The organism is Nostoc mirabile CHAB5784 (genome assembly GCF_020829645.1).
GTDB lineage: Bacteria > Cyanobacteriota > Cyanobacteriia > Cyanobacteriales > Nostocaceae > Nostoc > Nostoc mirabile.
Genome location: NZ_JAIVFS010000005.1, coordinates 1 through 57,671, shown reverse-complemented (window position 1 = coordinate 57,671; position 57,671 = coordinate 1). Strand labels below are relative to the sequence as shown.

Sequence of the window (57,671 nt, the reverse complement as noted above, 5' to 3'; positions counted from 1 at the left end):
TTAAGGTTCTACTAACACTGGTGTACCAAGTTTGACCATTTCATACAGTTCAAGGACATTCTCGTTATACATCCGAACACAACCACCAGAAACTGCTTTTCCAATGGATGATCTATCAGGAGTGCCATGAAATCCGATGTACTCTCTACCAACATTCCAAAATGCAATCCAGCGTTCTCCCAATGGATTATTTGCACCCGGAGGAACTAATTTTCCAGTTTTAGGATTTGTCCAATCGGGGTTTTTCAACATCTCAATAACTTTAAACTTTCCTAATGGCGTTTCCAATCCTGATTTACCAACTGCCACTGGGTAGCTAGCTTGGAAATTATCTCCTTTATATACATACAACTGCCGTGTACTTCTTTTAAGCACTAGACGGATGTGTTGTTTAGAAGCTATTGGAGTAGTTAGTTTTACTTTAGGAGGTACTGGCTTCTCAATTGTCTTTCGGGAATCTGCACTTTGGACAACAGTTACTTTAGCTTTATGTTGTGATTGTATCCAGAAAAACAATCCGATTGCACCAAAAATAATACTTAAACCAGTAGGAAAATACAGGCTATTCTTTATTATCTTGATCTGCATAAACTATCTATCTTGATAATAGGCCTAGTAATTAGGGTTGCCTAAATAAATCACGGCTATCAGGTTCTAAGTAAACCTGATAGCCAATTTTTGATTTATTGTTGCACCTTCCCCTTTATTTTACCTTCCAGCTAAACCCCTATTGGATTAATAAAAAATACTTAGAATTCAAGAATCAACTACCTTCATTTCTGACTTTTGATTTTTGCCTTTTTAGTTTGGTCATTTTTATCAATTTTTCATAAATCTATTTTTACCCCCGCCTGATTGGGAAGTTTTGAGGTATTGAAGGTATTCTTGGAGATGATCTAACAGGTCTTCTTATCCTCCTTTGTTGAATACTTTCTCTCTTTGGTGTATATGTTACTGGCCGAACCCGTGGTTTATATTCTCGTCTTGTAATGACTCTCTCACGTCGTCTAGTCCGTGTTCTAGATTCTCCTCTACCAACTGATTTATCTTTAAAAGCGATTTGTCTAATTTTTGGTCGGCGTTTTGATTCCTGTATCGCACGTCCTGCAACAGGCAACTCACTTTCAGTAGATGTATTTTTATTTTGTTCTATTGCCCGACCTGCGACAGGAAGTGCCTCTTGCCCCAGTAACCTTTGTGCTGGAAGAAAACTCAAACTTACGAAAACAACTAGAGTAGTGGCAGACAGTATAAGTCTCTTATTCATTTAATAACCTTTGGTCTATTAGTTCATTTCAGTTTAACATTGTCAGAATGCCAAACTAAATCAATTAGATTTATGTCCGCACTATCGATAGTTGCTGTTGAACTCCTTACATGACAAATTCTCACTTCCTTCTAACTTATCTTCACGCCACGATCCGTCTTGCTCAGTCTTATCTTTAAACACATATACTCCTTTCCCTTGACATTTATTGTTAACAAAGTTTCCTCTATATTCATTTTGATTTTTCAATTTTAAACGTCCCAGCCCTTGGAATTTATCGTCTTTAAACTGACCTAAATAATAGTTAATATTACTTTCTACCGGATATGAGAATCTCCCACATCCATCACGCTTATTATTCTTCAAGTCTCCATAGTATTGAAAACCATTATTCTTAAAAACCATCAACCCTCTACCATTGGCTTCTTTTGTTTTTGGATTTATATCCCCATAGTATTTATAGGTGCTATTTTCCCACGTTGGCTTTCCTTTAGCTGTAGGGGGTGAGGATAGTTGTTCGTCGTTATCGCAAGGGAATTGAGAAAATTCTAAAGAAGTTGGTGTGGTTGTGGGTACTGGTGGGGTTGTTGGTGTTGTATCTGGTATGGTTGTGGGTACTGGTGGGGTTGTTGGTGTTGTATCTGGTATGGTTGTGGGTACTGGTACAGTATTTGATTCAGGAGTTGTTGGAGATGTTTGTTGCCCTAGTATTTTTTGTATTGGAAGAACAGTTAAACTCGTGGAAATCAATAAACAAGAAAAAGAAAGTATAGATTTTATTTTCATAAAGAACCTTTGTTTTTGTTATGTGTACACTACCTGAAATTTATTTACCATTATTAATTAGTGTAAACTTAGACTAAGTATAAGGTTACAAATCAGGACTTTAAGGAATTATATTACATAATAAGTGTCACTTGATTAAGATTTGGTATAATTATTTTTAATCTATCAAAGCAATTAGCTTTTAGTTTATAAAAAGTCCAATGTGTAGGGGTGATCATCACCTAAGTCAAGAAACTGAAATAGTTAAATAAATTTTTGGCTAAAAAAGCTGCTTTTGAAATAACAGGCGCTGAAGACGATTTACATGACATCTCACTTCCTTCTAACTTATCTTCACGCCACGATCCGTCTTGCTCAGTCTTATCTTTAAACACATATACTCCTTTCCCTTGACATTTATTGTTAACAAAGTTTCCTCTATATTCATTTTGATTTTTCAATTTTAAACGTCCCAGCCCTTGGAATTTATCGTCTTTAAACTGACCTAAATAATAGTTAATATTACTTTTTACCGGATATGAGAATCTCCCACATCCATCACGCTTATTATTCTTCAAGTCTCCATAGTATTGAAAACCATTATTCTTAAAAACCATCAACCCTCTACCATTGGCTTCTTTTGTTTTTGGGTTTATATCCCCATAGTATTTATAGATGCTAGTTTCCCATGTTGGCTTTTCTGTAGCTGTAGGGGGTGAGGATAGTTGTTCGTCGTTATCGCAAGGTAGTTGAGAAAATTTTTCGATTTTAGGAGGAGATGCTGTAATTACTGTAGGAGGAGATTCTGTAATTACTGGTTGTGGATTTAGAGTATCTCGCTTTTGGGTATAAACAGACACTATATATATAGACGAAACAAACATAATTAAAACTGCTCCACCTGTTAGTATCACTTTCCTATTAGAGAGGAATCGCCAGGTTGCTGGCTTGAGTTTTGGTAATGGTAGAGGGGGTGGTAATGAAGTAAGTGCTTGTAATGCTTCTGTTGCTGTTTGGTATCGCTGACTAAAGTTGTAACGTACCATTTTGGTTAAAACATCAGCTAGTTTCTTGCTGACATTTGCCTCATGTTGCCAAATTATTTCTCCATTGGTAGGGTCTTCTTGGAAGTTTTGAGGTAATTTGCCTGTCAAAGCTTGGATACCAATCACTCCCACTGCATAGATATCACTACATAGTTTTGGCTTAGAATTAGCTTGCTCATTTGGCATATAACCATTGGAGCCAATAGCAATAGTGGAAGTAACTTGACCTTGAGTATTCGCAGCCAAACCTTTAATTTCTTTAACTGCGCCAAAGTCAATCATTACAATCTTGCCATCATGACGACGTATCAAATTTTGGGGCTTGATATCACGGTGGATGATATTCTCCTGATGAACTACAGTCAAAATTTGTAGAATTTCTTGTAATAGTTTGACAACATCACCTTCACTCCATTGGCTACCAGGTATTATTTCTGCGGTCAATTCATACCCATCTATAAATTCTTGCACCAGGTAAAATTCGCCATTTTCCTCAAAATGAGCAAATAGTTTAGGTATTTGGTTGCTAAGGTTACCTAAATGGTATAAAAATTTTGCTTCGCTCTCGAATAGTCGTCTAGCAACCAGCAAAACTTCCTGCTTGGATGTTTTAGGCTTAAGCTGTTTCACGACACATTTGGGATTGCTAGGCAAATCTAAATCTTCAGCTATATAGGTGTCGCCAAACGAACCACTCCCTAAAAACTGTACGATTCTATAGCGGTTACGGAGAATTGTGTCTTTCACTATCTATTGTCTTTCGGAGAGTATTTCGGTTTTATGGTGTTTTTACCCAACTTTGATTTAAAATTAACTTACCTTCTTGACAACTAAACTTTCCCTTTGTATAGCCACTTCCGCTTGGTTCACCCTTGAATTGAAATGTGTAAAATTCGACTTTATCGATTATATCTTTTTCGTCTCTGTCAAAAAATAAAGGGTTTTCGATATAATCAAAGTCACGAGGGGAAATAATATTCCTTTTTACTAAACCATCCTTCCCTTGCCATTGTTTATTTCGATAATTCGTTCCCTTTTTATTTTTACCACTTAGATATTCGTTTACCTTCTCATTTTCCCAGGGTTTACTCAATTCTTTATCTTGACTCAATTCATTATATAGATTTTCATATCGATTATCTTCAATATAAGCATATATAAATATAAAAGGTTTTAACGTATAAAAAGAAGGAAATTTGGTAGCTTCTTTAGTAAGAGTAAACCAACCTCTGGTTTGTTCTATATCGTTTGGTGCGACATACGATACTGCAATGGTTATAGATTTATCACACTCACTTATTAACCCTAATCTACTGTATATTTGATTCTTATTTTCATCTTTCTTAAGCATTTCGAGAACTTGTGCTTTATGCGCTGTTAATCTTGTTATATAGGCAAGTTTTTCCGCAGAAGAATTTGTTAAATTCACCTTCTCTTTCTCTACCTTCAGAGTCTCCTTAGTTTTATTTTCCTCTGTTTTCCGAGTCTGGTCATTACTATACCAAGTAACTCCTGCGGTTAGAACTGCTACTAGTGCTGATATTATCGCTACCTGTATTGTAGGCTCTTGCCACCAATGTTTTGATTTATTTGAATCTGGATCGACATTTTTTAAATTTATGTTGAGATTGATTGGAATTGAATTTGGATTTGGATTGACTGGATTTGAATTTTGGCTGGAATTGACCACACCTGAATAATTCGTTGGTTGAAGCTCGTAAATTTGAATATTAGTAACTTCAATTTTTTGCAGTCCTAAAACAATAATACTGTTTTCTTTCAATGGCAGTTCTTTACCGTAAACAAGGTCTTGCCCGTCTACTTGGAGAGTATTTTTAGGTTGCAAACTCTTAATAAAAAACTTTTGTTGCTGTTCATTAAAATATATTTCAGCGTGCTGACCTGACACACTACTATCCTCTAGATATAGGTTGCATGACGGTTGATCACGACCGATTCTAATAATTGCACCATTTAGATTATCTCTGGCAGCTTCTAGTTTAGATATTTTCTTATCTCTGAAGTTGCCATTATGCTCCCATCTAAAAGCAATTGCCCACTGCTGTAAAGGAAGTGTGTTCATGGTTTTGCTCTTGTAAGTCTTTATAGGATATAGCTAACTACATCTCTTCATAGTGTTATTCCTGAAAACACTATACACAAGTGACCAAAGTTTTACAAGTTGTGATTAGTTCTGTAACTTCTTTACTTTAGACAAATAATATTGATATTAATGAGCTTTAAATAGGGATTTATTTTACTTTTAACAGAGGAAATTGCAACAAAAAAAGCTTAGTATCCTTACATGTTATAGAAATCTAAATTCACTAGCTCGAAAATAAAAAATAGTAGTTTAGAATACTTTTTTTTGGTACAAATTTTGGTATTGCTTATTCTCTTTATGTATTAGTTTTATTTATTAGAGGATGTTTGAAAAATCCTCTTGTCGGTATAAAAAGTTCTAAATCTACAACAAATAACCTCATCAATGGTTTCTGACTTTGTTAAAGCCAGTTATTCTGATGAAACGAGCAATTTTCTCAGGCTGCTACACACTACTTTCATCATTTCACTTTTTGAAGAAAAGAAGATCGGTATAAGAATTAATGATGAAATAAGTGGTCTCTAATACCTAAATCTAAGTAAATGTGATCAGCGTAGGCGTAGTCCGCCGCAGGCATCGCTCTTTGAGAAAAACTTTTTGGTTTACTGAAAATAGCTGATTCCTAGATATAAATTACGCCATGTGCGACTTTCTCTTAAACCTAACCTCCAACTCCTTCCCTCTCCCTAAGCCTCTCCTACGAGGCTACGGTGTACACACAAGTGCTTTCTGAAAAAATTATACGGTTCAGTCTCATAGCCCCTGAGATACCTCACCCTGGTTTTGCTATGCAAAACCTGTCCCTCTCCTTAGTAAGGAGAGGGATGTCCGATAGGACTCTTTGAGGTTTTGGAAGACTTTTGGGTAATCGGATAACTTGTGTGTACACCGTAGCCTTTTAAAAGAGTGGAATGGAAGTGAGGTAAGAATATTAAGTCGCACATCGCGTTAAATTCTTATTCAATCCATTTTGGCTATGTCAAGTTGCTTATCACCTTTCCAAGCTGTTTCCAGTTCGGCTTTGACAAGTTGAGCGGCCTGATCTTTACCCAGTGCCTGCAAACTTGCCTGTAAGCCAAATAGAGAACGCCCATTATGGGGATACTTTTCTAGATCAGCACGAAAGACTTTCTCGGCTTGTGCATAGTCGCCCTTAGCCAAAAGCACACCGCCCAAAGATTCCCGCGTCGGAAAGTACCAATCTGGTGGTTCCACGTAATCGAGAGTATCTTCTACTGCCACCGCTTTTTCTAATAATTTGATGGCAGATTCATAATCATGCTTTTGTCTGGCAATTTTGGCATCTAGAACTTTTGAGGCAATGTCTAAAATACGACTTGCAGGACTAAATCCAATGGTTGCTTCAGTGGAAATTACCTCTTTGGCGACTAATAATGCTCGACTTTCACTTACTGCATCTTCAAGTTTGCCTGTGGCTGCCTTCGCCATGCCGCGAGCAAAATGCCAAAGTGCTGTGGTAGTAGGCAATTTAGCATCGGGGGCAGGAGTTTTTAAGATGGCATCCCAATCACTAAAGCGTGTTTGAATCAGCATTTTGCTGCCCAAAAATCCCTCAAGCATTGGTGCATACGGGTCAATTGCAGTAGCATTTGCGACTAACGTCTCTGCGGCTTGGAGAGCATCTTTATATCTTCCTGCCATGCTACTGGCCACCATGAAGAAATGTATGTTGTGGTTATAATACATCATGGAGTAAGTACCCTGGACTTGATACTTCTTAATGTAGATATCATCTTGAGCGATCGCCTGCTCGTTTGCCTGCATTGCCCCTTCATAATCTCCTACACGAAAATAAATATGACTTGGCATGTGTACCAAGTGTCCGGCTGCTGGGGCTAGGGTTCCTAGTCTTTTGGCACTCACAAGGGCCCGTTCTGGGGAAAGTGAAGCTTCTACTGCATGAATATAGTAATGATTAGCTCCGGTATGATTCGGGTTACGTTTGAGAACTGATTCTAAAATAGCCACAATTTCTTCTGTATCTGGCTGTGGCTTGCCATCTTTAGTCCAGTGCTGCCAAGGATGCAGATCCATCAAGCTTTCAGCGTAAAGTGTCGCCGCATCCAAATCATCTGGATAGCGCTTAACTAGGGTTGCCATTGCTTTTGCGTAGTAAAGCGCTAGTTGATACAAGTCTGCATTGACATCTTGAGAGTAACGTTTTGCTAAGGCGTTAATGTAGTCTCGTTCTTGGGCAGATGCTTGCGTGGAAAGTGCTAAAGCTTGCTGTACCGCTTGGTAAGCAGCTAATTCTCGGTTGGGGTCGATTGCTAAGTTAATATTAGGGCCTAGAGCCAGAGCAATACCCCAATATGCGATCGCCAAATGTGGATCGAGTTTGGCAGCGTATTGAAAAGAACGCACCGCCTCATCATGATTGAAAGCGTAAATCAAATTTAATCCCTGATCGAAAAACTCTTGCGCTTGGGGATTAGAAGTGGAAACTGGATGGTGGATTGTTCCAACTCCAGATATTAAACTATAGGGCTGTTTTGCTTGAGCGTAGACGTAAAGCGCCTTGTCGTCAGCGATCGCTACACTAGGAGCGATTAAAGAGAGTATAAGCACCCAAATTAGAAATAAGTACTTCATTATTCTTTATATTCAAGCTCTTTTTTTATTAATATTTAAATACCACAGTTTCTCTAAGGAAGCAATTTGTTCTTCTCCAACTTCAGACTCTCTCTAATTAGGAGTTATATTTTCGATATATTTCTTTTTCAAGTTCCAGCTTTTCTTCATCTATTCGGATTATCATGTCATCTTCTTCTCCATCTTCATCTGGTATTAGTTGATATAAACCAAACTCACAACACTCTGCAATTACAGATATCATACTGATAAGATTTTTATATATTCTTACTGAATCCTCAAGGCAACCAACATCCCAAAGATAAACCGGAGATGGATCGATATCGCCAACTACATAAAGCATTCTTTTACTCTCGTAGGCAGCAATAGGAAACCATTTTTGGTTCCAATATGCATCATCATAGTTAGTAGCTTTTCCTATATTTTTGTAAATAGAAACTGAATCTTGCAAGGAACAAAAAGAACAAATGACATCGGCTCTTAATTGCTCAGGAAACAAAAAATAGAGTGGTAGATAGCCATTGTTATAACCAAGATCGGCGGTTCCATTGCGCCATTGATAAAGTTCGTATACTTCTTCGGATAATCTGAATGGTAAATCCTTAGTAATTTCGTCAATCTGCTGGCGAGTTAAACCTCGATTGTAACAATCAAAGAAATCATGATTGGTAGATTTTAACCAATTCAAAATATATTTAAGTTCATCCGTAAGTTCAGACATTTAACTAACCTTATTTAGTGATTAAAGACGAAAGTATTTTGAAGCATCTCGTCTCATTTACCCAGAATTGAGTACGCGGACTCGCTTTAAGCGAACGTGAGTGCGTCTCGTAGATAAGCTATGCCGTTGGCGTACTCCTAGGCCGAAGCAAGCTGACCATAGGAGAAGGAGAAGAGAAAACTTTACGTTGCGCTATCGACCACCAATGGTTGGAAGCGTCTACACCCTGCGGGTACTTCAAAGTCATCTTTTAGACTTCTCTATGCATTCTTGCACTAGCTAAACTACTTTTCAGTTAAAAATTGAAAAATTATGTCTCTTTCCACCCAAGATTTGTGACAAATTTTTGCTGACCACTACTTTCGCCAACCCGCTTGCTGTCTTGCCAAATGCTGCCACAAGTCGTAGAAAAAATTGAAGAAGAAAACATTCGTCAGAATCAAGACGCTCGATAGCAAAGCGTTAGCGACGTAGGAGCGTCTGACTCGCTAACGCAACGCTTACAGTCGGGGATTCAGACCGGCGCAGGAATTGTTGCACCACCAAATCTACGATTTGGTGGGGGTTTTAAACCCGGTTATTCAGACGCGACGCTCGAATACTCGCTAACGCTGCGCTATCGCGGACTCGCTAACGCTACGCTATCCGCTTTTTCGGTCAAAATACCTTTCCTGTATTCTGACGAGTGACGCATGTATTCTGTTCGATAAAGTATGTCAATCTTAAGACAATCTAAATATTAAAAATTTATCCCTATTAGGGGGATTGTTACGGAAAAAAAATGTGGTTTTCTAAAAACGTTAGTGATGAATTAAACCAAGTAATCAGGGGAATTAGAATGTTTGTGCAAAAAATTAAAACGCTGCTCATAGCAGCAGCTATTTTGCCATGCTTTATTCAACCAGCATCAGCGCATGTTGTCTGGTTTGATTACAACAATGGCGAATATAATATTTTGTTTGGACATCCAGAAGATGGGCCAGAACCTTATGAAACGTCTAGATTCCAACAAGCAATAGTTTATGATAATAACAAACAAATTCTTCCTTCTGATCTCAATCAAAAACAAGATGCTTTATCTCTAACTGCTGGTGAAAATGTAGCAGCTATCCAAGGTTTTTTTGATAATGGCTATTTTGCCAGATTATCGAATAATGAATATCTCCGCATCACAGAACAGGAAATTCCTAAGTATGATAATGTTGGTCATTACCTCAAATACACCAAGGCTTTTTATGATTGGTCTGATGATTTAGCCAAACCATTCAATCTGCCATTAGAAATTCTACCTCTACAAAACCCTTTAGCTGTTGCTCCAGGTGAAAGCTTATTAGTTCAGGTATTATCTGAAGGTAAACCAATTACCGATGCTGTTACAGTAGAATATCTAGGTCAAGTAGTAGCAAAAAACTTAGATGGCACTTTTTCCATACCCATTACTCAAAAAGGGCTAGAGCAACCTATTGAAGCTAGCTACTCACTTCCATCTAACGGGAATTTGACTGTTTCTTATGAAACCAGCTTGACAGCACAAAACATCTCTGTTCCAGAACCTTCAGCTTTGTTAGGATTAGGTTTTGTTGGATTACTAGCTTTATACAAGAAAAAGAAGTTACTGCTGAATAAATAGCACAGTAATTTTAATTAAGTAGGTAGGCGGGCAATACCGTTCGGTTAAAGAATCTCTTGGTTGAGACAGACTCTTGACAATACTGCTCGGTTAAGCGAAAAACTTACGTTAATGTAGTTGATGTAGGTTAGGTTGAGGAACGAAACCCAACATTTACCGAGATTTGTTGGGTAACGCTTATGCTCTACCCAACCTACAATTTCCCTTAACCGAGCAGTATTGAGGCGCTTATACCATTTCTTTATGAAGCTGCGCTGAATTTTTTAACCTTGCTTTTTCTCCTCTGTGTCGCGCCAGTTGCTTCAAGTCTCTTAACCGCAAGGGCGCACTGGCTTCTCTGTGTCTCTGCGGTTCGTTCCTTTCTAAATTTGGCGCATTTTTATACAGAATTGCTATTAGGGCAGTTCGGTAAGAGAAGCTATTCTTGAGAAAAAGAATTACTGAACAATACCGTATTAAGGCAGTACCATACCAATAATTTTTTGTCTGCCTACTTTTTAGTTTTCACCTGCTACAGGTAGACGGATAGTGAATGTACTACCCTGCCCTGGTTCAGATGTTACATCGATTGTGCCTTCATGTGCTTCGATAATGCAGCGAGATAGATATAGTCCCAAACCACTGCCAGAACGCTGGTGTTTACCTTGGCGAAATCGCTCGAATAATATTGCCTGGTCTTGTTTAGAAATTCCTGGCCCTGTATCTTGGATATCAATAGTCACAGCTAACGGAGTAGGATAGCAGTGAATATCTACAGAACCTTTATCTGTAAATTTTATAGCATTGCCGATGATATTTGTCAAAACTCGCCGCAGTTCTAAGCGATCGCCCATGATGGTGCTTGCAGTTTCACCTCGATCAATATTTACAGTTAATCCTTTTTCTTCAGCTAAGGGAGTTAATTCTTGAGAAACTTCACTAACTAATTCCTGAATATTGCAGGGAGAAATTTTTAAGGTTTTACAGCCCGCTTCATGACGATAAACTTCTAGCAAGGTATTTACCATTTCCAGCAGGTCTTGATTACTGCCAATCATGGTATCAATTATTTCTTGCAATTGTGGCGAAACATCGCAAAACCTGCCTGACAGCAATAATTTTAATACCCGGTTGGAGGCTACTAGTGGTATGCGTAAATCGTGAGTAAAACGCGAGACAAAATCTGCCCGCAGGTTAGCCATCTGATCTCGTTCGTCGATACTATGTTTGAGGCGTAGGAGCGATCGCACTCGTGCATGTAATTCATCAGGATCGAATGGTTTACGAATAAAGTCATCTGCACCAGCATCGAGTCCTTCCACAACGCTAGACTCATAGTGAGCCGTGAGCAGCAGAATGGGGATAAATGGCAACGCCGGATTCTGCCGGATGCGTCGAGTGAATTCATAGCCATCTATCTCCGGCATCATTACATCTAAGAGAATTATGTCTGGCGGCGACTCCTCAACCATAGCCAGAGCAATTTTGCTATCTTCGACTAAGCTAATTTCATAGCGCTCATCTTCTAGGACAGCTTCTAAGACCAGTAAATTGTCAAAAATATCATCGACAACCAGAATTTTATCTTTTTTGACAGTTTTAGTTAAAGACATGGCTAAATAAAAAAAGAAGTGCTTGGCTATCCCTCGCAAATCTAGTAATAGCTTACTTCACCAGCACTAAGATTATTAAGGATTCACATTTTCCTTTAAAGTTTTCTGAATTAAATATTTTATTTTTTTAAGTAATTAAACTTAATTAAGGTTCAATAGTTGTATTAAATAATATAAAACATTATAAGTATATAATCCGTTTATTATTCAAGCAATATTTGTGTCTGAGTCTTAGGGTGAGGTAATTTAGTCCCTTTTATGTACATCATCATAGTCACCCACTCTTGCTTGCTACCGGATTGTCAATGATAACTTGTTTACCATCAGATATATATAATCAGGTTAATGTATAAAAATATTTTTTGATTGAATTATATTGTTATATCGAAACTCTTGCCTTAGAAAAGCTTACGAGATAAGGTTATTTATGTCTAATGGTAGATGAAGATCAGGGAACAATACCAAACCCATTGCTTTTTGTATAAGATCCCGAATAGAAGAACGAGATTATTTTAATCTGTACTTTAGATAAATAACAGTAAAGTTAAGCAACTATGAGTGAAATCAAGATCCTTGTGATTGAAGATCACAACCTTACAAGAATCGGCTTACGGGCTGCCTTACAAACCCAGCCAGAGTTTAACATTGTTGGTGAAGCAGCCAATGCAACTGACGGCATCAAGCTTCTGAAAAGTCTCAAGCCTGATGTTGCTACTATTGACATCGGTTTGCCTGACATGGATGGTATTGATCTAACACGCACATTTAGGCAATATCAAGCAGAGAACGAAGACTATACCACGAAGCTGCTAATTTTAACAATGCAGAATAGCGAACAGGCAGTTTTAGCAGCATTTGCAGCAGGTGCAGATTCTTATTGCATGAAAGATATCGAAACTGAGAGACTAGTTGAGGCTGTGCGAACGACCCATGCAGGTAGCTCATGGATCGATCCAGCGATCGCAGACCTTGTACTACAACAAATACGTCAAGATTTCCCCGATAGCAGCAGAGGCGCATCTGGAAAAAGAGTCTTGATTGAAGGTATTGACCCAGATGTTGAGAAAAGTATAGTTACCTATCCTTTAACTCATAGGGAGATGGATGTTTTAGAGTTGATTGTCGCTGGGTGTGACAATGCAGAAATTGCTAAAAGGCTCTATTTAACAGTCGGTACTGTAAAAACTCATGTTCGAGGTATTCTCAATAAACTCTGTGTTGCTGACCGTACACAGGCTGCTGTCCGTGCTTTGCGGGCTGGATTAGTACCGTGAGCAAATAAAAATCTTTCTTCCCCAGTCCCCAGTCGCCATTTTCAAGTCAATTGTCTTTGAGTCAAAGCGGTTAACTGGGACAAATATTTATGGTTAACTGGGACAAATACTTATGAAGAAATTGTTACAAAGTTTAGTAGAATAACATCATTCACAAATAAGTATTTTTTCTCATATACATGATAGCGGATCAATTTCCCTGGCTTACCGCGATTGTTTTGCTGCCACTCGTTGCTTCCCTGCTCATCCCTGTGCTGCCTGATAAAGATGGCAAGCGCGTGCGGTGGTATGCATTGGGTATAGGTATCGCAGACTTCGCCTTGATGTGCTACGCCTTTTGGAAGCATTACGATGCCAGCAATGCTAGTTTTCAAATGGTAGAAAATTATGCCTGGATGCCTCAGTTGGGTCTTAAGTGGGCAGTCTCGGTTGATGGACTTTCAGCGCCACTTGTGCTACTAGCAGGATTTGTTACCACACTCTCGATTTTTTCGGCCTGGCAAGTTGATCACCGACCCCGCCTTTTCTATTTTTTAATGCTAGTGCTGTATTCGGCACAGGTAGGGGTGTTCGTTGCCAAAGACTTGCTGCTATTTTTCATTATGTGGGAAGTAGAGTTGATTCCCGTCTACCTACTAGTCTGTATTTGGGGTGGGAAAAGGCGTCGGTATGCGGCTACAAAATTTTTGTTGTATACCGCAGCGGCTTCTATATTTATTTTAGTGGCAGCCCTGGCAATGGGGCTATACGGCGGCGGTGATATGACATTTGATATAACCGCCCTCGCCAGTAAGGAATATCCCCTTGGACTACAACTGCTACTTTATGCAGGGTTACTGGTTGCATTTGGTGTCAAACTCGCTGTTTTCCCGATGCATACCTGGTTGCCTGATGCCCACGGCGAAGCATCCTCTCCTGTATCGATGATTTTAGCTGGTGTGTTGCTGAAGATGGGTGGATACGGACTGATTCGCCTGAATCTTGAGTTGCTTCCCGATGCACACATTTACTTTGCGCCAGTTTTAGCCATTCTGGGTGTTGTCAACATTATCTATGGTGCATTGAACTCCTTTGCTCAGACGAATATGAAGCGGCGTTTAGCTTATTCGTCGATTTCTCACATGGGGTTTGTACTGCTTGGGATTGCCTCCTTCACTGATTTGGGAATCAACGGCGCGATGTTGCAGATGATTTCGCATGGTTTGATTGCATCAGTGCTGTTCTTCTTAGCAGGTGTTACTTACGATCGCACCCACACAATGGTAATGAAAGATATGGGCGGTATTGGTCAAGCCATGCCCAAAGTCTTTGCCCTGTTTACAATCGGAGCAATGGCATCCCTAGCACTTCCCGGTATGAGTGGCTTTGCTGGCGAACTCTCAGTATTCGTTGGTATGACAAGTAGTGACGTTTACAGTTCAACTTTCTGCACCGTCACAGTTTTTCTCGCCGCAGTTGGAGTCATCCTCACACCTATCTATCTACTTTCCATGCTGCGAGAGGTATTTTATGGTCAGGGTGCAGCACTCATCTGCGACATTAATAATGCAGGTTCGGAAAATCAAGAAGATGAAGGAACAGTTTGTTTTGGTACAGACTGCCTAGTACCAGAAGAAGCAGTCTACGACGATGCTAGACCCCGTGAGGTGTTTATCGCTGCCTGTTTTCTGCTGATGATTATTGGTATTGGTTTCTATCCCAAAATGGCAATGCAGATGTACGATGTGAAGACTGTCGCAGTCAATGCTAATCTTCGCCAGTCTTATGCCATAGTCTCGCAAACAAATCCCCAGATTTATGCGAAGGGTTTCTTGGTTCCGCAAATTTCAGAGGTTGAGGTAGCGCCCGTTTTGGGAACTTTGAAGTAAGCTTTTTGACCAATAGACTTGTCGAAAAGAGCGATCGCTAAGTATCTTTCTGAGGAATAACAGAGTATTGATAGCCTATCACTGTGGATAGACTATCAATCCCCAATCATTCTCAGAGGATGTTTGAAAAGTATTAGGCGAATAGAATTCGCTACTACACAATCAAAGTCTACCTCCGTAGACTGAATGCAAAATCAAGGGTTTTGTCTGTGTAGCCGCGACTTCTAGTCGCTAGGGCTAGTAATAAATTAGACTTGTTCATTCATCCTGTCAGGATGCCCAACATGTTTTTTCTGGAAAAGATCCTTTTTTCCAATGTTGCCAAACCTTTACTGCTGCTCGTTGAAAAAATGCCTGCGAGTTTTGCTCTGGTGTTTCTTGAAGTTCTTTAACTTCTCCACTAAATTTATCTATCCACAAAGAGCCGAGACGATCTTCATGTGGCCCAAAGCGGTAAGTAACGCCGATCTCATCCTCCTTTTCTTTTAGAATCAATACGTAAAAAGCCATAACAGATTAATGTGGTTTATAAAAGTTGCGATACTTCAGTTTTAACTCATTTGAGTTATGTTGATGTTACTGGGGGACTCCACAAACGACCAGAGCGTTCAGTTGCGTCATGAGCTGTACGGTAGTCAGTATGGAAAATGCCTTCAAACCTCGACTCAAAGTATTCATGTTCCAGTAGTCTCAAATCTTCAGGGTTAAAATTACCTTGCTGTAACCTAATCCAGGCATCTGCTATATCTGGATCAGGACTAAAGCGGTTAAATCCGAGATCGTAATCCAACTGGTGTTCATCATAAAATAAATGTTTTTTGATCCGACGAATGCGAAACTCTGCCCATCCAGTGTTACGTGCAATCCCTGCTATATCGTCAACATCACGAATAGCATCATACGCTTCAGGAGCATACTCAAGAAAGCGCTTTAAATATTCCATTTATTAAATTAGTTAATATAAATAGTCAATATATAAATTAATAATAACATGATTTTTAAATCATTAGGTAAAAAAATATATTAAGAAAATGTAAACACTCAGATGGGTATGCAAACTACCACAACAGATAATTAGCATCATTAGTAGGACTTATATCATGTCCGCTTGATTACTTATTAAACCCGAAGAACCCCACCCCGCCAAAGCTACGCTTTGTCTCCCCTCCCCGCAAGCGGGGAGGGGCTGGGGGTGGGGTGCAATGACTATGTGGGAATCATAACTAATTATGCGGACATGATATTACGCAAAAGTACACGCGCTCAGGGGCAATTCATGAATTGCCCCTACGTGAAATAAGGGTTTCGGCTATTGTTTGCGTAAGTCCTGATTAGTAAACAAATCAACCCTTTACATGGGATGCTGGTTGATGATTAGTGAGTTTTACCAATGTCTGTTGTTTCTGCTATCACTGTTACCGTTCCCGCCACAACTGCAAATTTGGGGCCTGGTTTTGATTGCATCGGTGCAGCATTAAAGCTGTACAACGAGTTCAAGTTCACCCGCCAAGAAGGTGGGTTAAGTATTCATGTCACTGGTACAGAAGCCCAACGAGTCCAAACTGATGAAAGCAATCTCCTCTACCAAGCGTTTGTCAAGTTCTATCAATATATAGAGCAGACACCGCCAACTGTGAAAATAGAGATTAAGTTAGGTGTGCCATTGGCGAGGGGTTTGGGTAGTTCGGCGACAGCAATTGTTGGTGGGTTGGTTGCGGCTAATCAACTTGAGGGTGCAACTCTGTCTCAGTCGCAGGTGATGGAGTTAGCGATCGCAATGGAAGGACATCCTGATAATGTAGTTCCAGCTTTGTTGGGAGGATGTCGTCTGGCTGCTAGCAGTGGCGCAGCTTGGGAAATTTGTGATGTTCCCTGGCATCAAAATATTGTACCAGTTGTAGCTATTCCTAATTTTGAACTTTCCACTTCCGAAGCGCGGGGAGTTCTTCCAACTGAAGTGAGTCGCGCCGATGCGATTTTCAATACAGCACATTTGGGGTTATTGTTGCGCGGCTTGGAAACTGGTAACGGACAATGGTTAAAGACAGCTTTGCAAGATAAGTTGCATCAGCCCTATCGCAAAGCTTTGATTCCTGGTTATGATGTTCTCAACATCGCAGCTGTTAGTGCTGGTGCTTATGGTATGGTAATTAGTGGTGCGGGGCCGACACTGTTAGCTTTAACAGATAAATTACACTCAAAGGCTGTGGAGGCGGCGATGTTAGCTGCTTGGCAAGAACAAGGAATTACAGCCGAGGTGCGATCGCTTTCTCTCGATACCCAAGGCGCAAAAAGCTAGAAGATAAGTAGCAGCAGAAGAATTCTTAACTCTCCACTCCCCACTCCCCACTCCCCACTCCCCACTCCCCACTCCCCACTCCCCACTCAATTTATGGAGCAAATTCAGGATGAAATGGCGGCGCTTAACTCTCAAATTCAGGTTCTCCTACAAGAACGCGCTGCACTGACTATTAATAATGTAATCTCTGGCGAGAATGATTCACCCCAGGCAATGGTTGAAGCGTACCGCCGTCAAGCCAGAGAAAATGCCCAATTATCAGTTGAACTCCAGGGCATAGATGCAGCGATCGCAGCCTTGGAAGCCCAGATAAAACAAAAACAAACTAAATTAGTGCGTTGGCAAGGTGAATCAAAACAACTTATCCAACAGCAGCAGCTAGAGGAAGCCAAAGAAGTAGCACAGGTTCATGCTCAACGCATTAATCAACTAGCAGCTGAACTGGCCGCAGAAGTCCGTTTTCTTAAGGCTTGCGCTAATCAACTGAGTCCAATGTATTGGCAGATTTATTACAAGCCCTTCATTACTGGGTTCAAGACAATCTCTGTTCCCTATGTCCGCTCAGATGGGGAAGTGTGGACAATTGTCAACCGGATTGTTTAATGTTTTAGCCTTTTCGTTTGTATGCAATACATTGACCTCACTTCCATTCCTCTCTTCCTTTGAGGAGAGAGGCTTTGAATCTTACTCCCCTTCCCTTATAGGGAAGGGGCTGGGGGTTAGGTCTTTGACTCAACTTAGAGTATCGCCACCAGTGATGTTTACAGTTCCAGCTTCAAGGTTGTAGTTGTGTTGCTGTCAGCAGTTGGCGTGATTTTGACACCGATTTATTTACTTTCAATGCTGCGTCAAGTGTTCTACGGTGAGCAAAATAAAGAATTACACTTGGATGCTGTAATATCTGATGTCAAACCCCGCGAAATATTTATTACCGCTTGTTTGTTGCTTCCAATCATCGGTATTGGGTTTTATCCCAAATGGGTAACGCAGACTTATGATGTGAAAGCAGTAGAATTAGCCGCCCATGCTCGTGAAGTTCTACCAGTTGTTGCTCATCAGCAACCATCAAGTCTGTACTCGCGGATTTTCTCTGCACCAACATTGGCTACTTCTCAAGTTGAAAGTTCGATTAATATTTCTGAGTAAATTAACTTCCCATTAAGGGGGCTGCAACTAAATTCTAAATATGAGGGGAATGAAGGGGTGGTTACGAAACCACCCCTAAAATTTTGGCATTTTCGAGAGGTAATCAGGTGCGTAGGCGTAGCCCGCCATAGGCATCACTTGCATTCCCCGACCTAGAAATAAAACTAAATCGCAGCAGAATAGGCTTCATCCACCTTGAGAGTTGTGCCTGTGATAAACTTGGCATCATCAGAAATTAGAAAAGCAATTGTTTTAGCAAACTCTGCATAGGTAGTAGGACGACCAAACATCAAATCCGAAGGCACATTCCATCCCTCTAACTCTGCCATTGAATCTGCAACAAAAAAAGGCGCTACGGAAACCATGCGAATTCTATCTGCTTTGTAACGCTTGGCATAAAGTTTTGTAAATCCTTCCATTGCGGCGCGAAGTGTACCGCTAAAGGGTGTCCCTAATTCTGGTTCATGGGAGTCACATGCGGAAATATTCACGATGACACCGCCTCCTGAATATCGCATTGCTTCTGTAACTAATCTGGCGATGCGGACAACACTCAAAAACAGCATTTCAAAGTTTTCTATCCACATTTCATCAGAAATAGATAGCAAATCTGGTCGAGGTGGATCTCCAAAACTATTTACCACTGCATCAATACGACCGAATTGAGTTAAAGTCGTCTCTACCAATCGCTGTAAGTCTTGGAAATTGGTAATTGATCCTTGAGTAGCAATACCGCCCAACTCATCTGCTAAATCCAGAATATCAGGCGATCGCGCCATCAGTGAAACCCTATAACCCCGCGCTGCTAACTCTCGCGCACAACCTGCGCCAATCCCCCGACTAGCAGCCGTAATAATCGTTACTTTCTGTGAATTCATACAAGTAATTTTACTCCATGACTTTCAAATAAATTGTACCAATGGTCGTTGTTTGGCATGGTTTCAGGCTACGTTTAGAGATAGGTTCCCACTGCCAATAATTCCAATCTTCTGAGTTACAGCTATTTAACTGAAAATAGCTGTAACCCGCATTTCGCCCTATAGTGTGAAGAGATTATAGTGAAGGCAAGTGAAGTAGCCAAAAAGCAATTATGACCACCAACTTACCTGTAGTCACAGAAATTATACCAATGGTCTTGCAATTGCAACCTGCGATCGCACTAACCGAAGATCAGTTTTATGAGTTTTGTCAGCTAAACGGTGATTTTCGCATTGAACGTAATGCTGTGGGAGAATTAGTGATTATGCCCCCTACTGGTTCGGAAACTGATCAACATAACTTTGACATTATTGTTCAGTTGGGTATTTGGACAAAGCAAGATGGTACAGGGGTAGGGTTTGGTTCCAGTGGTGGGTTTACTTTGCTTAATGGTGCAGTGCGTTCTCCAGATGCGGCGTGGATAAAACGCGATCGCTGGGAAGCGATACCACCAGAACTGCGAAAAAAATTTGCACCGATTTGTCCTGAGTTTCTAATTGAATTGCGTTCTGAGACTGATAACTTACGAATTTTGCAAGACAAGATGCAAGAGTATATTGATAATGGGACACAACTTGGTTGGTTAATTGATAGAAAACAACGCCGAGTTTTTATTTATCGTCCTAATATTGCGGTTGAGGAATTAGATAATCCTAAGACACTTTATGGTGAAGCGTTGCTACCTGGGTTTGTTTTGGATTTAAGTCAGGTTTGGTAGGGAGTAAGCTAGTTTTATAGTACCGAAAAAGACGAACTGCTGCTAGCTTACAGCGAAATCAAAGCCAGCAACGAAGAAGTCGAAGCAGAAGTTATTTTTGATAGAGAACGCGTTGGGCTTTGCCCCGCCGTAGGCATCGCTACCAAGTTGTTCATGCGGGGTGGTCAAATAAGCGCGGTTCGTTTCCTTATCTATATTTTTCACGACTCATATCAAGTTCGGCAAATCACTTACGATATGTCATTGCGAATGCAACGAAGTGGAATGAAGCAATCGCAAAGATTTGGGATTGCCACGCTCCGCTCACAATGACATAAGCACTAAGTCGGACAAGATATCATTTAGGATTGCTATAGTAAAGGATTCAGTTTCAAAGCTCCCGGCTTAACGTTAGTGGTTCCCGGTTTAACGTTAGTGGTTCCCGGTTTAACGTTAGTGGCTCCCGGTTTAACGTTAGTGGCTCCCGGTTTAACGTTAGTGGCTCCCGGTTTAACGTTAGTGGCTCCCGGTTTAACGTTAGTGGCTCCCGGTTTAACGTTAGTGGCTCCCGGTTTAACGTCAGTGGCTCCCGGTTTAACGTTAGTGGCTCCCGGTTTAACGTTAGCGGCTCCCGGTTTAACGTTAGCGGCTCCCGGTTTGACGTTAGCTGTTCCAAGCTCGGCGTTAGCTGTTCCAAGCTTGGAAATCGGTATTTTAGGCGAACTACGCTTGCAACACAAAATCTGATGCGGCCAGAGTTGGCGCACCAGTTAGAACCGCAAATGGGCCACCGATGCCAAAACCAGCGACGCTACCATTAGAGTTGTAGTACAACTGCCCAGTTACGGGGTTGTAGACAATCACAGCAGTGCTGGCTGCCCCATTAGAAGTGACTTCAAAGTTACTAGCCTTACTAAAACCGGTTCCCACAGCAGAAGTAATTGCACTAAAGGTAGTCTTATCCAGTACAATCTTGTCACCTTCAGAACTGTTGAAGTCAGCGATCGCATCTACACCAACAGCAGTCAGGACAAAAGCAGCATCGGTGTTGTAAAGGAATCTGTCAGCACCTACACCACCAACGAGAATATCATTGCCTACACCACCCACAACAGTATCATTGCCGAATCCACCGATGAGAATATCATCGCCTGACCCGCCCCGCAACAGGTCATTGCCACTCAAGCCATTAATAATATCGTTACCCCCTTGACCATTAATCACATCATTGGAGTTGTCAAAACCCGCGATGTTATTGTTCAATTCATTAAGGAAGGTGACAGTGTTTTTGTTGAAAATGCTAGTTTGAGTAGAGTTAGCATTAATCACATCAAAGCTGTCGGCGATCGTGGTTTGCCCATCAAACAGGATATTGCCAATACTCAACTACTTATTGTGGGGTGGGCGTCTCGCCCGCCCTTGGCTACGGGCGGACAAGATGTCCACCCCACAAGATTGGATAATTTATTTGTTTTCTATTTTTAATTGTTTTGTCATTGCGAATGTAGCGATCGCGGTAGCGTCTCTAAGAGTTGCGTAATGAAGCAATTCGCTTGCGGTTGGGAGTGCTTCTGATTAACGTGAGTTCGACAAACCTCTCTCTACCTTGAACTAAAGTTCAAGTCTGTCCCTCTCCGAGTCGGAGAGGGACAGGTTAACCTCTTATACCATTTCACTTTAATAATGATACAAATACGCTGGTAGGGGCATGGCATTGCCCATTGGTGTCAACTTAAGCTAGAAATAGCTTCACTGTTGGCTTCCTTACCCGCCTTGAACTAAAGTTCAAGGCTAATAGCTAAAGTCTACTGAAGTAGACTAAAGATTTTTAGAAATTTAGTCATCTTTTAGATGACTTTCGCTATTAGCAAAGAACTGAAGTTCCTTGCGGGACAACACTTTTACGTTAAGTTTACACGTATGGGCATTGCGCTTGCCCCTACGAGAAATCTATATGTATAGCAACGGACAGGGAGCTTAGGACAGCAATAAAATCACAAAGTACGCTGTTGAAGGCGCGTTTCCCACGAACTGTCCTAACAGCTTTGGCGACTGCTATATCAGGATTTTCGTGAAGTTCATCGAACTCACGTTGATTAAGATAGTTGATATCATGTCCGACTTAGTACTTAGTCAAAAGCGAGCGGAGCGTGGCAATCCCAAACCTTTGCGATTGCTTCATTCCACTTCGTTGCATTCGCAATGACATATCGTAAGTGATTTGCCGAACTTGATATGAGTTAAAGTAATTTCAGTCGCTAAACTTTTCGTGATTTAGGATATAACCACCAACTAAACAAACGGCTCACTCTAGGCATGACAACATAGGTCAACAAGAAAACCATAGTAATCGTAACAATCAACGAAATAATTAAGGGTGGTAAACCGCGAAGTAGGGGGACTATAAACGTACTCAACAAATTAATCAACACAAATACAGCTACCCAAGTTAGCAATGCTGTTTTGTAGCGCGGTGGAGTTTTCAGTGGTTGACCGGGAAGAGAAAACCAAGCTTCTAATCCACTGATTTGTTGAACATAAGGATCAGATTCAACCAAATGTTTACCTTGATTGAGCCAATATTCGCGATCGCGCGATGTCATCCACGCCTTTAAATTTTCATAACCGTCAAACCGGAAGATAATCACATATTCATTTCGCACTCCAAGTTGGGGACGAATCACATTTGTTCCCAGATGCCCTAGATAGGTTCTGGAAACCCTAGTAATATCTTTCAACCAAGCCTCGTAAGCGTTTTCGCATCCTGGTTTGACAAGTTGTGTAATGACCACGGTTACAAATTGATCGTCCTGTTCCATCTCCATTAGTTATGTCACCATCAAGTTAATAGTTGTAAGTTTTTGTAACCGTAGCATGGTTAAGTCATATCATGTCCGCTTGATTCCTTATTAAACCTGAAGAACCCCACCCCGCCAAAGCTACGCTTTGTCTCCCCTCCCCGCTTGCGGGGAGGGGATTAAGGGGTGGGGTGCAATGACTATGGGAATCATAACTAATAATGCGAACATGATATCATTCTCAAGTTAAGGAATAGCCAGTTTTTCCAACCTCAAGCCGAACAACATTAGCAGGAACGACACCAGTGGGTGGAGGTAAAAACATTCCACCATTAGTCACAACATAAATTGCAGTGCGATCGCCATCATGTTGACCAAAAGCCACTGCTGTGCTACCAATTACACCTGACTCAGCTTGAGCAATGATAGTTGTACTACCATCGGGCGCAATTCGTACCACGCTGTTGTATATGTGCGTTGCTCCATAAAGGTTGCCTTCGACATCAAAGGCAAAGTCATCAATATTAGTTTGCTCAACAAAAATTTCTGGCTCACCTGGTTTCTCAGTGCTATCAACCGGAATCCGCAAAAGCAACATTTTTTCCGTATTTGAAACATAGAGGAAATCACCAAAACGCTTCAAGCCATTTGCAGCCGGAAAGACGCTATCCGAATTGCTACGAGCAAGCATTGGATGTTCTAGCCAAATTGAGCCAAGGCGTTGAGCAATATCAATTAGCCAGATTGCACCGCGATAGGAATCTGCTGCCAAATACTGAGTGCCAGAAAGTAGAGTGATGCCATTGAGAAATATAGCATCTGGCAGTGTGAGCAACGTTTCCACCGTGCCATCACTTTTAACTAGAGAAACCACAGGTATAGAATCAGCATTCCATCCTGTTGCCACCAGATCGCCATCGGTAGTGAAAGCAAGACCACTTACTTTGCCTTCAACAGTAGCATGAATCTGCTGATTGCCATCTGGGGTAATGCGAACAATCTTGCCGACTTCGTGATTGGTTACAAAAATTGTGCCATCTGGTGCGATGTCTAGATTTTCCAAAAAAGTATTGACAGGGAACGAGGTAATAATTTTAGCAGGTGCTAATTCAATCGGCTTATCTGCGTAAATAGGCGGTAAAGCTGCGGAATTTACCATATTAACCTACCATTGTAATTGAATGGGGCCACCAAACTTTCGCATCTCTGCAAAAAATAGTCCTTGCGCTCCTCCATCGGGAAGTGTTGCCAAATAGACAGCAGTTTCGGCTCCTTCTTCTGCCGTGAATGGGGCATTATCTCCCCCCATGTCTGTCTTCATCCAACCTGGAGAATAAGCATTTACGAGAATATTAGTACCTTGGAGTTCCTTGGCGAGAAGCACGGTTAGTCCATTTACTCCCACCTTCGAGAGTCGATAGGAGGGCGCTAAAGGGTAGTAATCAGTAGGAACTGAGGCCAGAGATGCCATTTCCGTTGAGATATTGACAATGCGACCGTAGTTTTGCACCTTCATCAACGGAATTAATGCTTGAGAAATCCTGAGTACCGCTAGAACATTCGTTTCAAAGGTCGATCGCATCGTTTCCAGTTGCACAGTCAGTAAGCTGGACTCCTCTGGCTTAGTTGTGGGATTTACGCCTGCATTATTGACCAGAATATCTACCTTGCCGTAAGTTTCACGCAGCCACTCTGTAAACTGTTGCACACTTCCATCATTGGTGACATCCAGCGTGTGATAGTCAACATCAAACCCTTGATTGGTAAGCTGCTGTTTAGCAGCAAGACCATCTGTTTCATTACGACTCGTCAGAATTACGCGGTTGCCAATTTGGGATAATTGACGGGAAATAGCATACCCTAGCCCTCGATTACTGCCTGTTACCACAGCAATCCTTTTTTGAGTCGTCATTTTTATGACCTTGAAACTGCTTTTGATTTTACTGTACTGAGATGCAATGAATTAAGCAAGTTGATTGAAGCAATGTATTCAATAAAGAACGTCCCATGTTTCCAGTGCCAATAATTCCAATCTTCATGAGTTAACCCTCATTTCACCGTAAATTGTGAAAAGATTATAGTTAAAGCAGGTGAAGTAGCCACAAATCAATTATGACCACCAACTTACCTGTAGCCACAGAAATTATACCAGTGGTTTTGCAATTGCAACCTGCGATCGCACTAACTGACGATCAGTTTTATGAGTTTTGTCAGCTAAACCACGACTTTCGCATTGAACGTAATGCTGCTGGAGAATTAGTGATTATGCCCCCTACTGGTTCCGAAACTGATGAACGCAACTTTAACTTAGTTGGGCAGTTGTGGGTATGGACAAAGCAAGATGGTACAGGTGTAGGGTTTGGTTCCAGTGGTGGGTTTACTTTACCTAATGGTGCGGTGCGTTCTCCCGATGCGGCGTGGATAAAACGCGATCGCTGGGAAGCCATACCAGCAGAACTGCGAAAAAAATTTGCACCGATTTGTCCTGAGTTTGTGATTGAATTGCGTTCCCAGAGCGATCGCTTGCAAATTTTGCAAGACAAGATGCAAGAGTATATAGATAATGGCACGCAACTTGGTTGGTTAATTGATAGAAAACAACGCCGAGTTTTTATTTATCGTCCTAATATTGCAGTTGAAAAATTAGATAACCCTAAGACACTTTATGGTGAACCGTTGCTACCTGGGTTTGTTTTGGATTTAAGTCAGGTTTGGTAGGGAGTAAGCTAGTTTTATAGTACCGAAATCAAAATTATAGGAATGTATGGCGGCGAAAGACATATTCCATGATGCAGTAAAACGCGCTTTGGAGAAAGAGGGTTGGCTCATCACTAATGACCCGCTTTTCCTGCGTTTTGGTGGTTTGGATATGTATATCGACCTTGGTGCAGAGAAAGTTTTAGCCGCAGAACGAAATCAAGAAAAAATTGCGGTTGAAGTTAAAAGCTTTGTTGCTCCATCTACTACAACTGAATTTAGTACTGCTTTAGGACAGTATCTCAAATATCAATTAGCACTTGAAGAAGAACAACCTGAGAGACTTCTATATTTAGCAGTTCCCTTAGACACGTATCGTTCTTTTTTTACCTTAGAACTGCCACGCTTATTAATCCAACGTTACCAAGTTCGGCTGATTGTTTTCGATCCAGAAGAGGAGGCGATCGTAAAATGGCAAAAGTAGAACAGTACCGTCAACTTATTCAAGAACTGCTGCTAGCTTACAGCGAAATCAAAGCCAGCAACGAAGAAGTCGAAGCAGAAGTTATTTTTGATAGAGAACGCGATCGCTACCAAGTTGTTCACGCGGGGTGGTCAAATAAGCGCCGTGTATATGGCTGTGTTTTGCATTTAGATATTAAAAACGAAAAAATTTGGATTCAACACGATGGTACAGAAGGAGGTATCGCCAATGAACTTATTAGTCGAGGTATACCCAAAAAAGACATCGTTTTGGCTTTTCATTCCCCCTTTAAACGACAATTTACCGAGTTCGCTGTTGGTTAAGATGGCTGAAGGTTGAAAGGAACCCAATCACTCAGATAAATCGCGGTGCGACGCCGTAAGCGAAGCGTTAGCGAGTCTTCTCCCAAGGGGAGACGCTTTAGCGCAACGAGCGTCATAGCCCGTCGTAGACATCGCCTTCACTTTGACCAAAAGCCACGGCTGTGCTACCAATTACACTTGCCTCGGCTTGAGCAATAGTAGTACTGCGAAAAAAGTTTGCACCGATTTGTCCTAAGTTTGTGATTGAATTGCGTTCCCAGAGCGTAGTTTACCGCCGTAGGCATCGCTTGCAAGTTTTGCAAGATAAGATGCAAGAGTATATTGATAATCGAACACAACTGGGTTGGTTAATTGATAGAAAACAACGCCAAGTGTTTATTTATCGTCCTAATATTGCGGTTGAGGTATTAGATAATCCTAAAAGACTTTGTGATGAGCTATTACTATCTGGGTTTATTTTAGATTTAAGTCAGGTTTGGTAAGAAATAAATTCAAGAATTTAATCGTGTTTAACAGTTAAAGAGCAGTAATTTTGCTCAAACTTCAGTTGGTGGATGCCAGCCAGCAGACACCCAAGCTTGCCTAACGGTTACAGCATAAGGATTATTCAGTTGCAAAGCTAATACAGTTGCACGGCCGCAGGCAGTCAAACCTGTAATTTGAGTGCCGTTGTTTGCCCAAGTGAGAAATGACGTGACCATTTTTGTTGACGAGGGTTGAAGAGTTTGACTTTACGGTTTGTTACTGGATCTCTGGCATGGGTCTGAATACCTTTGTAGGCATTGCATAACCTACAGGCAAGCCACAGATTCTCCTCATCGTCAGTACCGCCTGCTGCTCTGGGAATGATGTGTTCAATTTCTAAAATTCCCAAAACATACTTTTGAAGACTACGGCAATAACCACACTGATGATTTGCCTGTATCCGTATTTGCGCCCGGACTTGTTCAGGAATCTGGCTCACTAGCTTAAGGGTTCAATCAACCCACGTTTGACAGCTTCGCTTAACGCAGTGGCTTTTCTTAAAAGTCCTTCTTGATATACCTGCATCAGGGTTTGTAACTCTGAGCGATCGCCTTCAGTAAGAGTACCTGATTGTTGGCGATCGAGCAGTTCGCTCAACCGAGCATCTTGTTCAGATTCCATTTGCAGTTCGGTCAGCACCAGGACTTCTTCATCAGAAAGAGCAGAGACAGGCTGAAGGTCGGTAATGTCCCCACTGACGGGCGGAATTGAAAGTTGAATGGTATCTACTAAAATGCTGGCAACATCACGATTCGCCAACCGTGCAAAGCGTTCTGCACGTTGGTAAATATCGTCTGGCAGGTTAATGATGATTTGGGTACTCATAGCTCTTGCAAATACTTCTCTCTATTCTCACTTGCAATTAGTAATTATGTGTTTCAGGGTCATAAATGAAGAATGTAATTTAAGACACTATGCGGTGAAGCTTTGCTACCTGGGGTTGTTTTAGATTTAAGTCAGGTTTGCTAGAGAATGAATTCAAAGTTTTAACAAGTATATCAATTTTTGGGAATCACAGAAATATTACTTAATTCGAGTATATACTTTATCTGAATTTTATTTTATCAATAAGTTTAAACAGTTAATACTTTTTCAGTAAGCTAAGTTTATACTATTAAATCAATAAACTATATTTTTTACTTTAAATTAAAATAATTTGATGCTCAGATCATAATCAAAAAAATGGTTCCAGAGGATTATTTAAGTATTTATACAATTATAATTTTAATTATATTTTGAATATATTGTATTCAATGGCTCATCTGAAGCCAACCACTTATTTTTATTTTTTGAGGAATCAGTGTTTAAAAGAACATACAGGAAAGAGGCTCAACAGAGGCTACGCAGTGCAGTAGATAAATACGAAAACGTCTGTAAGTGTTTACAAAATGCGGCTGCAAGTCTTTATCAAAAGCGAGTCAAGCGTGGGGTTGAGACTATTAAACTTTGCGAAAGTTACATAAACACACTGGCAAATTCACCAAAAGAATTTAGCAAAGTTATTGCTGAACTTAAATTTCAGCTTAAAGAAATTACAGGTAAAGACTGGCAGCTAATTGATGCAAACACCAACAAAAACTTTGTAGCAGGTTCTACTGCTGGTGCTGGCTTAGTCGCTGGAGCAGGAGTTGCCTTTCTTGGCCCAACAGCTGCAATGGCGTTTGCAACCACTTTCGGTACAGCATCAACAGGTGTTGCAATATCTTCTCTTTCTGGTGCTGCGGCCACTAATGCTGCTTTAGCCTTATTAGGAGGTGGTGCGCTTACTGCTGGAGGTACTGGCATGGCAGGTGGAAGTGCATTATTAGCAATGGCTGGGCCTGTTGGCTGGGCTATTGGAGGTGCAGCTTTAGCTACTAGTGGATTATTTTTAGAGCATGAAAATAAGAAAATTGGCAAAGAAGCCAATAGCCGCGCCTTTGAAATTGAAGGTTTGATACCTAAAGTCAACGCATCAAAACAAGAAGTAGAACTTATTGAGAAGGAAACGATCAGATTAGCTGATCTCATTTATAGCGAAATCCAATACTTCCAAAAGAATGCTCCTAAAGATTACCCAGGATTCAGTCAGCCTTTCAAAGAAAGACTAGCAGTTTTAATTAATTCTATCCATGCGCTGAGTCAGTCACTCAAAAAAACAGTAGACCTCAAGCTGTAGAAATAATTTGTAAGTTTATAGCGAGCTACTAACCTTGTTCCGTTGGTAGCTCAATTATTTTGCTAGGTCAACACATGAAAGGTTTGGTATATGGATAAATTGGAAAATAGACATCAGACAAATCAGTTTATTGCTGCAATTGTAGCAGAAGATAATCTGTATCAAGCAGAACAACTAGCTGCGGAACTCAGTAAACAAGATCAAGCCTTTTTTGCGGCTATTCAAGAAGTTGATAAAGTCCGTGATTTTTTAGCTACTCCTGAAAATATTTTGGGAAATACAAGCACAAAACACGGTGAAATAGCTGAACAAGTAGAAGTTGGTATTCGTAATGCTAAATCGCTCTTGAACTCTTCGACTCCTCGCGCCACATTTGAGGGAGTTGGAAGAACAGCGCCAGAAGATTATTTAATTAACGGGGTTCAGGTACAGTCTAAATTTATCAATGGTACGGGAAATACTCTGGATCATGTTCTCGACCACATGAAAAAATATGATAATTTTGGAAGAGATGGGTCTTTTTACCATATACCTAAAGACCAGTATGAGACTATTCAGAAGATTTTGAATGGTGAAAATGTAGAAGGAATAACAACTCGTACTGCTCAAAAATTACAAGAAAAAGTTCAAGAAATAGAGCAAATGTCTGGTCATCCATTTAGTCAAACTGTTAGACCAGGATTATCTAACTACTCAGATGTACAAATAGGTAAAGTGGATGATACGCTAGCTCACCATGAGAAAGAATTAAAGAGACATAACGCAGAAATTAAAGACAAAATACGTACCGAAGCTCAACCAAACATAGCTGATTTTGGTCGCGTTGCCGTTAAAGGTGCAGTTATAGGAGGTAGCATTAGATTTGCTACTAAAATTTATGGAAAATATAAGGAAGGAAAAAATGTTTTTAAAGGTGAGTTAACGCTTGAAGATTGGAAAGAAATTGGTATAGATACAGCTACAGGTGCAACCCTTAGTAGTATATCAGCGACGGCAATTTATGGGTTAACTAATTTCGCCGAGATGTCTGCACCCTTAGCTGGTGCATTTGTCAGTGCTGGTATGGAAGTTGTCAGTTTAGTCAAAAGTTGGAATCGCGGAGAAATTTCTTCAGAAGAATTTGTAGAATTGAGTTTATTTGCTTGTGCAGATTCTGCAATAGTAGCAACTGGAGCAGCTATAGGACAAGCATTGATACCTATTCCTGTTGTTGGTGCAGTTATTGGTACAATTGCTGGTCGTATAGTTTCTGATTTCTGCAAAGATTTATTCGGAGAAAATACAAAACTATGTAAGCAAGTAGAGCAACATTATCAAAAATTCCTTGCTCAAATTGCTCAAGATTATAAGGCTACTGTCGCTAATATTATTGCTACTTATGAAAAATTGGGTAACTTAGCTCAAGCAGCTTTTAACCCTAGTTTAAATGTAGAATTGAGGCTGCAAGCTAGTATTAAACTAGCAGTAGCATATAATGTTCCTGATTCCAATATTATTCACAATGTAGATGAGCTAGACTTATTTATGTTTAGCTGAGTGCGACTGAAGGATACAATTTTATAAAAATCGGGACTGAGAAATACATCTCAGTCCCGATAAAAAAGCGGGCTAACCGCTATTTATATGGTTAACCCGTGCAGCTTTGGGAACGCGCAGAGAAATTGTTATTGCAATACCAACTTCACATTGGCGTTTTGCAGACCGCGCTGTTTTACTTCAGCCAAAGTTTTGTTAACGGCATACTTTTGGTTGATGGAGTTGATCAACTCGGTTTGGTTGTGCTTCTTAGCAACGCCCCACAGGTCAGCAATTAGGTCAAAAGAACCATCGCTGTTGCGAGACCAGCCGAGGTCATATTCGCCATCCAACATAGCAACGATGTCAGAACGGACACGCTGACCGTTATAACCACGGACATCAGCTTCAGTCTTTACGCTGATACCGAGGTCGCGCAAGGAAGCCTTGAGGATTTCGGCATCGGTGATTTTGGTACGCAGGGTGCTAAAGTGAGACATTTGGGTTTCCTCCAATGAGAAGATTGAGAAAAACGACAACGGTTTGTTTTGGGCGAAGCCGCGTTAGCAGGATGCGGCTTTTCTTATAACTGCTAGCATTTTCAGCTAGCCTTTCCCCCTGGGATGGCAGAGGAAAGCTTTTAGAACTCCATTCGCTGATATTCAGCTACGGAGGATGCTGCGGGGCGTGCACGCTGTCTGGCCCAATCTCTCAGAGCCGTTACTTGTTCTTGCATCGTTCGAGACAGCGGCAATGTTGCCTTCAGTGCAGCAATAATATCTAGTTGGGTGAACTCCCGATCTTGGGCAAAAGCTTCATACATTGCCGCAACGATCGCTTGCTCAATTTCTGCCCCAGAAAATCCATCAGACATCTTGGCTAGTTGCTCAAGATCGAATCGAGAGATGTCTTCACGGCGCTTGGTCAGATGAATGTTGAAAATCTGCTGCCGTTCTTCTGGTGTTGGCAGATCCACAAAGAAAATTTCATCAAAGCGTCCTTTCCTCAGAAACTCGCCAGGTAAGCGTTCTACTCTGTTGGCAGTTGCCATCACAAACACTGGAGATTTCTTATCTTGCATCCATGTAAGGAAAGAGCCGAAGATTCTACTTGAAGTCCCCCCATCAGAATCGGAAGAACCTCCACTACCAGCAAAGGATTTATCCAATTCATCGATAAACAAAATCGCTGGGGAAATAGATTCTGCTGTTTTCAGGGCGTTTCGCAAGTTTGCTTCACTTCGTCCCACCATTGAGCCGTCGTAGACTCGCCCCATATCCAACCGCAACAGTGGTAAACCCCACAGCCGGGAAGTAGTTTTGGCAATCAATGACTTACCGCAACCGGGAACCCCTAGAATTAACATCCCCTTTGGTTGAGGCAAACCATACTCTCTCGCTCTTTCTGTAAAAGCGTTAGAACGTTGCTTGAGCCATCTTTTTAACTCTTCTAAGCCACCTACAGCATCAATGGTTTCATCTTCTTCAATGTATTCTAAGATTCCATTGCGCCGAATTAGTTGCTTTTTCTCAGATAAAACGATATCTACTTCATCTTCGGTCAAACGCCCAGTTGTTACCTGTGCCTTTCGGTATACTTTCTCAGCTTCATCTTTAGTTAGACCTAAAGCTGCTCTAAGAAGCTTCTCTCTGGCTTCTGTAGTCAACCGCCGACCACGATTTTGGTCTACGTGCTGAGTAAGTACTTTATTCAACTCTGCCATATCTGGCAGTGTAAAATCAATAACAACAACTTCTTTTTCTAACTCTATAGGTACTTGCTGCATCGGTGACATCAAAATGATGTTTTTATGCGTACCTTTAAAGCTAGCGATCGCATCACGTAACGATCTGTTTGTTGCAGGCGCATCAATAAAAGGATGTAAATCTTTAAGAATAAATATACTTGGTTCTTTCTGCCGAATTATCCACTCAATCGCCGCCTCTGGAGACACGGTATTATGTTGGGTGACATTCCGGGGTTGACCATACTCCACAATCCCGTGTGTTACTGTCCAAACAAATACTCGGCGCTGGGGCTTTAACAACTGGGCGATTGTGGAAACTGCTTGCTCGGCCCGCTCTTCCTCGGAGGTCACAAGGTAGATTAAAGGGTATTGAGCTTGAATTAGGATATTGAGCTCTTCTTTCATACATCGACCTACTTGAGACCTTATAGAGACAGTAGAGACATTGCTGCTGGTAAAGACAACCGAATCATGAATATCTATCTAGCAAGGAACTAACTCTTCCTCACCCTTGGGATTGGTTTCATCCTCAGCCATTTCATCTATGGAAAGATGTTGTTGACCAACTACTCCTGGTTGATTGCCTAAAGCAACCAGTTCCCCATCACGTAATACTAGTGAGCTATCACAAGTTGGGCATGAATAAACTCTATGAGTCCGCCCATAAGAAGAATCTTCTACCTCGTCAACCAATTCTGAATTAGATAAGTAAAAAACGAGGGCACGTTCCGCAAGTTCTGACATTGGTTCTGAATCGACTGCTGAACGAATCTTCAATTTTTTGTGCAACTCTGGCGATAAATACAAAGTGACCTTTTGCTTAGTTTGCGTTTGCATATAACTCTTTAACGGTCTTACCCGGGTATGTATATCAAGTTATCGGTTCTTCTATTGGTTGTCAAGACAGCAAAACGTTTTGACGCCAATATTGTTACATTTGTTTACATTTGAGGCTGAAATGCTGTTTATTGAGTGATAAATAGCTGACTACAAACCTCTGAGAATTAATCAGGACTTAGGCACTCAAAACCTGAAATCTCAATCATTAGTGATCGCTAATTTAATGATTGCCTGAGTTGGCTGATTTTTTAACTATTTGGAGCGTAAGCGGATTAAAGTTGAACACCTTTCCGGTTGTAAACAACTGATATCCACAAGAGATGCCAGCGAATGACACAAGTATAGAAAAAAGGGACACAGAGCCGATTACAACACCACTGGCGATGAATAGAGCAATTCCTATGCCAATCAACACCCATCCCAGTTTCCGATTATCGCGCCCACCCCAATTTAGAGCTACTGCACCTCCAATACACAGCAAAATTCCAGGTGTGCTGCGTAAGTAGACGCTCACATAAATACTTGTACTTAAAAATGTAACGCCTGCTAGGATTAGTCCTAAACCAATAAGCTTACTAGCAAGGATTACTTGTTCCTCTTCTTTACCGATGGTAGGCGCTGTAATTTTTGTGGGCGCGGAGTTTGGCGGAGGATTTGTTGTGGCAGATGCAGAGTGCTGCTGCACCCTAAACATGAAAGTTATTTTGTCTCCCTGTCCAAGGGAAATTCTATCTCCTGGATGCAATGGACAAAAAACTTGAGGTTGAAGTTTCGCACCGTTAATGTATGTGCCATTAGAACTGCCCAAATCGGTGATATGGTATTCATCCCCACTTATCCAAATTTGTGCGTGGATGCGAGATGCCACATCCGAATCTGGTAAGCCAGAAATATCAATATCTGGTGATTTTTGGTCGTTTGGCTTACCGATGCAAATTACAGAAAGATTTGCTGGAAATTGTAAAGATGTGTTGGTTTGGAAGTGAAAAAGCTCCAAAGTTACCTCGGCTGTCTGAGATGCACTGTGCATAAGTTGTGTGATAAAGCACTCTTTATAAGTTTCTCTACTGAGAACTTAAAAGAGAATGGTAAATATCCTGAATATTATTGAATTTTTAATTAGCCCTCTTGTGGTGCAGTTTCTTCAGCAGTTTACGGATTCGGGAATAGCTAGTAGATTGGCCAAGGTATTGATCTGAGTTTCTGGTACTTCTATAAAATCAGTGACTTTGGCAAAATGTGTAATGTAAATGGCTACTGCTAATAAAACCTGTAGTTTGGGGCGAAGAATTTATCGGTTTGCCGCCAGCGTTAGCGGAGTTATTGCCCTGTTAATAATCTTGTGGGGTTGTACTGCAAATTATTTTAACGCCGGAGCGATCGCATGGAAAACTTATAGCAACTCCCGTTATGGCTTTGAATTTCCATATCCGAGTAACTGGACTTCTTTAGCAGCACCAGCAAATGATGATGGGATTGCGTTTCTTTCACCACAGGATAACTCAGTGGAAATTCGGGGATGGGCAAGTCAGCAATTACCAAATTCGATTGTTACAGATCAAGAATCTGTGAAAAAGATAAAGCCCAACTTTCAAACCGCCCAAGGCGTATCTGGGGTGCTGGTTGTAGAAGTTGATCAACGAGTAGGTTCAATGACACTGACACTAACTCAGAGTCAAATGAAATACTACTGGCAGGGACGAAGCAAGAGCCACGATTTTCAAGATTACTATCGTTTGTTTTATTACATTGCCCAGCAGTATCGGATTTCAAAGTCTTGAAAGGTGGGCATTGGGCATTGGGCATTGGTTATTAATTCTTCTCCCCCTGCCTCCCCACAGACGCGATTAATCGCGTCTCTACCTACTCCCCACTTCCCCTAAAATCCACATCTCTCCCAGAATGATGATTGAGAGGGGACAGAAACCTGATAGATTTAGCTATCAGCGAGTAAAAACTGGTGAAGATGAAAGTCCTGGTTATTGGTGGTGATGGATATTGCGGTTGGGCAACTGCTCTTTACCTTTCCAATCGAGGTTATGAAGTTGGAATTTTAGATAGTTTGGTGCGGCGGCATTGGGATAATGAACTTGGTGTCGAAACTCTCACTCCGATCGCACTAATTCAACAACGTCTCCAGCGCTGGCAAGATTTGACAGGTAAATCTATCGATTTGTTCATCGGCGATATTACAAATTACGAATTTCTCCATAAAACATTACAGCAATTTCAGCCAAATGCTCTGGTGCATTTTGGTGAACAGCGTTCGGCCCCATTTTCCATGATTGACCGAGAACATGCAGTTGTTACCCAGGTCAATAATGTAGTTGGTACGTTGAACTTGCTGTACGCCATGCGGGAAGATTTCCCCGACTGTCATTTGGTAAAGCTGGGGACGATGGGTGAATACGGTACACCCAACATTGACATCGAAGAAGGGTATATCACCATTGAACATAATGGACGCAAGGATACCCTACCTTATCCCAAGCAGCCCGGTTCAATGTACCACTTAAGCAAAGTCCATGATAGTCATAACATCCACTTTGCTTGCCGGATTTGGGGATTGCGGGCAACTGATTTAAATCAGGGTGTAGTTTATGGTGTCTTAACCGAAGAAACGGGGATGGACGAACTATTGATTAATCGGCTGGATTACGATGGTGTGTTTGGTACTGCACTAAACCGCTTTTGTATTCAAGCAGCTATTGGACATCCGTTAACTGTCTACGGTAAAGGTGGACAAACTCGCGGATTTTTGGATATTCGGGATACAGTACGATGTGTGGAATTAGCGATCGCTAACCCTGCCGAGGCTGGTGAATTCCGCGTATTTAACCAATTTACCGAACAATTCAGCGTCGGCGACTTGGCATTGATGGTGAAAAAAGCTGGTAACGCTATGGGATTGAATGTAGAAATCAATCACCTAGATAATCCCAGAGTCGAAAAAGAAGAACATTACTTCAACGCTAAAAACACTAAATTGCTCGATTTAGGTTTACAGCCTCACTTGCTTTCTGATTCTTTACTCGATTCTCTGTTAAACTTTGCCATCAAGTATCAGAAACGAGTCGATCACAAACAAATTCTGCCCAAAGTCTCTTGGCACAGAAATTAGGATAAACTCTGCGTGCGGCTGATAACAGAACCTTATTTAACTCAAGTCAGTAATTGGCCTGAAAATGGTCGCCATATTTTAGCACAATATGACGACCATTTAATTGTTGTTTATCAGGCGTATCGTCCATCTATTGGTAACTTCGCCGCCACCTACGGTTATTTTGGTGGTGAGTTCAGTTTTGAGCGTATGAGTTGGATAAAACCTAACTTCCTTTGGATGATGTATCGTTCTGGATGGGGTACACAAAATGGGCAAGAGGTAGTGTTAGCTATTTGGATGAAGCGTTCGGCAATTGAAGAAATCTTAGCGGCGGCTGTTCATTCCAGCTACGTTCCAGAACTTTATCCTGATAAAAGTGCCTGGCAAAGAGCATTGAAGCAATCACAAGTTCGTCTACAATGGGACCCAGACCATCACCCATCTGGGACAAAATTAGAAAGACGCGCTATTCAGTTAGGGTTACGTGGTGAAGTACTAGCTGCTTACGCCAAAGATTGGATTGTCAACATTGAGGATATCTCGGACTTTGTACAAAAACAGAGGCAAAACATTAAATCTGACTGTGCAGAGTTGATTACACCACAGGAGAGGGTCTATTCTGTGTTTGATACCGAAACGCAAGCAAAGCTGAGATTATCTGCCTGGACTGAATAGTTTTTATGAGAATTGCCCTATTCACCGAAACCTTTTTACCCAAGGTTGACGGCATTGTAACGCGCCTGCGCCATACTGTTGACCATTTACAGCGCAGTGGTAATCAAGTGCTGGTGATTGCCCCTGATGGAGGCATTACAGAACACAAAGGCGCTAAAGTTTATGGCGTTACTGGCTTTCCTCTGCCATTGTATCCAGAATTGAAAATGGCACTTCCCCGCCCAGCCATTGGGTACGCCTTAGAAGAGTTCAAGCCAGATATTATTCATGTCGTGAATCCAGCAGTTTTAGGTTTATCTGGGATATTTTATAGCAAAATCCTCAAAATACCCTTAGTAGCGTCTTATCACACGCATTTACCCCAATATCTCCAGCATTACGGCTTGGGGATGCTGGAGGGTTTTCTTTGGGAACTGCTGAAAGGCGCTCATAATCAAGCAGCTTTAAATCTGTGTACTTCCACAGCAATGGTGGAGGAACTGACAGCACATGGTATTGAACGTGTAGATTTATGGCAGCGCGGGGTGGATACGGAATTATTTCACCCCGATTTAGCTAGTGTAGAGATGCGATCGCGCCTATCAAAAAATCATCCAGAAAGTCCATTACTACTTTACGTGGGGCGGCTTTCTGCTGAAAAAGAAATTGAGCGCATCAAACCAATTTTAGAAGCAATTCCCGAAGCGCGGTTAGCATTGGTTGGGGATGGCCCCCATCGTGAAGCATTGCAAAAACACTTTGCTGGCACAAACACTTATTTTGTTGGCTATCTCATAGGGCAAGAATTAGGTTCTGCCTTTGCGAGTGCTGATGCCTTTATCTTTCCTTCCCGTACAGAAACACTAGGTTTAGTACTACTAGAAGCAATGGCAGCTGGCTGTCCGGTAGTAGCAGCCCGTTCCGGGGGAATTCCCGATATTGTCACAGATGGAGTAAATGGATATCTTTTTGAGCCAACAGCAGATGTTCAAGGAGCATTAGCTGCTACTGTTCGCCTCTTAGAACAAAAACAACAACGAGACATCATCCGTCAAAATGCTCGCCAGGAGGCAGAAAGTTGGGGTTGGCCATCTGCCACCAGACAGCTACAAGATTACTATCAAAAGGTGATATTTTCTGAAAAGTTGGCAAAATCAGGGAGTAGGGAGTAGGGGGACAGGGGAGGCAGGGGAGGCAGGGGAAGAAGAACTATTATTGACCCATGCCCAAAATCTAAAATTTAAAATTCCCGTGACCGAAACAGACTCATGATACAGAGCAAGTAAATTTATTTATGGAGAAGAAAAAAAATATATGTAGTGATGCACTGCGCGTTCGCCTTTGGCGTCTCGTAGAGAGAAATACGGCGTCCGTTGACTTGCCCCTAAATTTATGTATGGGGATTAAAAATTATTGAATGCGTGAATTTTGAATTCGGAGCGAAGCGACGTGACACTCCCCAACCCTGGCAGCGTCTTGGCTACATTAACTGAACTGACTCAAGTTAATCGTACTCACGCCCTACTGCGTCGTGTTAAAGACTTATCTGTTAATGAATTTGTTTGCTTACTCGACTTCATAACTGCTGAATTCCAGCAATTTCTTAGAGCTATTGAACTGATCAATAATGAAGCTCTAGAAACTATGTTAGAGAAGGTGCTAGAAGCTATCACACTCAAAATTGGTCAAATCCTGCAAGCAGAACACACAGCTATTTTTTTAGTTGACTATGACAAAGGTCAACTGTGGTCAAAAGTTCCCCAAGATAATACCCAAAAATTCTTAGAAATTCGGACTCCCATTACAGTGGGTATCCCCGGTCATGTTGCCAGTACAGGTGAATATCTAAATATATCTGAAACTTATACTCATCCCTTATTTAGCCCAGAACTTGAAAAACAAATGGGCTACAAAATCCATAATATTTTATGTATGCCTGTTATCAGTAGCAAAAACCAGACTGTAGCGGTAGTGCAACTGGCTAATAAAACCGGGAATGTTCCGTTTAATTCTGATGATGAAGAACGTTTTCGAGACTTCGCCGCTTCTATTGGTATTATTCTGGAAAGCTGCCAATCTTTTTATGTAGCCGCTCGTAATCAAAGAGGCGCAACGGCTTTGTTGCGGGCAACTCAGACACTGGGGCAAAGTCTGGATTTAGAAGCAACTTTGCAGATAGTCATGGAGCAAGCTCGAATTTTAATGCAAGCAGACCGCAGCACACTGTTTTTATATCGTAAAGAGATGAGCGAACTCTGGACGAAAGTTGCTGCGGCGGCAGATGGCACAAACTTAATAGAAATCCGCATTCCTGCTAACCGTGGCATTGCTGGCTATGTGGCCTCCACTGGTGAAGCCTTAAATATTTCCGATGCTTATAAAGATCCCCGGTTTGACCCGACTACAGATAGAAAAACTGGGTATGTAACTCGTAATATTCTGTGTTTGCCAGTATTTAATTCGGCAAATGAATTAATTGGCGTTACACAATTAATTAATAAACAACAAAGCAGTTTTACCGCTTCTGATGAAGAGTTTATGCGGGCTTTTAATATTCAGGCAGGAGTTGCTTTAGAAAATGCTCGCTTATTTGAAAATGTGCTGTTAGAAAAACAGTATCAAAAAGATATTTTACAAAGTTTATCAGATGCAGTGATTTCTACAGATATGGCAGGACGCATTGTTACAATTAATGATGCGGCGCTAGAGTTGCTTGGCTGTCCTATAAAAGATGCTAATAGTAAGAACAACAAGCTTTCGTGGGAACAAAATTTGATTGGCCACCTAGTTTGGGAAGTTGTGCCAATTGAAAATCTTCAAATGCGGCTAGAAGATAGTTTAAAAACTGGAGCTAAACATTATGTGCCAGAGCAAAGTTTGATAGTGGGAATTTTTCAAGTTAAAAGTGAGGAGTTAGAAGTTAAAAGTGAGACTCAAGAATCAAAATTCAGGACTCAGGACTCAATTTTAGCAGTCCGCGATCGCACTAACCCCGATGTGTTCATTCCCTGGAATCTACCCCTCACTTCCCAATCTGAGTTTCTTACTGCTGATGAGGTGCAAAAGTTAGAACGCAGCACAAATCTAACTGTTAATCCCCTAACTAATCCCGAAGGCGGTGTCCGGGGTGGTTTGGTGGTGTTGGAAGACATCAGCCAGGAAAAACGGATGAAAACTACCATGTCCCGCTACCTAACGCCCCATGTAGCCGAGCAAATTATGGCTTTGGGGGAAGATGCTTTAATGGTGGGTGAGCGCAAGGAAGTAACCATCTTGTTTTCTGATATCCGGGGCTACACAACACTTACAGAAAATCTTGGTGCAGCTGAAGTGGTATTGCTGCTCAATCAGTATTTTGAAACGATGGTGGAGGCGGTTTTTAACTACGAAGGCACTCTCGATAAATTTATTGGTGATGCCTTAATGGCGGTATTTGGTGCGCCGCTACCACTTACAGAAAATCATGCTTGGAGGGCTGTACAGTCAGCATTAGATATGCGACAACGGTTAGAGGAATTTAATCGGCGGCGAATTATCCAGGCGCAGCCACAAATCCATATTGGCATTGGGATTAGTTCTGGGGATGTGGTTTCGGGTAATATTGGTTCCCGCAAACGGATGGATTACACCGTAATTGGAGATGGCGTAAATTTGAGTTCGCGTTTGGAAGCGGTAACTAAAGATTATGGTTGTGATATAATTCTAAGCGAATTTACTTACCAACTTTGCAGCGATCGCATTTGGGTGCGCCAGTTAGATAAAATTCGAGTCAAAGGGAAACACCAGGCAGTTAATATCTACGAGTTAATTGGCGATCGCAGTACCCCTTTAGATGCCAACACTCAAGAGTTTTTGTTTCACTATCATACTGGACGCTCGGCTTATTTATCGCGCAACTTCTCACAAGCGATCGCCTGTTTTGAAGCCGCCAAATGTATCCAACCCCAAGACCAAGCTGTTGATATCCACCTAGAACGTGCGCGTAATTACCAACAAGCGCCGCCCCCAGAATCCTGGGATGGTGTTTGGACAATGCTTACTAAGTAGTCATTTGTCATTTGTCATTTGTCATTGGGTATGGTTCTCCTTGTCCCCTTCAACCTTCAACCTCCCCCTGGTCATTCTGAAACGGATCTTCGCCAATTCTTAGCTCTTTTTTTGAACGTTTCAACTGTTTCCATAGATCCTTTATTTGTTCGTAAGCTTCACCTGGAGGAAGTTTTCCACCTGTTTCTAAGTTGCAAATGTAGCTTACTCGTTGGGCAAATTCTTGTAGATTTGCATTAAAAACCAAGTTTTCTGGCTTTACCTGACCGTAGTAGCGGCCGCGAGGGTAAAGAAAATCATCCTTGTTCACTATTTTGTTCTCCAATTTATTCAACTCCCCTTGTGTTTGAATCTCTAAAGCTGAATCATTAGCTCCCCTGATCTTTATTTACCAATTTACCGTGGTCAGACTGCGGGAACTCGAACCATCGAACTCCTTTTCCAATTAATGATGGGGAAATTGGTTAATTTAGATTTTGAGACTAGAAAATAAAGCTTGAAATACTTCTTTTACTGTAAAAGTTACAAAAAAAGTTTCTGCTAAAGTGACTAAAGAGAATATTTGACTTACCTCCCAGTTGTCAATTTATCTCATCTTAATTTATGAATTTATGACTGTAATTATCTTCAGTTGAAACCCTGAGTTACAGTTTACTAAAAAATACCCGTGTTATCTACTCGTTATCATTTTTGCAAAAATAATTACAAATTTTTGCGGGTGAAAGTACTTAGGAAAACATACTACACGTTAAAGCCAATTGTCGTCTGTTAAAAGTTAGAGATTCAGTTGTGGATCTTTAGCAACTTTCTGCTGGACTGTGACCAAAAAAAGGCAAAGGGGAAGGAGAGCAGAGCGGGAAGATTTTCCTCCGTGCCCGTCTGCTCTCTTCCCGCGTTACGGGTTCCTGCCATAGACCTCTGCCCAATTAACCGTGTCCTCGCACCCTCCTAAATAATCATCAATGGCTAATAGTTAATAACTAAAGATAAAATGGTGAAGCCTCAAAGGACAATTTTTGTCCATCGCCTAGAACTTTACCTGCCACCATGTCTGTTAATTCCAAGTTATACGAAGGCAAAGCCAAAATTCTCTATACAACAGACGATCCGGAAGTCTTGTTGGCCGATTTTAAGGACGACGCCACGGCGTTTAACGCCCAAAAACGTGGCAGTATCCAAGAGAAGGGAAAAATTAATTGTAGCATTTCCAGCCAGCTTTTTAAACAGTTGGAGGCAAATGGTATAAAGACTCACTTTATCGACAGCCCTACCCCGAATCAGATGCGGGTGAAGGCAGTAAAGATTTTACCTTTAGAAGTAGTTATCAGAAATATTGCTGCTGGCAGTTTGTCTCAGCAAACAGGCTTACCAGTGGGTACAATTCTAAAACAGCCAATGGTAGAGTTTTATTACAAAAACGATCAGTTAGGAGATCCTTTGCTAACACGCGATCGCCTGTACCTGCTAGAACTAGCTACTGCGGAACAACTAGACGCAATTACACATCTAGCATTGCAAATCAATGAATTTCTCAATAACTTTTGGCAACGATGCGGCATTACCCTAGTAGACTTCAAACTAGAGTTTGGTTTGGATTCACAGCAGCAGTTGCTCTTGGCAGACGAAATTAGCCCCGACACCTGCCGTTTATGGGATACCGCAGAACAGGACTCAAACCGCCGGGTAATGGACAAAGACCGCTTTCGCCGCGACTTAGGAAATGTAGAGGATGCCTACCAGGAGGTTTTACAAAGAGTGCTAAAAGCAGTAGAGAGTAATAATTAAGTGGATAAAAATCAATTAAACTCGTGTGGATTGTCCAAAGTCCAATTGTCAGTTGTCCTTTGTTATTCACCAACGGCTAATGACTAATGACCAATGACTAATGACTAATGACTATTTGTGATGGTGTGTGTGTGGTCGTGAAGAGGAATTATAAGTAAAATGCGTTTATCTCCCATGTTGCTGGCAGCAGTAGCAATTGCAGCCCCTTTGGGCGGTTCATTGAGTGCAAATGCAGAAACCGCCAACAGTTCAAAACAGACAACAGAAGTTTTGACACTAGAAACAAATCAGCAGCCAGAAAAGGATACTGGTCAGGTTGATAGTAAAAGTTTAGAATCTCGACCTAATCCCACAAGGGTTATGGAGGCAGAGAAATCCCGCATTATCGCAGTTTACCCTGCCAATCCAGGAGCGATGCCTGCGGCGGGCTACGCCTACGCTACCCCAAAGGTAATAGTGCCAACCTCCACAACGCCAAAAACTGCACAAACTCCTCAAATAGATCCTAACCCTACTCAACAGCCATCTCCCGCTCCAGACATTCCACCGCCAGAAATTCAACAACCAACGCCTTCCCCAACTCCTGAGACTACTCCAGTCCCAGAAAATGTTAACCCACCGACAACAGAACCTTTATTACCTACAACTCCAGAACCATCTGTCACTCCCGATCTTCCATTCCCAGGTAGTCAACAAAGAACACCTGCCCCAAGCCCAGGTGCGACTCCCAGTCCGCAGAATGTTAACCCGCCGACAACTCCGGAAAATACTCAACCCAACGCAGCCCCAGAAGCCAATGACCCTCGCGTACTGGTGTCGGAAGTAGTAATTAGATCACAGGCTGGCCAACTATCACCAGAACTGGAAAACCAAGTTTACAGAGTAATTCGTACCCAACCAGGACAAACAACAACCCGCAGCCAACTCCAAGAAGATATTAATGCCATCTTTGGTACTGGCTTCTTCTCCAACGTGCAAGCAGCGCCAGAAGATACTCCCTTGGGAGTGCGGGTGAGCTTTGTTGTACAGCCTAACCCCATTTTAAGCAAGGTAGAAGTGCAAGCCAATCCTGGTACTGGTGTTGCTTCTGTACTCCCAGCTAATACTGTGGATGAAGTATTTCGGGAGCAGTATGGCAAAATCCTCAACTTGCGTGACTTGCAGGAAGGCATCAAGCAGTTAAACAAGCGGTATCAAGACCAAGGTTACGTGCTAGCCAACGTGATTGGAGCGCCACAAGTCTCTGAAAACGGAGTTGTTACCTTGCAAGTAGCAGAAGGTGTAGTAGAGAATATTAGAGTCCGGTTCCGCAATAAAGATGGTCAGGAGACAGACGAGAAAGGACAACCAATTCGGGGACGGACACAGGATTACATCATTACACGAGAATTGGAGTTGAAGCCAGGACAAGTATTCAATCGCAACACAGTGCAAAAAGACCTACAGCGCGTGTATGGACTGGGACTGTTTGAAGATGTGAATGTCTCCCTTGACCCTGGTACTGACCCCAGCAAGGTGGATGTAGTAGTGAATGTAGCTGAACGCAGCAGTGGTTCTATTGCGGCTGGTGCAGGGATTAGTTCTGCTAGCGGACTTTTTGGAACAGTTAGCTATCAACAGCAAAACCTGAACGGTAGGAACCAAAAACTGGGAGCAGAAGTACAAGTGGGAGAACGGGAACTGCTGTTTGACGTGCGGTTTACAGACCCCTGGATTGCCGGAGATCCTTACCGGACTTCTTACACAACCAATCTTTTCCGTCGCAGTTCGATTTCGTTGATATTTGATGGACAAGATGAAGATATTAGGACATTTGACGTAAATGATCCCACTAATACAGATTCTCAGGATCGCCCCCGCATTCTCCGGCTAGGTGGCGGTATCACCTTTACCCGTCCTCTTTCCGCCAATCCTTACAAAAGTTCCGTCTGGACTGCCTCAGCAGGTTTACAGTATCAACGAGTTTCTGCCCGTGATGCTGATGGCAATCTCAGAAAACAAGGGGCAGTAATCGACGATAATAATCTACCTGACCCAAACAGAACAATTGACCTGACTGAATCAAACACAGGTCAAGACGATTTGTTGTTGTTCCAAGTGGGTCTACAGCGCGATCTCCGTAATAACCCATTGCAACCCACTAGCGGTTCTTATCTCCGCTTCGGGGTCGATCAGTCGGTTCCCATCGGGCTAGGCAACATCTTACTCACCAGATTGCGGGGAAGCTACAGCCAATATTTACCCATCAAGCTGATTAGCCTCTCCAAAGGCGCACAAACCTTAGCATTTAACCTGCAAGCAGGAACTATCCTTGGTGACTTGCCTCCCTACGAAGCCTTTACCATTGGTGGCAGCAACTCCGTTCGGGGTTATGAAGAAGGAGCATTAGCTAGTGGACGCTCTTATGTGCAAGCATCAGTAGAGTATCGGTTTCCAGTTTTTTCAGTAGTCAGCGGCGCACTATTTTTTGATCTCGGCAGTGATCTGGGAACTAGTACTAGAGCGGCTGAAGTTTTGAACAAAAATGGTAGTGGCTACGGTTATGGTCTCGGCGTTCGCGTCCAGTCTCCACTGGGGCCAATTCGGATTGACTACGGTATCAACGATGATGGTGATAGCCGAATTAATTTCGGTATTGGCGAAAGGTTTTAACTTGTCATTAGTCATTAGTCATTAGTCATTGGTCATTGGTAAATAACAAGGGACAAAGGACTAATGACAACTCTCTTTTCCTAATTAGCTTGCTAATTTTGACATTTACCTCAATACTGTTCCGATAAAGGGATTAATGACATTTTCAGGGGAATATCAGGGATTTTACCAAAACAGACGATGAACAATACTAAAGGAAATATACTGACTTTTCGGCTATGCAACAGCACACTCTAGCTGGGGAAATCACCCAAATAGGGGTGGGATTGCATAGCGGTGTGAGTACCCAGGTGCGGATACTACCAGCAGAGGCGGGAAGTGGACGCTACTTTGTGCGGGTAGATTTACCGGATTTGCCGATCATTCCAGCCCAAGTTGCGGCAGTTAGTCACACTGTTCTCTCAACTCAGTTGGGCAAAGGTGAGGTATATGTCCGCACGGTAGAACATTTGTTGGCTGCGCTTTCGGGTATGGGTGTGGATAATGCCCGGATTGAAATTGATGGCCCAGAAGTTCCACTTTTAGATGGTTCAGCAAGTCTATGGACAGCCAACATTGCCCAAGTTGGCTTAGTATCACAACCCGTTAACAACCAAGTTCCCAAGGCTATTACAGAACCAATATGGGTCTATCAAGGCGATGCCTTTGTATGTGCCCTCCCAGCACCAGAAACCCGCTTTAGTTACGGTATTGATTTTGACCTGCCCGTCATTGGTAATCAATGGCACAGTTGGTCACTAACCACTGAACTAGAAAAAGCTTCTGCTAGCTTTGCTGCACAAATTGCTCCCGCCCGGACTTTTGGGTTACTGCATCAAATTGAACACTTACAAAAAACAGGGTTAATTAAAGGTGGCAGTTTGGATAATGCACTCGTTTGTGGGCCAGAAGGCTGGCTAAATCCACCATTAAGATTTGCAAATGAGCCAGTTCGTCATAAAATCTTGGATTTAGTAGGAGATTTAAGTTTACTAGGAACTTTTCCTATTGCTCATTTCTTAGCGTATAAAGCCAGCCACAATTTACACATTCAACTGGCTGAGAGAATTTTAGATTTTGGACTTCGGCTTCCCTCAGTCGAACAATTTTAGATTTTAGATTTGATCTAAAGTTTACAATCCAGGATAATTTAAAGCTTTCGATATACGCCTGCCTACTCAACTTTCAGATAAAAAATTAACCACACGGCCAATGTCAATCCTCACTGAAGTGAATACCATCGATACGACTACACCTACATCTACTGAATCAGAAGCTATAAATGAGACTACAATCATATCTGAGATTAAAACAAGCTTTACATCTGAAGAAATTCAGAAATTGCTACCCCACCGCTACCCATTTTTACTTGTAGACAAAATAATTGACTACGTTCCAGGTAAAAAAGCTGTTGGAGTTAAAAATGTCACTATCAACGAACCCCATTTTCCAGGACATTTCCCAGGACGTCCACTGATGCCAGGGGTGCTAATTGTCGAAGCAATGGCACAAGTTGGGGGCATTGTTCTCACTCAAATGTCTTCGGTAGAAGGCGGACTGTTCGTCTTCGCTGGTATTGATAAAGTCCGCTTTCGCCGCCAAGTTGTACCGGGGGATCAACTAGTAATGACGGTGGAACTGTTATGGGTAAAACAACGTCGTTTCGGTAAGATGCAAGGTCGTGCCGAAGTTGACGGTCAACTTGCTTGTGAAGGGGAATTAATGTTTTCTCTAGTTAACTAAAAGTTTGCTTTCGTGGTATTGGCATAGCCGTGAAATGCCCTTACTGAATCCTGAAAAAGGATCGCAGTTAAAAAAATCCACCACAGCATCTGAATAATTTATTGATTTTCGACGCCCTCTTTACGAGACGCACTCACGAACACACTTAACTTGCTTTGCCCGACACTTTCGTTCACTGAAATACTTAACGCTCAACAATGCCAGTCGCCTCAATGGGACGGCAGTCAGTATAACTCTCTTAACCAGGGTAACGCACTGCTTTAAAAACCCCACCCGGCGCTGGCTTATCAAGACAGTTCTGGAGATTCACCCTTGAAAACGCTAATTCATCCAACTGCTGTAATTCATCCGAAATCGGAACTCCACCATACAGTGCAAGTCGGTGCCTATGCTGTGATTGGAGAGCATGTCAAAGTGGGCCCTGAAACAATAATCGGCGCTCATGCTGTGCTAGAGGGGCCTTGTGAAATTGGGGCGCAAAATCAGATTTTTACAGGTGCAGCCATCGGTATGGAACCCCAGGATCTCAAGTTCGTGGGAGAACCAACCTGGGTCAAAATTGGTGATAACAACTTAATTCGTGAGTACGTTACCATTAACCGCGCTACTGGTGCTGGTGAAGCAACGGTGATTGGCGATGGTAATCTACTGATGGCTTATGTCCATGTGGCTCATAACTGCCTGATTGAAGACCAGGTAGTGATTGCTAACTCTGTGGCGTTGGCAGGTCATGTCCATATAGAGTCACGCGCTAGGCTGAGTGGGGTTTTAGGTGTCCATCAATTTGTACATATTGGTAGACAAGCAATGGTGGGAGGCATGGCTCGGATTGACCGGGATGTGGCCCCATATATGCTAGTGGAGGGAAATCCGGCGCGGGTACGAACCCTCAACCTTGTCGGACTTAAACGGTCTGGTATGGACTCAACAGATTTGCAAATGCTCAAAAAAGCCTTCCGCATTCTCTACCGCTCTGATTTGCCCTTTAAGGATGCTTTAGAACAGTTGGAATTGTTAGGGGATAGCGAACAGTTGCAGCATCTGCGACGTTTTCTGCTACTTTCTCAGATGCCAGGAAGGCGTGGTTTGATTCCCGGTAGGGGGAAAAAAGGCGTGAGTGATGAATCGTGAATTATAAGTTAGGAGTTAGGAGTTATGAGTTGATGACTCAAATTTTTAACTCCTCACTCCTAACGTACAGACGCGATTAATCGCGTCTCTCCTAACTCCTAACTCCTAACTTTAATTATCAAATGCGGATATTTATCAGCACTGGCGAAGTATCTGGCGATTTACAAGGGTCGCTGCTAATTACAGCGCTGAAGCGTCAAGCTGTGGCGATTGGGTTGGAATTAGAGATTGTAGCACTGGGTGGCGAAAAAATGGTGGAGGCTGGGGCAATTCTGTTGGGAAATACTAGTAGTATTGGCTCAATGGGTATTCTAGAAGGGTTGCCTTATCTTTTACCGACCCTCCAGGTGCAACGTCAGGCGATCGCTTTCTTAAAGCAAAATCCACCGGATTTAGTGGTGCTGATCGATTATATGACTCCTAATCTGGAAATTGGGACTTATATGAAACAGCAGTTACCAGATGTGCCTGTAGTGTATTACATTGCTCCCCAAGAGTGGGCTTGGTCATTAAGTTTGCGTAGAACCAAGCGGATTGTTAATTTTACAGATAAGCTGTTGGCAATCTTCCCACAAGAAGCCCGTTACTTTCGGGAGAAAGGGGCAAAAGTTACTTGGGTAGGGCATCCTTTGGTTGACCGAATGCAAGACGCTCCCAGTCGCCAAGCAGCTCGTGCAACACTGGGAATTGCACCAGAACAAATTGCGATCGCACTTCTCCCCGCTTCTCGCCGCCAAGAACTAAAATATCTTTTACCAGTAATTTTTCAAGCCGCCCAAACTATTCAAGCGAAATTACCTGAAGTTCATTTCTGGATACCCCTATCGCTGGAAGTCTATAGACAGCCAATTGAGCAGGCTATTGAGCGTTACGGTTTACGGGCGACAATTATATCAGGTCAACAAATAGAAGTTTTTGCTGCTGCTGATTTAGCCATTAGTAAATCTGGTACTGTCAACCTGGAACTTGCTCTGTTAAATGTGCCGCAAGTTGTAGTTTACCGTTTAAGTTCCCTGACTGCTTGGATCGCTCGTAACATCCTTAAAGGTTCTATAACCTTTGCATCACCAGCTAATTTAGTAGTGATGAAGCCGATTGTGCCAGAATTTTTACAAGAGCAAGCCACACCAGAGAATATTATCCAAGCAGCGATGGAACTGCTACTCAATCCCAGTCGCAGAGAGCAAACTTTGGCAGATTATGAAGAAATGCGGCAAAGTTTAGGAGAAATTGGAGTGTGCGAACGCGTTGCTCAAGAAATTTTGCAAATGCGACCAAATAATTCGTAATTCGTAATTCGTAATTCGTAATTTAAGGTAGAAAATTAATTGATTTATGAGTAAAATTAAGTGCGAACCATCTCTTTTGCCAGAAGCCGCATTTATCCATAGGGTAATTACGAATTACGAATTATAAATTACGAATTATGTTGGGGTGTCATGGCTTATGAGATGAAAAAACAAAGAGCGATCGCAGTTGACTTATTCGCCGGTGCGGGGGGTATGACTCTTGGCTTTGAACAAGCTGGCTTTGATGTGCTGGCGTCTGTGGAAATTGACCCGATCCACTGTGCAACACATGAGTTTAACTTCCCTTTTTGCTCAGTGTTATGTAAAAGTGTTGTGGATACAAGCGGGGAAGAAATTAGGAATCGGTCTGAGATTGGCGATCGCGAAATTGATGTGGTAATTTGTGGCTCACCATGTCAAGGATTTTCCCTAATTGGTAAACGGGCTGTTGATGATCCCCGAAACTCTTTGGTGTTTCACTTTCATCGGCTGGTTTTTGAGCTAAAACCGAAATTCTTTGTGATGGAAAATGTTCGGGGGATCACAGTTGGCGAACATAAAGAAATCCTCCAAGCCTTAATTAGCGAGTTTAAAATTTACGGCTATAAAGTAGAAGAAAATTATCAAATTCTTAATGCTGCAAATTACGGAGTACCACAGTCCCGTGAGAGATTATTTCTCATAGGCGCAAGGGAAGATGTAGAGTTACCAAAATATCCTCAGCCGATTACTAAACAGGCGTTACCAAATAATTTAACTTCTAAAAAAACATCTAATATTCCATTGAGTCCTACAGTATGGGATGCAATTGGAGATTTACCTGAAATAGAAAAATATCCTGAGTTACTAATAAGAAATTGGGTGATAGCAGAATACGGAAAGCCTAGTAACTATGCTCTTGTACTTCGGGGAATAAAATGCCTAGACGATGATTATTCTTACAAACGAGAATATGATTTGCGAATACTTTCTTCAAGTTTAAGAACAAAACATTCTGCGGAAACTATTAAACGTTTTCAGGAGACTCAACAAGGCGAGAGAGAAAAAATTAGTCGTTTTTATAAGCTGCATCCTGCTGGCGTCTGTAATACTTTAAGAGCCGGAACAGACAAGTATAGGGGTTCTTTCACATCTCCTAGACCAATTCACCCAATTACGCCGCGCTGTATCACAGTCAGGGAAGCGGCGAGATTGCATTCTTATCCAGATTGGTTTAGATTTCATGTAACTAAATGGCACGGATTTCGGCAAGTTGGTAACTCTGTACCACCCTTACTAGCAAAGGCTGTGGCGGCGGAAATTATTCGCAATTTGAATATTTCGCCTTTTAAGCCGAGTTTCCGATATAAGTTGGGAGAGGAAAAGCTATTACAATTTAATATGTCGCAAGCGGCACAATATTATCAGCGAGACTGGCAAATGTAACATCTGCAAGATTTTACTATCTCAACCCATCGTTGAACCTTTCAAATAGTTAGACAGCCTCTCCACTAGTACCCAGTTTTTTCTTGAGTATCTCTTCCATTTCCCTCAAATCCTCGTTAGTCTGAGGAAATGGATATGTCGGACTATTAGGATTTCCCCGTTTGATTAATGCCTCAATCGCTTCATCATCTTCACGATGAGCTAAAATATATTCTCTAAGTTCTTGACGGGACATTTTGCTAAAGTCGGGCTTCGTCATCGTTAAACCCCCATTGACCATCGGAAAAAATTAGAATCTCTAGGCTCTCAGTCACACCAGCAAGGATAAAGACGGTCTTGGTGTTTTGGTTGCTAAATACATGGATAGGCTGCTATCCATTTGAGAGCATTTGGCACACTCTGACGCAGGCAAGAGCCTGTTGTGCGGAAGGTGGGATACAATTGTATCTACATGATAGCGAGTAAAACCATACCGTAAAAGGGATGCTGATTTAACTTTAACAGCAGAAGTCCCACGTCTCACTTTTAGGAGCGTGGGGATGCCAGTCGCCTGCGACGGGAAACCCGTCTACAGCGCACCGCGAGTGAATGCGAGTGAGTTGACGACAGTCCTCTGACCAATGCGATTCTTGGGAGGAAGACATGGAGGAAACGAACTTTCCTCTAGCCTGTAGGTGTTTCTTGCGCTTCAATATATTTTCTTAAAGTAGATACAGTCACACCGCCGCAACTAGCAACAAAATAAGTGGCTGCAAAGTAAGTTTGTGTAGAGATTTGAACGCAAGTATAATTATAAAGAATCGTGGGACGCACGATCTTAAAGCTCAAATTATGTCCTCAACGAGGAGTCTTTGAGAAGCCTACACTTACCTGTACGGCTGTAGTGTAGGTACGTCACAGCGATCCAACTATTTAACATGAAACTGGGCAATGCCCACCATACAATTTGGCTTAGTTTGATAGTTTGCGGCTTGATTTTGGCATTTTTTATGGCGGACTGTACTAAGTCCAAGCACGGAAGAATGTACTATCTTCCCAGATATTAGCAGCGGCCAGTGCGATCGCTGTTAATTCTTCCTTTTTAAGAGGCACAAAAGCCCGCGCTATCTTGACATTATTCTCTAATTGTGTAATTGCCGCAGAGACAATTACACAACAATGAACTCCAGGCTGAGACATTGTGTAACCTAAAGCTTGCTCCATACCTGTCAACCCACCTGATTTAAACAGCCGACCATAAGCCGGGACTTTCATCGCAATCACACCGACATTTTTTTCTTGAGCAACTGGTAGAACCACTGGAATAAATGGACGTGGGTGGTGTTTGTCGGCGGCATTCACAGGAATCAGTGTAGTGTGGAAAGGATAGCGACGCAAGCCTTCGGCAATCACTTGAGGGTCGTGATGTCCGGTAATACCTGCGAAGCGCACTAATTTTTGTTGTATGGCTTCTTCTAAAGCTTTAATTGCGCCTGATGGACTAAAGATAGTGTCGAGTTCTTCAGAAAAAGAAACGTGATGCAACTGCCACAAATCGAGATAATCTGTATTGAGACGTTTAAGCGATCGCTCCAATTCTCGCCATGCACCATCCCGATCTCTTTGATCAGTCTTGCTTGCTAGAAACACCTTTGAGCGATGGGGTGGTAGCACTTTACCTAAATAATCTTCACTCGGCCCATAACTAGCTGCTGTATCAAAGTAGCGAATGCCAAGTTCCAGCGCTCTTTGAATTATTGCTGTAGCATCACCCTCTTTTCCTTCCCAGGATAGTGGCGTTTGTCCTGCTCCTCCTAACCCGAAGATAGGGAGTTTTACTTCCGTGCGTCCTAACACCCGTTCTGGCATAGTTGCTGGCGGTGTTGCGGTGTTGGTAGTTTTTTGCCCAAAAGCATTAGTTGCCACAATACCTCCAGTTACAGCAATGCTGGTTATTAGGAAATTACGCCGCGTCTTTCCTTCTGTCATGATTGGCTTTGGGGGCGAAATTACTTTTATTATAAATTTTAACTAGGGGGAATTAATCTCAGAAAGCAAAATTACTGATAGTTCAGGAACACTTTTAAAGCGTTGATCATTGGTTAAAAAAGTAGAGCATTGAGTCAATAGTGCTGTTGCTGCATGGATAGCATCTGGTAATTTGATGTTAATACTGGCACGGAGTTGAGCAGCTTCAATTAAAACCTGAGGACTGACAGGAATCACTGTTAAATTCTGTGAATTGATAATCAGTTGTTTGTAAGTTGTCTGTTGAGCTAAGTCCTGATTTTGTCAAGGTTTTATCAATACTTCAGCAAGTGATAATTCACTAGTTACTACACTCAAGTTACCTTGATCAATACTTTGGAATAACTGAGTTAAATCTTGGACAAATGCTGGATGTCCTTCTAAAGCATAGATCCAGATATTGGTATCGAGGTATACCTTTGTGCCTTGAATAGCATCTAGAATTCCCATGCATCTCGTTCTTGGCGAATAAACTTATCCACTTCTTCCGGTGTGGCAAAACTGCCTTTAGCAGAGCCGATAAAGCTAATTAGAGGCTTTTCAGAATGCTTTGGGGGTGACTCCAGAAGTACTATCACCTCGACAGTTGCACCTGGTGGAAGTTCTGGAGAACAGATTTCTATTACACCACCAGGTTTGACGATCGCGTTTTGTCTGAGTCCATTAAGAAGCATGATAATTTATCCTCATTAGTATCGGAATATTGCATTTCATCAGGATAGGTGAAAACAAGAGTGATGTCTACGGCGGCAAGCTACGCATTCCTTTTTCTAGTTTAGCTTTGAGGCGCTATTGCTTGACTTATTACCAATGTAATTTTTCTCAGCATAGTTAAAATTTCTGTGATATTCTTTGATTTTTTGTTGAGCTACTACATAATTTTGGCTAAAACATGGAACGGTTTTCATAAGTGCGATCGCAGCTGATCACTGACTCACAACTCTATTTTACTCATCTGGACATTTTGTTGATTGAGTAAGATAAAAGAAGTCAGCATTCTTTCTTGCCGGAAAGTAGCCAAAATATAAAAAGAGAATAACTCTACCTTTGGCTGTTGATAAATGGCTAGAAGTTGCAATATCTTATTATGGTGTACAACTATTAAATTTGTTTTTGCCAATAGTAATTGATTCAACTCAATTAAGAGGCTTCCATAACGACCCATTTGACCAACTGATTGTTGCTACAGCCAGATTTTATGATTATCCTTTGTTAACTGCGGATGGAAAAATTCTGGTTCTATGCTGATGTGCAAATTCTTAAGTTGTGTTAGCGCTTGAGTATTAATTCACCCCAACTTATCTCGTCTGCTTTGCGATAATTCCGCTTTATTTGCTTTGTAATTCTCTTATGACCTTTAAAGATCCTGTTGCCTCACCCGTGAATGGATTGGTTTTATCCGAAGAAGCCTTTTTCTTTGAGCGATCGCTCGATCTGCTGTCGGTCATTGGTCTGGATGGCTACTTTAAGCGGATCAACCCTGTATTTACCCAAACCCTTGGCTACTCAGAAGCAGAATTATTAGCCAGTCCTTTTTTAGACTTCGTGCATCCAGACGACCACTTTGCCACGTTAGCAGAAATGGAAAAGGTGAAAACCGGGATACCGACGCTCAATTTCGAGAATCGTTACCGGACGAAAGATGGCTGCTACCGATGGCTGGGATGGACAGCATCACCGCAGATTGTCCGGGGAGTGATATACTGCGTTGCCCGTGACATGACCCAGCAGAAAGAGGCCGAAGCCGCCCTACAACAGCCCTGCGGGAGAATGAAGACCGTTTGCGGATGGCGATCGCCTCTGCCCAATTAGGAACCTGGGATTGGAATCTGGTTACAGGAGAATTGAAATGGGATACTGGCTGCAAAGCCATGTTTGGGCTACCGCCCGATGCCGAGAGTAGTATAGAAGCGTTTTTTGAAGGCTTACATCCCCATGATTGCGATCGTCTTCAGGAAATTATTCAAGAGGCGTTTAACCCAGCGTCGGGTGGTTCTTGTGACACTGAGTATCGGACGCTCGGCATTCAGGATAAGGTTGAACGCTGGCTGAGGGCGAAAGGGCAAGCCTACTTTGATACAACTGGAAAACCGCTCCGCTTCATTGGTACGGTGTTGAATATTACGGAGCAAAAACAAACCGAAGCGCAATTAATTCATGATGTTTTTCACGATTCACTAACTGGGCTGCCAAACCGTGCTTTATTTGTCGAAAGGTTGGAACGGGCGCTGGTGCTAACAAAGCGTCATTCAGACTACAGATTTGCTGTCCTGTTCCTAGATGTGGATCGCTTTAAAGTTATCAACGATAGTCTTGGTCACATGATTGGGGATCAATTGCTAATGGCCCTGGCACGCAGATTAGAAAGGTGTCTCCGTGCAGGAGATACAGTTGCCCGCTTAGGAGGAGATGAGTTCACAATCCTATTAGATGATATCAAAGAATTAAATGATGTAATAAATGTAGTTAACAGAATCAATGTAGCTTTGACAAGAGCTTTCAATCTCAGTGGATACGAAGTAATTACTACTGTAAGTATTGGGATTGCTTTTAGCACAACTACTTATAATCTACCAGAAGAACTTATCCGTGACGCTGACATTGCAATGTACCGTGCGAAAGCATTAGGAAAAGCACGCTATGAAATATTTGATTTTAGTATGTACAGTCAAGCTGCCCAGTTATTACAGTTAGAAATTGATCTACGACGGGCAATTGAACGCCAGGAATTTCAGGTTTACTATCAGCCAATTGTCTCGTTAGAAACTTATCAGATTATTGGCTTCGAGGCTCTTGTGTGCTGGCAACATTCTGAACATGGATTTGTTTCTCCAGAAAAGTTTATTCCCTTAGCAGAAGAAACTGGGCTGATTGTGCCGATTGGTTATTGGGTGTTACGCGAAGCTTGTCATCAGATGCGGGCTTGGCAATTGAAATTTCCTACTAAATAAGTCGGTGGAAAAAAACAAAACTATATTACGAAAAGTAAATACACCTGAAACCCTTACCAATGACAAAGGACAAATGACAAATGACAGCCTTCACCAGTTAGCTTTATTTGCGCCGACTTACTTAACCCAACCTTAACCATCAGCGTCAATATTTCTAGTAAACAGTTTTCCCACCCCAATTTGATTGAGGAAATTCGCCAAATTCTGCTAGATTCTGGTCTAGAAAGCAGCAGTTTAAAGTTGGAGATTACTGAAACCGTACTGATGGAAAACTCTGACTCAGCTACTACTATGCTTTTGGAATTACAACAGATGGATATTCAGTTACATCTAGATGATTTTGGCACAGGTTATTCATCCTTGAGTTACCTGCACCATTTTCCCTTTAGTGCATTGAAGATTGATCGTTCATTTGTTATCAACATTGGTGCTAATGGAGAAAACTTGGAAATTGTTCAAGCGATTATTTCCCTAGCACAAAGTCTTAACATAGATGTAATAGCGGAGGGTATAGAAACAATAGAACAATTAACACAGCTTCAAATTAAAAAATGCAAGCACGCACAAGAATATATTTTCTCTCGGCCACTTGATAGCAACTCGGTAGATACATTAATCGCATCTAGCTTGTACTTTAAGCTAAATTAAGACCTGTTAGATTTGTCACTACGCAAACGACGGGCTACGCCTACGCGCTCACAAATTTTCTATAAACTCTTCTGGTGGAACCTTTGCTTGCTTAAGAACACCACTGAGTGTGCCAACTTTTAACTCGCGGTGAAGTGGTACAACACAAACAATTTCTCCTTCTGAAGTCGGTTTTTTAAGTACAACATGACTACCAGTTTGTCTAGTTTGAATAAATCCTAAGCGCTCTAATGCACGAACTGCCTCATTGCCTGATATTCTTGGCAATCTAGGCATAGCTGACCTCTATGCTAGTTACAAACCTGGGACTAGTATCAGTGTCGAGCAAAGGACATTCTTCTAGGTATAGCTTTGTAGCTTCTTTAAGATTAGCAAGAGCTTCTTCAATTGTTTCACCTTGGTCAACTGTGCCGACTTCAGGACATTCAGCAACATACATATCTTCTTCCTTGTGAATAATGGCAGTTAATATTTTGGTCTTCATAGGGTTTAATTTTGATACAGATAGTTGAGCGATGCCTACGGCGGCAAGCTACGCACTGCTTTTTATAGTTTAGCTTTGAGGTGCGATCGCATTACTTGCCACCGACGGCATTTTTCTTTGCGTAGTTTAGATTTCTCTGATATTCTCTGATTTTTTGTTGAGCTACTACATAATTGGGGCTAGAAGATGGCACGGCTTTCATAAGTGCCATCGCAGCTTCCCACTGACTTACAACTGTTTTCCACTCATCTGGAGATTTTGCTAGTTGGGTTATTTTGGCAGCACTCATTGCTTGATTAACAGCCTCTCGGAATGTATTAGGTTGAGGTGTGAGTGTTATTGCAAATGGAGTTGGCAACGTAACTCTAGAAGCTATAGAAGTTGGTGCTTTTCCTTTCAATTCTGGAATTTTTGCTAATAAATATATTCCGATGGCAACCACGGTAATAAGCATAATTATCAGCAGTTTTTTCTTTAATATTTTAGGTGTTTGATAATTATCTTGAGATAGTGATACTGGTAAATGCTGCTTTTTACCTTTTTTGATTTGGGTTAGACCCTGGAGTTTAGACTAAAAGCGATATGAGAGAACGCAAATCAAATGGAATTAGAGATTAAAAATATTATCTTGTCAGCCTCAAAGCATCCGCGACCTTTAACAATTCTGTAGTATATCTGCTCCAGAT

General features: G+C 41.8%; 56 protein-coding genes and 5 pseudogenes. 29 read left to right on the top strand and 32 right to left on the bottom strand.

Translation table 11 applies throughout. The annotated features are described in order from the left end of the window. The 6 genes from LC653_RS05690 to LC653_RS05665 all read right to left on the bottom strand — a co-directional run bounded on the left by LC653_RS05690 (position 1) and on the right by LC653_RS05665 (position 8,516). The gene (locus tag LC653_RS05690) at positions 1 to 588 is read right to left on the bottom strand and encodes a L,D-transpeptidase (protein ID WP_229493262.1); all 588 of its coding nucleotides are present in this window, start codon (positions 586 to 588) and stop codon (positions 1 to 3) included. Positions 589 to 1,348: 760 nt separating this feature from the next. After that, positions 1,349 to 2,053, bottom strand: a complete 705-nt coding sequence (locus LC653_RS05685; RefSeq protein WP_229493260.1) for an MORN repeat-containing protein — start codon at positions 2,051 to 2,053, stop codon at positions 1,349 to 1,351. A 221-nt stretch (positions 2,054 to 2,274) separates the two neighbouring features. Beyond that, a complete protein-coding gene (locus LC653_RS05680) occupies positions 2,275 to 3,825 on the bottom strand; it encodes a protein kinase domain-containing protein (protein ID WP_372478115.1) in 1,551 nt (516 codons plus the stop codon). 31 nt (positions 3,826 to 3,856) lie between these two features. Then, positions 3,857 to 5,161, bottom strand: coding sequence for an FHA domain-containing protein (locus LC653_RS05675; RefSeq protein WP_229493258.1), 1,305 nt, complete (start codon positions 5,159 to 5,161; stop codon positions 3,857 to 3,859). A gap of 981 nt (positions 5,162 to 6,142) precedes the next feature. Continuing rightward, positions 6,143 to 7,795, bottom strand: a complete 1,653-nt coding sequence (locus LC653_RS05670) for a tetratricopeptide repeat protein (protein WP_229493256.1) — start codon at positions 7,793 to 7,795, stop codon at positions 6,143 to 6,145. Between the two features lie 97 nt (positions 7,796 to 7,892). Beyond that, positions 7,893 to 8,516 (bottom strand): SMI1/KNR4 family protein, encoded by a 624-nt coding sequence (locus LC653_RS05665; protein ID WP_229493254.1) that lies wholly within the window; start codon positions 8,514 to 8,516, stop codon positions 7,893 to 7,895. Positions 8,517 to 9,354: 838 nt separating this feature from the next. Here LC653_RS05665 and LC653_RS05660 point away from each other — a divergent pair. Further along, positions 9,355 to 10,146 (top strand): DUF4198 domain-containing protein, encoded by a 792-nt coding sequence (locus tag LC653_RS05660; protein ID WP_229493252.1) that lies wholly within the window; start codon positions 9,355 to 9,357, stop codon positions 10,144 to 10,146. A gap of 497 nt (positions 10,147 to 10,643) precedes the next feature. Here the strand turns inward: LC653_RS05660 and LC653_RS05655 are convergent, their stop codons facing one another. Further along, the gene (locus tag LC653_RS05655) at positions 10,644 to 11,738 is read right to left on the bottom strand and encodes a sensor histidine kinase (protein WP_229493251.1); all 1,095 of its coding nucleotides are present in this window, start codon (positions 11,736 to 11,738) and stop codon (positions 10,644 to 10,646) included. A 554-nt stretch (positions 11,739 to 12,292) separates the two neighbouring features. Here LC653_RS05655 and LC653_RS05650 point away from each other — a divergent pair. Together LC653_RS05650 and LC653_RS05645 are read left to right on the top strand one after the other, a co-directional pair. Next, positions 12,293 to 13,012: a response regulator gene (locus LC653_RS05650; RefSeq protein WP_229493249.1), complete on the top strand. Its 720-nt coding sequence runs from the start codon at positions 12,293 to 12,295 to the stop codon at positions 13,010 to 13,012. A 179-nt stretch (positions 13,013 to 13,191) separates the two neighbouring features. Then, complete coding sequence (locus tag LC653_RS05645) at positions 13,192 to 14,880, top strand: NAD(P)H-quinone oxidoreductase subunit 4 (RefSeq protein ID WP_229493247.1); 1,689 nt, start codon at positions 13,192 to 13,194, stop codon at positions 14,878 to 14,880. A gap of 270 nt (positions 14,881 to 15,150) precedes the next feature. On the opposite strand, the gene LC653_RS05640 is transcribed toward LC653_RS05645, so the two are convergent. After that, positions 15,151 to 15,390, bottom strand: a complete 240-nt coding sequence (locus LC653_RS05640) for a hypothetical protein (RefSeq protein ID WP_229493246.1) — start codon at positions 15,388 to 15,390, stop codon at positions 15,151 to 15,153. 55 nt (positions 15,391 to 15,445) lie between these two features. Next, positions 15,446 to 15,823, bottom strand: coding sequence for a hypothetical protein (locus LC653_RS05635; RefSeq protein WP_229493244.1), 378 nt, complete (start codon positions 15,821 to 15,823; stop codon positions 15,446 to 15,448). Positions 15,824 to 16,270: 447 nt separating this feature from the next. Between LC653_RS05635 and thrB the strand changes: the two genes are divergently transcribed. From thrB to LC653_RS05620, 3 genes and pseudogenes are all read left to right on the top strand, one after another. Then, entirely contained in the window at positions 16,271 to 17,179 is a 909-nt protein-coding gene (thrB, locus tag LC653_RS05630; RefSeq protein WP_229493242.1) for a homoserine kinase, read from the top strand. Positions 17,180 to 17,272: 93 nt separating this feature from the next. Beyond that, positions 17,273 to 17,782, top strand: coding sequence for a hypothetical protein (locus tag LC653_RS05625; RefSeq protein ID WP_229493241.1), 510 nt, complete (start codon positions 17,273 to 17,275; stop codon positions 17,780 to 17,782). Positions 17,783 to 17,923: 141 nt separating this feature from the next. After that, positions 17,924 to 18,325 (top strand): annotated as a pseudogene (locus LC653_RS05620) (NAD(P)H-quinone oxidoreductase subunit 4); the annotation flags it as partial. A 164-nt stretch (positions 18,326 to 18,489) separates the two neighbouring features. On the opposite strand, the gene LC653_RS05615 reads toward LC653_RS05620, so the two are convergent. Next, complete coding sequence (locus LC653_RS05615; protein ID WP_229493239.1) at positions 18,490 to 19,203, bottom strand: SDR family oxidoreductase; 714 nt, start codon at positions 19,201 to 19,203, stop codon at positions 18,490 to 18,492. A gap of 212 nt (positions 19,204 to 19,415) precedes the next feature. On the opposite strand from LC653_RS05615, the gene LC653_RS05610 reads away from it, so the two are divergent. After that, positions 19,416 to 20,021, top strand: coding sequence for a Uma2 family endonuclease (locus tag LC653_RS05610; protein WP_229493238.1), 606 nt, complete (start codon positions 19,416 to 19,418; stop codon positions 20,019 to 20,021). A 42-nt stretch (positions 20,022 to 20,063) separates the two neighbouring features. On the opposite strand, the gene LC653_RS05605 is transcribed toward LC653_RS05610, so the two are convergent. Beyond that, positions 20,064 to 20,225 (bottom strand): hypothetical protein, encoded by a 162-nt coding sequence (locus tag LC653_RS05605; RefSeq protein WP_229493236.1) that lies wholly within the window; start codon positions 20,223 to 20,225, stop codon positions 20,064 to 20,066. A gap of 158 nt (positions 20,226 to 20,383) precedes the next feature. Between LC653_RS05605 and LC653_RS47230 the strand changes: the two genes are divergently transcribed. After that, the gene (locus LC653_RS47230) at positions 20,384 to 20,821 is read left to right on the top strand and encodes a hypothetical protein (RefSeq protein WP_372478119.1); all 438 of its coding nucleotides are present in this window, start codon (positions 20,384 to 20,386) and stop codon (positions 20,819 to 20,821) included. On the opposite strand, the gene LC653_RS05595 is transcribed toward LC653_RS47230, so the two are convergent. The 5 genes from LC653_RS05595 to LC653_RS47225 all read right to left on the bottom strand — a co-directional run bounded on the left by LC653_RS05595 (position 20,724) and on the right by LC653_RS47225 (position 24,837). After that, complete coding sequence (locus tag LC653_RS05595; protein ID WP_308189040.1) at positions 20,724 to 21,386, bottom strand: calcium-binding protein; 663 nt, start codon at positions 21,384 to 21,386, stop codon at positions 20,724 to 20,726. The genes LC653_RS47230 and LC653_RS05595 overlap by 98 nt on opposite strands. A gap of 872 nt (positions 21,387 to 22,258) precedes the next feature. Beyond that, complete coding sequence (locus tag LC653_RS05590; RefSeq protein WP_229493232.1) at positions 22,259 to 22,819, bottom strand: putative antibiotic biosynthesis monooxygenase; 561 nt, start codon at positions 22,817 to 22,819, stop codon at positions 22,259 to 22,261. A gap of 220 nt (positions 22,820 to 23,039) precedes the next feature. Then, positions 23,040 to 23,957 carry an SMP-30/gluconolactonase/LRE family protein gene (locus LC653_RS05585; RefSeq protein WP_229493230.1) on the bottom strand — a complete coding sequence of 306 codons (918 nt, stop codon included), beginning with the start codon at positions 23,955 to 23,957 and terminating at the stop codon, positions 23,040 to 23,042. A 6-nt stretch (positions 23,958 to 23,963) separates the two neighbouring features. Continuing rightward, entirely contained in the window at positions 23,964 to 24,710 is a 747-nt protein-coding gene (locus LC653_RS05580; protein WP_229493228.1) for an SDR family oxidoreductase, read from the bottom strand. 28 nt (positions 24,711 to 24,738) lie between these two features. After that, complete coding sequence (locus tag LC653_RS47225) at positions 24,739 to 24,837, bottom strand: NAD(P)-binding domain-containing protein (protein ID WP_372478114.1); 99 nt, start codon at positions 24,835 to 24,837, stop codon at positions 24,739 to 24,741. Between the two features lie 73 nt (positions 24,838 to 24,910). Between LC653_RS47225 and LC653_RS05575 the strand changes: the two genes are divergently transcribed. From LC653_RS05575 to LC653_RS05560, 4 genes and pseudogenes are all read left to right on the top strand, one after another. Continuing rightward, the gene (locus tag LC653_RS05575) at positions 24,911 to 25,516 is read left to right on the top strand and encodes a Uma2 family endonuclease (RefSeq protein WP_229493227.1); all 606 of its coding nucleotides are present in this window, start codon (positions 24,911 to 24,913) and stop codon (positions 25,514 to 25,516) included. A gap of 46 nt (positions 25,517 to 25,562) precedes the next feature. After that, positions 25,563 to 25,979: a XisH family protein gene (locus tag LC653_RS05570; RefSeq protein WP_229493225.1), complete on the top strand. Its 417-nt coding sequence runs from the start codon at positions 25,563 to 25,565 to the stop codon at positions 25,977 to 25,979. After that, on the top strand, positions 25,967 to 26,302 hold the full coding sequence (locus LC653_RS05565; RefSeq protein ID WP_190913376.1) for a XisI protein: 336 nt from the start codon (positions 25,967 to 25,969) through the stop codon (positions 26,300 to 26,302). The genes LC653_RS05570 and LC653_RS05565 overlap by 13 nt, the downstream gene beginning before the upstream one ends. 203 nt (positions 26,303 to 26,505) lie before the next feature. Then, positions 26,506 to 26,784: pseudogene (locus tag LC653_RS05560) on the top strand (Uma2 family endonuclease); the annotation flags it as partial. Positions 26,785 to 26,948: 164 nt separating this feature from the next. On the opposite strand, the gene LC653_RS05555 reads toward LC653_RS05560, so the two are convergent. Together LC653_RS05555 and LC653_RS05550 are read right to left on the bottom strand one after the other, a co-directional pair. Next, positions 26,949 to 27,266, bottom strand: a complete 318-nt coding sequence (locus LC653_RS05555; RefSeq protein WP_229493223.1) for an HNH endonuclease — start codon at positions 27,264 to 27,266, stop codon at positions 26,949 to 26,951. Continuing rightward, positions 27,266 to 27,652, bottom strand: coding sequence for a Rossmann-fold NAD(P)-binding domain-containing protein (locus LC653_RS05550; protein ID WP_229493221.1), 387 nt, complete (start codon positions 27,650 to 27,652; stop codon positions 27,266 to 27,268). The genes LC653_RS05555 and LC653_RS05550 overlap by 1 nt, the downstream gene beginning before the upstream one ends. Positions 27,653 to 28,127: 475 nt before the next feature. Between LC653_RS05550 and LC653_RS05545 the strand changes: the two genes are divergently transcribed. After that, a complete protein-coding gene (locus LC653_RS05545; RefSeq protein ID WP_229493219.1) occupies positions 28,128 to 28,985 on the top strand; it encodes a hypothetical protein in 858 nt (285 codons plus the stop codon). A 90-nt stretch (positions 28,986 to 29,075) separates the two neighbouring features. Further along, positions 29,076 to 30,521: a hypothetical protein gene (locus LC653_RS05540; RefSeq protein ID WP_229493217.1), complete on the top strand. Its 1,446-nt coding sequence runs from the start codon at positions 29,076 to 29,078 to the stop codon at positions 30,519 to 30,521. 128 nt (positions 30,522 to 30,649) lie between these two features. On the opposite strand, the gene LC653_RS05535 is transcribed toward LC653_RS05540, so the two are convergent. The 4 genes from LC653_RS05535 to LC653_RS05520 all read right to left on the bottom strand — a co-directional run bounded on the left by LC653_RS05535 (position 30,650) and on the right by LC653_RS05520 (position 34,117). After that, positions 30,650 to 31,000, bottom strand: coding sequence for a DUF1257 domain-containing protein (locus tag LC653_RS05535; protein WP_012407317.1), 351 nt, complete (start codon positions 30,998 to 31,000; stop codon positions 30,650 to 30,652). A 140-nt stretch (positions 31,001 to 31,140) separates the two neighbouring features. Continuing rightward, entirely contained in the window at positions 31,141 to 32,652 is a 1,512-nt protein-coding gene (gene ycf46 / locus LC653_RS05530) for a stress-responsive protein Ycf46 (RefSeq protein ID WP_229493215.1), read from the bottom strand. 78 nt (positions 32,653 to 32,730) lie between these two features. After that, a complete protein-coding gene (locus LC653_RS05525) occupies positions 32,731 to 33,084 on the bottom strand; it encodes a slr0373 family blue light stress response protein (protein ID WP_229493213.1) in 354 nt (117 codons plus the stop codon). A gap of 223 nt (positions 33,085 to 33,307) precedes the next feature. Beyond that, on the bottom strand, positions 33,308 to 34,117 hold the full coding sequence (locus LC653_RS05520; RefSeq protein ID WP_229493211.1) for an FHA domain-containing protein: 810 nt from the start codon (positions 34,115 to 34,117) through the stop codon (positions 33,308 to 33,310). A 220-nt stretch (positions 34,118 to 34,337) separates the two neighbouring features. Between LC653_RS05520 and LC653_RS05515 the strand changes: the two genes are divergently transcribed. From LC653_RS05515 to LC653_RS05495, 5 genes are all read left to right on the top strand, one after another. Then, positions 34,338 to 34,868 carry a hypothetical protein gene (locus LC653_RS05515; RefSeq protein WP_229493209.1) on the top strand — a complete coding sequence of 177 codons (531 nt, stop codon included), beginning with the start codon at positions 34,338 to 34,340 and terminating at the stop codon, positions 34,866 to 34,868. Positions 34,869 to 35,053: 185 nt separating this feature from the next. Then, entirely contained in the window at positions 35,054 to 36,208 is a 1,155-nt protein-coding gene (locus LC653_RS05510; RefSeq protein ID WP_229461694.1) for an NAD-dependent epimerase/dehydratase family protein, read from the top strand. 12 nt (positions 36,209 to 36,220) lie between these two features. Further along, positions 36,221 to 36,865: a DUF4291 domain-containing protein gene (locus LC653_RS05505; protein ID WP_229493207.1), complete on the top strand. Its 645-nt coding sequence runs from the start codon at positions 36,221 to 36,223 to the stop codon at positions 36,863 to 36,865. 5 nt (positions 36,866 to 36,870) lie between these two features. Beyond that, entirely contained in the window at positions 36,871 to 38,016 is a 1,146-nt protein-coding gene (locus LC653_RS05500; protein WP_229493205.1) for a glycosyltransferase family 4 protein, read from the top strand. Positions 38,017 to 38,293: 277 nt separating this feature from the next. Beyond that, on the top strand, positions 38,294 to 40,891 hold the full coding sequence (locus LC653_RS05495; protein WP_229493203.1) for a GAF domain-containing protein: 2,598 nt from the start codon (positions 38,294 to 38,296) through the stop codon (positions 40,889 to 40,891). A gap of 49 nt (positions 40,892 to 40,940) precedes the next feature. Here LC653_RS05495 and LC653_RS05490 read toward each other — a convergent pair whose 3' ends face one another. Next, complete coding sequence (locus LC653_RS05490; protein WP_181374200.1) at positions 40,941 to 41,216, bottom strand: DUF7219 family protein; 276 nt, start codon at positions 41,214 to 41,216, stop codon at positions 40,941 to 40,943. Positions 41,217 to 41,938: 722 nt separating this feature from the next. Here LC653_RS05490 and purC point away from each other — a divergent pair. From purC to LC653_RS05455, 7 genes are all read left to right on the top strand, one after another. Next, complete coding sequence (gene purC, locus LC653_RS05485; protein ID WP_229493201.1) at positions 41,939 to 42,676, top strand: phosphoribosylaminoimidazolesuccinocarboxamide synthase; 738 nt, start codon at positions 41,939 to 41,941, stop codon at positions 42,674 to 42,676. Between the two features lie 159 nt (positions 42,677 to 42,835). Then, a complete protein-coding gene (locus LC653_RS05480) occupies positions 42,836 to 45,328 on the top strand; it encodes a BamA/TamA family outer membrane protein (RefSeq protein ID WP_229493199.1) in 2,493 nt (830 codons plus the stop codon). 218 nt (positions 45,329 to 45,546) lie between these two features. Then, positions 45,547 to 46,419: a UDP-3-O-acyl-N-acetylglucosamine deacetylase gene (gene lpxC, locus LC653_RS05475; RefSeq protein WP_229493197.1), complete on the top strand. Its 873-nt coding sequence runs from the start codon at positions 45,547 to 45,549 to the stop codon at positions 46,417 to 46,419. A gap of 100 nt (positions 46,420 to 46,519) precedes the next feature. Further along, complete coding sequence (fabZ, locus tag LC653_RS05470) at positions 46,520 to 47,050, top strand: 3-hydroxyacyl-ACP dehydratase FabZ (RefSeq protein WP_229493195.1); 531 nt, start codon at positions 46,520 to 46,522, stop codon at positions 47,048 to 47,050. Between the two features lie 312 nt (positions 47,051 to 47,362). Beyond that, positions 47,363 to 48,181: an acyl-ACP--UDP-N-acetylglucosamine O-acyltransferase gene (gene lpxA, locus LC653_RS05465; protein ID WP_229493193.1), complete on the top strand. Its 819-nt coding sequence runs from the start codon at positions 47,363 to 47,365 to the stop codon at positions 48,179 to 48,181. A 122-nt stretch (positions 48,182 to 48,303) separates the two neighbouring features. Beyond that, on the top strand, positions 48,304 to 49,470 hold the full coding sequence (gene lpxB, locus LC653_RS05460) for a lipid-A-disaccharide synthase (protein WP_229493191.1): 1,167 nt from the start codon (positions 48,304 to 48,306) through the stop codon (positions 49,468 to 49,470). A 162-nt stretch (positions 49,471 to 49,632) separates the two neighbouring features. Continuing rightward, positions 49,633 to 50,895, top strand: a complete 1,263-nt coding sequence (locus tag LC653_RS05455; protein ID WP_229493189.1) for a DNA cytosine methyltransferase — start codon at positions 49,633 to 49,635, stop codon at positions 50,893 to 50,895. A 49-nt stretch (positions 50,896 to 50,944) separates the two neighbouring features. Here LC653_RS05455 and LC653_RS05450 read toward each other — a convergent pair whose 3' ends face one another. The 6 genes and pseudogenes from LC653_RS05450 to LC653_RS05425 all read right to left on the bottom strand — a co-directional run bounded on the left by LC653_RS05450 (position 50,945) and on the right by LC653_RS05425 (position 53,576). Then, on the bottom strand, positions 50,945 to 51,154 hold the full coding sequence (locus LC653_RS05450; RefSeq protein ID WP_229493187.1) for a DUF6887 family protein: 210 nt from the start codon (positions 51,152 to 51,154) through the stop codon (positions 50,945 to 50,947). Continuing rightward, positions 51,135 to 51,260 carry a DUF6888 family protein gene (locus tag LC653_RS47220; RefSeq protein WP_443689851.1) on the bottom strand — a complete coding sequence of 42 codons (126 nt, stop codon included), beginning with the start codon at positions 51,258 to 51,260 and terminating at the stop codon, positions 51,135 to 51,137. Before LC653_RS47220 ends, LC653_RS05450 begins: the two co-directional genes overlap by 20 nt. Before the next feature lie 298 nt (positions 51,261 to 51,558). Beyond that, positions 51,559 to 51,714: pseudogene (locus LC653_RS05445) on the bottom strand (transposase); the annotation flags it as partial. Between the two features lie 183 nt (positions 51,715 to 51,897). Further along, positions 51,898 to 52,863, bottom strand: a complete 966-nt coding sequence (locus LC653_RS05440; protein WP_229493184.1) for an aldo/keto reductase — start codon at positions 52,861 to 52,863, stop codon at positions 51,898 to 51,900. Between the two features lie 42 nt (positions 52,864 to 52,905). Then, positions 52,906 to 53,352, bottom strand: a pseudogene (locus LC653_RS47215) (type II toxin-antitoxin system VapC family toxin). Continuing rightward, on the bottom strand, positions 53,340 to 53,576 hold the full coding sequence (locus LC653_RS05425; RefSeq protein ID WP_229493173.1) for a hypothetical protein: 237 nt from the start codon (positions 53,574 to 53,576) through the stop codon (positions 53,340 to 53,342). Before LC653_RS05425 ends, LC653_RS47215 begins: the two are co-directional and overlap by 13 nt. A 373-nt stretch (positions 53,577 to 53,949) precedes the next feature. Here LC653_RS05425 and LC653_RS05420 point away from each other — a divergent pair, with 373 nt between their 5' ends. The 3 genes and pseudogenes from LC653_RS05420 (at position 53,950) to LC653_RS47210 (ending at position 56,501) form a co-directional block, all read left to right on the top strand. Then, positions 53,950 to 54,150: a PIN domain-containing protein gene (locus LC653_RS05420; protein WP_229493171.1), complete on the top strand. Its 201-nt coding sequence runs from the start codon at positions 53,950 to 53,952 to the stop codon at positions 54,148 to 54,150. Between the two features lie 102 nt (positions 54,151 to 54,252). Continuing rightward, positions 54,253 to 54,714: a PAS domain-containing protein gene (locus LC653_RS05415; RefSeq protein ID WP_229493170.1), complete on the top strand. Its 462-nt coding sequence runs from the start codon at positions 54,253 to 54,255 to the stop codon at positions 54,712 to 54,714. Beyond that, positions 54,690 to 56,501 (top strand): annotated as a pseudogene (locus LC653_RS47210) (putative bifunctional diguanylate cyclase/phosphodiesterase). The gene LC653_RS05415 and the pseudogene LC653_RS47210 overlap by 25 nt, the downstream one beginning before the upstream one ends. Positions 56,502 to 56,549: 48 nt before the next feature. On the opposite strand, the gene LC653_RS05400 reads toward LC653_RS47210, so the two are convergent. From LC653_RS05400 to LC653_RS05390, 3 genes are all read right to left on the bottom strand, one after another. Beyond that, positions 56,550 to 56,777, bottom strand: a complete 228-nt coding sequence (locus LC653_RS05400) for a type II toxin-antitoxin system HicA family toxin (RefSeq protein WP_229493157.1) — start codon at positions 56,775 to 56,777, stop codon at positions 56,550 to 56,552. Continuing rightward, a complete protein-coding gene (locus LC653_RS05395; protein ID WP_229493155.1) occupies positions 56,770 to 56,985 on the bottom strand; it encodes a type II toxin-antitoxin system HicB family antitoxin in 216 nt (71 codons plus the stop codon). Before LC653_RS05395 ends, LC653_RS05400 begins: the two co-directional genes overlap by 8 nt. Positions 56,986 to 57,076: 91 nt before the next feature. Then, entirely contained in the window at positions 57,077 to 57,439 is a 363-nt protein-coding gene (locus LC653_RS05390) for a hypothetical protein (protein ID WP_229493153.1), read from the bottom strand. Positions 57,440 to 57,671: the final 232 nt, after the last annotated feature.

Coding starts and splice junctions, on each gene's coding strand:
- LC653_RS05390 (WP_229493153.1), bottom strand. CDS start 57,439: ATGCTTATTACCGTGGTTGCCATCGGAATATATTTATTAGCAAAAATT.
- LC653_RS05450 (WP_229493187.1), bottom strand. CDS start 51,154: ATGACGAAGCCCGACTTTAGCAAAATGTCCCGTCAAGAACTTAGAGAA.
- LC653_RS05395 (WP_229493155.1), bottom strand. CDS start 56,985: ATGAAGACCAAAATATTAACTGCCATTATTCACAAGGAAGAAGATATG.
- LC653_RS05655 (WP_229493251.1), bottom strand. CDS start 11,738: ATGTCTTTAACTAAAACTGTCAAAAAAGATAAAATTCTGGTTGTCGAT.
- LC653_RS05660 (WP_229493252.1), top strand. CDS start 9,355: ATGTTTGTGCAAAAAATTAAAACGCTGCTCATAGCAGCAGCTATTTTG.
- LC653_RS05570 (WP_229493225.1), top strand. CDS start 25,563: ATGGCGGCGAAAGACATATTCCATGATGCAGTAAAACGCGCTTTGGAG.
- LC653_RS05615 (WP_229493239.1), bottom strand. CDS start 19,203: ATGAATTCACAGAAAGTAACGATTATTACGGCTGCTAGTCGGGGGATT.
- LC653_RS05550 (WP_229493221.1), bottom strand. CDS start 27,652: ATGAGTACCCAAATCATCATTAACCTGCCAGACGATATTTACCAACGT.
- LC653_RS05455 (WP_229493189.1), top strand. CDS start 49,633: ATGAAAAAACAAAGAGCGATCGCAGTTGACTTATTCGCCGGTGCGGGG.
- LC653_RS05510 (WP_229461694.1), top strand. CDS start 35,054: ATGAAAGTCCTGGTTATTGGTGGTGATGGATATTGCGGTTGGGCAACT.
- LC653_RS05425 (WP_229493173.1), bottom strand. CDS start 53,576: ATGCTTCTTAATGGACTCAGACAAAACGCGATCGTCAAACCTGGTGGT.
- LC653_RS05515 (WP_229493209.1), top strand. CDS start 34,338: ATGGCTACTGCTAATAAAACCTGTAGTTTGGGGCGAAGAATTTATCGG.
- lpxB (WP_229493191.1), top strand. CDS start 48,304: ATGCGGATATTTATCAGCACTGGCGAAGTATCTGGCGATTTACAAGGG.
- LC653_RS05580 (WP_229493228.1), bottom strand. CDS start 24,710: ATGACGACTCAAAAAAGGATTGCTGTGGTAACAGGCAGTAATCGAGGG.
- LC653_RS05645 (WP_229493247.1), top strand. CDS start 13,192: ATGATAGCGGATCAATTTCCCTGGCTTACCGCGATTGTTTTGCTGCCA.
- thrB (WP_229493242.1), top strand. CDS start 16,271: ATGTCTGTTGTTTCTGCTATCACTGTTACCGTTCCCGCCACAACTGCA.
- LC653_RS05610 (WP_229493238.1), top strand. CDS start 19,416: ATGACCACCAACTTACCTGTAGTCACAGAAATTATACCAATGGTCTTG.
- LC653_RS05685 (WP_229493260.1), bottom strand. CDS start 2,053: ATGAAAATAAAATCTATACTTTCTTTTTCTTGTTTATTGATTTCCACG.
- LC653_RS05525 (WP_229493213.1), bottom strand. CDS start 33,084: ATGCAAACGCAAACTAAGCAAAAGGTCACTTTGTATTTATCGCCAGAG.
- LC653_RS05540 (WP_229493217.1), top strand. CDS start 29,076: ATGGATAAATTGGAAAATAGACATCAGACAAATCAGTTTATTGCTGCA.
- LC653_RS05650 (WP_229493249.1), top strand. CDS start 12,293: ATGAGTGAAATCAAGATCCTTGTGATTGAAGATCACAACCTTACAAGA.
- LC653_RS05590 (WP_229493232.1), bottom strand. CDS start 22,819: ATGGAACAGGACGATCAATTTGTAACCGTGGTCATTACACAACTTGTC.
- LC653_RS05575 (WP_229493227.1), top strand. CDS start 24,911: ATGACCACCAACTTACCTGTAGCCACAGAAATTATACCAGTGGTTTTG.
- LC653_RS05640 (WP_229493246.1), bottom strand. CDS start 15,390: ATGGCTTTTTACGTATTGATTCTAAAAGAAAAGGAGGATGAGATCGGC.
- LC653_RS05535 (WP_012407317.1), bottom strand. CDS start 31,000: ATGTCTCACTTTAGCACCCTGCGTACCAAAATCACCGATGCCGAAATC.
- LC653_RS05565 (WP_190913376.1), top strand. CDS start 25,967: ATGGCAAAAGTAGAACAGTACCGTCAACTTATTCAAGAACTGCTGCTA.
- LC653_RS05480 (WP_229493199.1), top strand. CDS start 42,836: ATGCGTTTATCTCCCATGTTGCTGGCAGCAGTAGCAATTGCAGCCCCT.
- LC653_RS05500 (WP_229493205.1), top strand. CDS start 36,871: ATGAGAATTGCCCTATTCACCGAAACCTTTTTACCCAAGGTTGACGGC.
- LC653_RS05670 (WP_229493256.1), bottom strand. CDS start 7,795: ATGAAGTACTTATTTCTAATTTGGGTGCTTATACTCTCTTTAATCGCT.
- ycf46 (WP_229493215.1), bottom strand. CDS start 32,652: ATGAAAGAAGAGCTCAATATCCTAATTCAAGCTCAATACCCTTTAATC.
- LC653_RS05440 (WP_229493184.1), bottom strand. CDS start 52,863: ATGACAGAAGGAAAGACGCGGCGTAATTTCCTAATAACCAGCATTGCT.
- lpxC (WP_229493197.1), top strand. CDS start 45,547: ATGCAACAGCACACTCTAGCTGGGGAAATCACCCAAATAGGGGTGGGA.
- LC653_RS05625 (WP_229493241.1), top strand. CDS start 17,273: ATGGAGCAAATTCAGGATGAAATGGCGGCGCTTAACTCTCAAATTCAG.
- LC653_RS05690 (WP_229493262.1), bottom strand. CDS start 588: ATGCAGATCAAGATAATAAAGAATAGCCTGTATTTTCCTACTGGTTTA.
- LC653_RS05400 (WP_229493157.1), bottom strand. CDS start 56,777: ATGCCTAGATTGCCAAGAATATCAGGCAATGAGGCAGTTCGTGCATTA.
- LC653_RS05635 (WP_229493244.1), bottom strand. CDS start 15,823: ATGGAATATTTAAAGCGCTTTCTTGAGTATGCTCCTGAAGCGTATGAT.
- LC653_RS05675 (WP_229493258.1), bottom strand. CDS start 5,161: ATGAACACACTTCCTTTACAGCAGTGGGCAATTGCTTTTAGATGGGAG.
- LC653_RS47225 (WP_372478114.1), bottom strand. CDS start 24,837: ATGAAGATTGGAATTATTGGCACTGGAAACATGGGACGTTCTTTATTG.
- fabZ (WP_229493195.1), top strand. CDS start 46,520: ATGTCAATCCTCACTGAAGTGAATACCATCGATACGACTACACCTACA.
- LC653_RS05520 (WP_229493211.1), bottom strand. CDS start 34,117: ATGCACAGTGCATCTCAGACAGCCGAGGTAACTTTGGAGCTTTTTCAC.
- LC653_RS05585 (WP_229493230.1), bottom strand. CDS start 23,957: ATGGTAAATTCCGCAGCTTTACCGCCTATTTACGCAGATAAGCCGATT.
- LC653_RS05415 (WP_229493170.1), top strand. CDS start 54,253: ATGACCTTTAAAGATCCTGTTGCCTCACCCGTGAATGGATTGGTTTTA.
- purC (WP_229493201.1), top strand. CDS start 41,939: ATGTCTGTTAATTCCAAGTTATACGAAGGCAAAGCCAAAATTCTCTAT.
- LC653_RS05665 (WP_229493254.1), bottom strand. CDS start 8,516: ATGTCTGAACTTACGGATGAACTTAAATATATTTTGAATTGGTTAAAA.